The 45077-nt window shown below is 72.8% G+C and carries 37 protein-coding genes; 26 read left to right on the top strand and 11 right to left on the bottom strand.

Features of this window, described 5'->3' with window-relative positions; translation table 11 throughout:
- The first annotated feature begins 87 nt into the window (after positions 1–87).
- The 4 genes from AB0G63_RS32795 (at position 88) to AB0G63_RS32780 (ending at position 3884) form a co-directional block, all read left to right on the top strand.
- Positions 88–705: an RNA polymerase sigma factor gene (locus AB0G63_RS32795; protein WP_360757825.1), complete on the top strand. Its 618-nt coding sequence runs from the start codon at positions 88–90 to the stop codon at positions 703–705.
- A 246-nt stretch (positions 706–951) separates the two neighbouring features.
- On the top strand, positions 952–1746 hold the full coding sequence (locus AB0G63_RS32790) for a hypothetical protein (RefSeq protein ID WP_360757823.1): 795 nt from the start codon (positions 952–954) through the stop codon (positions 1744–1746).
- Positions 1747–2139: 393 nt separating this feature from the next.
- The gene (locus AB0G63_RS32785) at positions 2140–2802 is read left to right on the top strand and encodes an RNA polymerase sigma factor (protein ID WP_360757821.1); all 663 of its coding nucleotides are present in this window, start codon (positions 2140–2142) and stop codon (positions 2800–2802) included.
- Entirely contained in the window at positions 2802–3884 is a 1083-nt protein-coding gene (locus AB0G63_RS32780) for a hypothetical protein (RefSeq protein WP_360757819.1), read from the top strand. Before AB0G63_RS32785 ends, AB0G63_RS32780 begins: the two co-directional genes overlap by 1 nt.
- 225 nt (positions 3885–4109) lie before the next feature.
- Here AB0G63_RS32780 and AB0G63_RS32775 read toward each other — a convergent pair whose 3' ends face one another.
- Complete coding sequence (locus tag AB0G63_RS32775; RefSeq protein WP_360757816.1) at positions 4110–4922, bottom strand: L,D-transpeptidase family protein; 813 nt, start codon at positions 4920–4922, stop codon at positions 4110–4112.
- A 247-nt stretch (positions 4923–5169) separates the two neighbouring features.
- Between AB0G63_RS32775 and AB0G63_RS32770 the strand changes: the two genes are divergently transcribed.
- From AB0G63_RS32770 to AB0G63_RS32745, 6 genes are all read left to right on the top strand, one after another.
- Complete coding sequence (locus AB0G63_RS32770) at positions 5170–6750, top strand: methylmalonyl-CoA mutase family protein (RefSeq protein ID WP_360757814.1); 1581 nt, start codon at positions 5170–5172, stop codon at positions 6748–6750.
- 92 nt (positions 6751–6842) lie between these two features.
- Positions 6843–7418 (top strand): Uma2 family endonuclease, encoded by a 576-nt coding sequence (locus AB0G63_RS32765; RefSeq protein ID WP_360757811.1) that lies wholly within the window; start codon positions 6843–6845, stop codon positions 7416–7418.
- A gap of 43 nt (positions 7419–7461) precedes the next feature.
- Positions 7462–8112: a leucine efflux protein LeuE gene (gene leuE, locus AB0G63_RS32760; RefSeq protein WP_360757809.1), complete on the top strand. Its 651-nt coding sequence runs from the start codon at positions 7462–7464 to the stop codon at positions 8110–8112.
- Positions 8113–8394: 282 nt separating this feature from the next.
- Positions 8395–9864 (top strand): glycosyltransferase family 29 protein, encoded by a 1470-nt coding sequence (locus AB0G63_RS32755; RefSeq protein ID WP_360757807.1) that lies wholly within the window; start codon positions 8395–8397, stop codon positions 9862–9864.
- A complete protein-coding gene (locus AB0G63_RS32750) occupies positions 9861–12194 on the top strand; it encodes a glycosyltransferase (protein ID WP_360757805.1) in 2334 nt (777 codons plus the stop codon). The genes AB0G63_RS32755 and AB0G63_RS32750 overlap by 4 nt, the downstream gene beginning before the upstream one ends.
- A gap of 2 nt (positions 12195–12196) precedes the next feature.
- Entirely contained in the window at positions 12197–13924 is a 1728-nt protein-coding gene (locus AB0G63_RS32745; RefSeq protein WP_360757803.1) for a hypothetical protein, read from the top strand.
- Between the two features lie 323 nt (positions 13925–14247).
- Here AB0G63_RS32745 and AB0G63_RS32740 read toward each other — a convergent pair whose 3' ends face one another.
- From AB0G63_RS32740 to AB0G63_RS32720, 5 genes are all read right to left on the bottom strand, one after another.
- The gene (locus tag AB0G63_RS32740; protein ID WP_360757801.1) at positions 14248–15510 is read right to left on the bottom strand and encodes an NAD(P)/FAD-dependent oxidoreductase; all 1263 of its coding nucleotides are present in this window, start codon (positions 15508–15510) and stop codon (positions 14248–14250) included.
- Complete coding sequence (locus AB0G63_RS32735) at positions 15507–15905, bottom strand: GtrA family protein (protein WP_360757799.1); 399 nt, start codon at positions 15903–15905, stop codon at positions 15507–15509. Before AB0G63_RS32735 ends, AB0G63_RS32740 begins: the two co-directional genes overlap by 4 nt.
- On the bottom strand, positions 15892–16926 hold the full coding sequence (locus tag AB0G63_RS32730) for a glycosyltransferase family 2 protein (protein WP_360757796.1): 1035 nt from the start codon (positions 16924–16926) through the stop codon (positions 15892–15894). The genes AB0G63_RS32735 and AB0G63_RS32730 overlap by 14 nt, the downstream gene beginning before the upstream one ends.
- A 528-nt stretch (positions 16927–17454) precedes the next feature.
- Positions 17455–18786, bottom strand: a complete 1332-nt coding sequence (locus tag AB0G63_RS32725) for an alpha-2,8-polysialyltransferase family protein (protein WP_360757793.1) — start codon at positions 18784–18786, stop codon at positions 17455–17457.
- Positions 18786–19772, bottom strand: coding sequence for a glycosyltransferase family 2 protein (locus tag AB0G63_RS32720; protein ID WP_360757791.1), 987 nt, complete (start codon positions 19770–19772; stop codon positions 18786–18788). Before AB0G63_RS32720 ends, AB0G63_RS32725 begins: the two co-directional genes overlap by 1 nt.
- Before the next feature lie 198 nt (positions 19773–19970).
- On the opposite strand from AB0G63_RS32720, the gene AB0G63_RS32715 reads away from it, so the two are divergent.
- The 4 genes from AB0G63_RS32715 (at position 19971) to AB0G63_RS32700 (ending at position 24754) form a co-directional block, all read left to right on the top strand.
- On the top strand, positions 19971–21344 hold the full coding sequence (locus AB0G63_RS32715) for a DUF6716 putative glycosyltransferase (RefSeq protein WP_360757788.1): 1374 nt from the start codon (positions 19971–19973) through the stop codon (positions 21342–21344).
- 80 nt (positions 21345–21424) lie between these two features.
- Entirely contained in the window at positions 21425–22696 is a 1272-nt protein-coding gene (locus tag AB0G63_RS32710; protein WP_360757785.1) for an N-acylneuraminate cytidylyltransferase, read from the top strand.
- 14 nt (positions 22697–22710) lie between these two features.
- Entirely contained in the window at positions 22711–23649 is a 939-nt protein-coding gene (locus tag AB0G63_RS32705; RefSeq protein WP_360757783.1) for an N-acetylneuraminate synthase family protein, read from the top strand.
- Positions 23650–23689: 40 nt separating this feature from the next.
- Positions 23690–24754: a hypothetical protein gene (locus tag AB0G63_RS32700; RefSeq protein ID WP_360757781.1), complete on the top strand. Its 1065-nt coding sequence runs from the start codon at positions 23690–23692 to the stop codon at positions 24752–24754.
- 58 nt (positions 24755–24812) lie between these two features.
- Here AB0G63_RS32700 and AB0G63_RS32695 read toward each other — a convergent pair whose 3' ends face one another.
- The gene (locus AB0G63_RS32695) at positions 24813–25487 is read right to left on the bottom strand and encodes a class I SAM-dependent methyltransferase (protein ID WP_360757778.1); all 675 of its coding nucleotides are present in this window, start codon (positions 25485–25487) and stop codon (positions 24813–24815) included.
- 381 nt (positions 25488–25868) lie between these two features.
- Here AB0G63_RS32695 and AB0G63_RS32690 point away from each other — a divergent pair, with 381 nt between their 5' ends.
- The 9 genes from AB0G63_RS32690 to AB0G63_RS32650 all read left to right on the top strand — a co-directional run bounded on the left by AB0G63_RS32690 (position 25869) and on the right by AB0G63_RS32650 (position 36168).
- Positions 25869–27095 carry an amidohydrolase gene (locus AB0G63_RS32690; protein WP_360757829.1) on the top strand — a complete coding sequence of 409 codons (1227 nt, stop codon included), beginning with the start codon at positions 25869–25871 and terminating at the stop codon, positions 27093–27095.
- A gap of 1008 nt (positions 27096–28103) precedes the next feature.
- Positions 28104–29171: a BMP family ABC transporter substrate-binding protein gene (locus AB0G63_RS32685; RefSeq protein ID WP_360757776.1), complete on the top strand. Its 1068-nt coding sequence runs from the start codon at positions 28104–28106 to the stop codon at positions 29169–29171.
- A 196-nt stretch (positions 29172–29367) separates the two neighbouring features.
- Complete coding sequence (locus tag AB0G63_RS32680; RefSeq protein ID WP_360757827.1) at positions 29368–30894, top strand: ABC transporter ATP-binding protein; 1527 nt, start codon at positions 29368–29370, stop codon at positions 30892–30894.
- Positions 30891–32021, top strand: a complete 1131-nt coding sequence (locus AB0G63_RS32675) for an ABC transporter permease (RefSeq protein WP_360757774.1) — start codon at positions 30891–30893, stop codon at positions 32019–32021. The genes AB0G63_RS32680 and AB0G63_RS32675 overlap by 4 nt, the downstream gene beginning before the upstream one ends.
- Positions 32021–33307 (top strand): ABC transporter permease, encoded by a 1287-nt coding sequence (locus AB0G63_RS32670; protein WP_360757771.1) that lies wholly within the window; start codon positions 32021–32023, stop codon positions 33305–33307. The genes AB0G63_RS32675 and AB0G63_RS32670 overlap by 1 nt, the downstream gene beginning before the upstream one ends.
- Positions 33304–33705: a cytidine deaminase gene (locus tag AB0G63_RS32665; RefSeq protein WP_360757768.1), complete on the top strand. Its 402-nt coding sequence runs from the start codon at positions 33304–33306 to the stop codon at positions 33703–33705. Before AB0G63_RS32670 ends, AB0G63_RS32665 begins: the two co-directional genes overlap by 4 nt.
- A gap of 66 nt (positions 33706–33771) precedes the next feature.
- Positions 33772–35055 (top strand): thymidine phosphorylase, encoded by a 1284-nt coding sequence (locus tag AB0G63_RS32660; protein ID WP_360757765.1) that lies wholly within the window; start codon positions 33772–33774, stop codon positions 35053–35055.
- A 95-nt stretch (positions 35056–35150) separates the two neighbouring features.
- A complete protein-coding gene (locus AB0G63_RS32655) occupies positions 35151–35735 on the top strand; it encodes a Uma2 family endonuclease (protein WP_360757762.1) in 585 nt (194 codons plus the stop codon).
- Positions 35736–35814: 79 nt separating this feature from the next.
- A complete protein-coding gene (locus AB0G63_RS32650) occupies positions 35815–36168 on the top strand; it encodes an STAS domain-containing protein (RefSeq protein WP_360757759.1) in 354 nt (117 codons plus the stop codon).
- Here AB0G63_RS32650 and AB0G63_RS32645 read toward each other — a convergent pair.
- Complete coding sequence (locus tag AB0G63_RS32645; protein ID WP_360757757.1) at positions 36052–37068, bottom strand: sigma-70 family RNA polymerase sigma factor; 1017 nt, start codon at positions 37066–37068, stop codon at positions 36052–36054. The genes AB0G63_RS32650 and AB0G63_RS32645 overlap by 117 nt on opposite strands.
- Before the next feature lie 537 nt (positions 37069–37605).
- Positions 37606–38886 carry an MFS transporter gene (locus AB0G63_RS32640; protein ID WP_360757754.1) on the bottom strand — a complete coding sequence of 427 codons (1281 nt, stop codon included), beginning with the start codon at positions 38884–38886 and terminating at the stop codon, positions 37606–37608.
- 63 nt (positions 38887–38949) lie between these two features.
- Here AB0G63_RS32640 and AB0G63_RS32635 point away from each other — a divergent pair, with 63 nt between their 5' ends.
- The 3 genes from AB0G63_RS32635 (at position 38950) to AB0G63_RS32625 (ending at position 42834) form a co-directional block, all read left to right on the top strand.
- Positions 38950–39903, top strand: coding sequence for a LysR substrate-binding domain-containing protein (locus tag AB0G63_RS32635; RefSeq protein ID WP_360757751.1), 954 nt, complete (start codon positions 38950–38952; stop codon positions 39901–39903).
- A gap of 227 nt (positions 39904–40130) precedes the next feature.
- Positions 40131–41378 carry an MFS transporter gene (locus tag AB0G63_RS32630; RefSeq protein WP_360757748.1) on the top strand — a complete coding sequence of 416 codons (1248 nt, stop codon included), beginning with the start codon at positions 40131–40133 and terminating at the stop codon, positions 41376–41378.
- Between the two features lie 382 nt (positions 41379–41760).
- A complete protein-coding gene (locus AB0G63_RS32625) occupies positions 41761–42834 on the top strand; it encodes a TauD/TfdA family dioxygenase (RefSeq protein WP_360757746.1) in 1074 nt (357 codons plus the stop codon).
- Between the two features lie 77 nt (positions 42835–42911).
- On the opposite strand, the gene rbsK is transcribed toward AB0G63_RS32625, so the two are convergent.
- Both rbsK and AB0G63_RS32615 read right to left on the bottom strand, forming a co-directional pair.
- The gene (gene rbsK / locus AB0G63_RS32620) at positions 42912–43829 is read right to left on the bottom strand and encodes a ribokinase (protein ID WP_360757744.1); all 918 of its coding nucleotides are present in this window, start codon (positions 43827–43829) and stop codon (positions 42912–42914) included.
- A gap of 216 nt (positions 43830–44045) precedes the next feature.
- Positions 44046–45077 (bottom strand): hypothetical protein (locus AB0G63_RS32615; RefSeq protein WP_360757742.1); only part of this gene is annotated, 1032 nt, incomplete at its 5' end.

Below are 45077 nucleotides of genomic sequence, written 5' to 3'. Positions count from 1 at the left end.
CGCCGGGGGCGGCGCCCCCCCCGCCCCCCCCCCCCACGACGCGGGTTCCGACGGGCCCGTTTCGCACCCGTACGAACGAGGACAGTGTTGGGCCAGGGAGGGGAACCCCGCCGCGCGCAGGCGTACGACGGGGAGCTGGGCGAGGCCGTGGCGCGGGCCAAGGAGGGCGACGAAGCCGCCTTCGCCGTCGCGTACCGACTCGTCCAGCCGGGACTGCTCGGCTATCTCCGGGGGATCGTCGGCGACGACGCCGAGGACGTGGCCTCCGACGCCTGGCTGGAGATAGCCCGCGACCTCGGGCGGTTCAAGGGCGACGGCGCGGGCTTCCGCGGCTGGACGGCGACCATAGCCCGGCACCGGGCGCTGGACCATCTGCGCCGGCAGAAGGTACGTCCCCGGTCCTCGGCGCTCGAACAGGACGTGCTGGAGCTGCCCGGCCGGCAGAACACCCACGAGCAGGCCCTGGAGGCGCTTTCCACCGAGCGCGCCCTGGAACTGGTCCGCAGCCTGCCCCGCGACCAGGCCGAGGCCGTGCTGCTGAGGGTCGTCGTCGGCCTGGACGGCCCCGCCGCGGCCCGCGTCCTCGGCAAGCGCCCCGGCGCCGTGCGCACCGCCGCGCACCGGGGGCTGAAGGGTCTCGCCCGCCGGCTCGGCGTCCCGGGTGTGACACATGGGGACCCCCGGACGCTGGGGGAGTCGAAATGAACGGCAGCGGCGGCACGGACGCCGCGGGCGGTGCGGGCGGCGGCGAGCGCCGGACCCGCGACGGGTCTGACAGGGATGGATACGGACATGGGTGAACGGCAGGGCGACGGCAGTACCTCCGGCCGTCGGCGTGTGCGCCCCGGCGGTCCCGTGTCCGGCCCCGTGTCCGGCCCCCTGTCCGGTCCCGTATCCGGTCCCGTATCCGGTCCTGTGTCCGGTCCCGTGTCCGGCCCCCTGCCCGGTCCCGTGTCCGGCTCCGAGGGCGCGGCGGAGAGCGCGGCGCTGGAGCTGCTGCTCGCCGCGGCGATACGCCCGGACTCCGTCGACGCCGAGGCCGAGCAACGGGCGGTGGCCGCCTTCCGGGCCGCCCGGGAGGCCGGGGCGCACCGGACGCGGACCAGGCGCCGGGACGACTGGCGCCCGCGCGAGCACGGGCGGGCGCGCCGCTCGCTGAAGGCCACCCTGGCGCTGTTCCTGGCCGGGCTGACGGTCAGCGGCGTCGCCGTCGCGGCCATCGGCACCGCCGGGTCGTCGGACGACGACCGCGGCACCGGGCGGCCGCGTCCGTCGGCCGGCGCCCCGACGGCGTCGGCCGGCCCCTCGTCCGCGGCCGGCTCCCGCACGCCGGGCGCCTCCGCCGCCGCGGACCGCCCGGGGACCGCGCAGGACACCGAGGCCCACTGCCGGGCGTACGAGTCGGTCGCCGGCCGGGGCAGGGCACTGGAGGCGACGGCCTGGCAGCGGCTGATCGAGGCCGCGGGCGGCGAGGAGAAGGTCGCCGGGTACTGCACCCGGCAGCTGGCGGGAAGCACGCCGACGGGGGCCGCGGGCAATCCGGGCAGGGCCGGCGGCACCGGCAGGCCGAGCACACCGGGTGCCGCCACCACTCCCGCCGCCGCCGCGACCCGGGGCGCCCCCGCGAGCCCGGGTTCCGCCGCCACCGCGGGGGCACCGACGGGCGCGGGCAACAGCAACAGCAACGGCAACGGCAACGGCAACGGCAACGGCAAGTCGGGCGAGGGCAACGGCAACAGCGGCTGAGGGCAACGGCGACTGCGGCTGAGGACGTCGCCGTGCAGCGGCGAGGCTCCGAGTGAGCGAGGGTCCGAAGAGTCCCGAACGGCTCGGCGGCCGGGGGTCGAGGGGCTCGGGCCGACCGCCCGGGTGCCCGGGCGGGAGCGCCGCACGACAACGGCCGGGGCCGCCACCCCCCACAGGAGAGGCCCCGGCCGTCGCGCGGTACGGGCCGCGCGGCGGCCCGCACTCCCTACAGCGCCCCGGGTGCGTTTTCTGTCACACCCCGTGGCGTCACAAGACCGTTGCAGCTCGTCCGGACATGGACGAGGAGCGGTTTCAGGTCGTAACGTGCCCTTCGCGCCGGGCGCGGAGGGGGATCGCCGCCATCATCGGCCGACCATCGACTGAGGAACACGGGTGCTGGGGGACGACGCGGAGCTGACCGCCGCGGTGCTTGCGGCACAGGACGGGAACGAGACCGCGTTCCGGACTGTGTACCGGGCAGTGCACCCACGGCTGCTCGGATACGTACGGACACTGGTCGGCGATCCGGACGCCGAGGACGTCGCCTCCGAGGCGTGGCTGCAGATCGCCCGCGACCTGGGACGCTTCGAGGGGGACGCGGACCGCTTCCGCGGCTGGGCCGCCCGCATCGCGCGCAACCGCGCGCTGGACCACATCCGCATGCGCGGCCGCCGTCCCGTCATCGGCGGCGACGAGACGGAGCTGACGGGCCGGGCCGCCGAGTCCGACACCGCGGGCGAGGCCATCGAGGCGCTGGCCACCGACCGCACCCTCTCCCTCATCGCCCGGCTGCCGCAGGATCAGGCCGAGGCCGTCGTGCTGCGCGTGGTCGTGGGTCTCGACGCGAAGACCGCCGCAGAGACGCTGGGCAAGCGTCCGGGCGCGGTGCGCACCGCGGCGCACCGCGGTCTCAAGCGCCTCGCCGAACTCATCGGCGCCGATCCGGAATCGGCGGGCGCGCTCGACGCGCTGCCCGCCCAGCGAGAACCGAGCGGCCGCGCGGTGACGTCCGCGACTGTGACGCAGATGCGCGCGCGGACGCAGAAGGACATGTGATGGCCGACGAGCAGTACAGGTGGCTGGACCGCGAGACAGCGGAGCTCCTGCTGACCGGGCAATCCCTCGAATCTGTCGACGCCACCGCCCGTGACCAGGCAGAACGACTCGCCAAGGCGCTCGGGTCACTGAGCGCGGAACCCGTCGCCGAAGGTGCCGGACTCCCGGGCGAGAGCGCGGCGCTGGCCGCCTTCCGCGCGGCGCGGGCCGACGCCTCGGCCGGGAGTTCCGCCGTCGGCGACGACGCCGACGCCTCGTCCTCGGACGCCGGCCTGGTCCGTATCGGCCGCCCGAGCGGAATCGGCAGGCGCCGCCGCTGGAACCGCCCGGTCCGCCTCGGGCTGTCCGCCGCGCTGATCGCCGTCGTGGTCGGCGGAGTCGCGGTGGCGGCCACGAGCGGCGTCCTGCCCAGGCCCTTCGGCGGTGCCGAACCCCGTCCGGGCGCCTCGGTCTCGGTCGCCGGGTCGCCGGACGGCCCGTCCGGGTCGCCGTCGTCCACCGGCTTAGCGCACGGCGAGCCCACGCCCGGCGGCTCCTCCGTCGGCGCCACGGGACCGGCGGACCCGCACGGCACCCCGGGCGCCGGGGCCTCGGAAGAGGCCGGTTCCGGCGGGGGCGGCTGGTGGGGCGGCGCCCTGTCGGCCTGCCGTGCCGTGCGCGACGGCAGGGAACTGGGCCCCGGCCGCAGACGGGCCCTGGAGCAGGCGGCGGGCGGCTCCGGCACGGCCCGCGTGTGGAAGTACTGCCAGCGCATCCTCTCCGGAACCGGAACCGGAACCGGCACCGGGACGGGCACCGCGGAAGACAACCGCGACGCCGACGGCACGGAGAAGGGCACGGGCAACGGCAATGGCAACGGCAACGGCAACAACGGGAAGAGCAACGGCAACGGCAAGGGGAACGGCAAGGGGAACGGGAACGGCAACGGCAAGGGGAACGGGAACGGCAAGGGCGGCCAGGACGACGACGAGGGCGACGACGACCAGGGCGACGGCGCCCCCCGTATGGCCCCCGGCGGGAAGGGCACCCCGGCGTCCACATCGCCCGCACCGTCGCCGAGCCCCACGTACAGCGCCCTCTGACCTTCACCCGTCCGGGCGAACTGGCCTTTCGCGGGGCCGGGAAAAGTTCCTCGCGCGGGGTGTGACGTTTTCGGCCGCGCCGGCGCAGTAAGGAGTGAGCCGACTGGTCATCGGCTTTCTGCACAGAGCCGGGGTTCCCCCCGTACCCACGGCTTGTGCGCATCGGCGCGGGCGGGACACGTTCCCCCGGTCCCGTCCGCGCCCCGAACTTCCCCTCCCGGGGCGTCACCGGAACACGACGACCTTGTCGCCGTACCGCACCTGCGCGTACAGGCCGGCGATCGCCGCCTCGTCCCGGACGTTGACGCAGCCGTGCGAGGCGCCGGCGTAGCCGTGGGCCGCGAAGTCGTACGAGAAGTGCACGGCCTGCCCGCCGCTGAAGAACATCGCGTACGGCATGGACGAGTCGTAGAGCGTCGACCAGTGGTGGCGCGACTTCCAGTACACGTGGAACACGCCCTCCCGGGTGGGTGTGCCGCGCGAGCCGAAGCGGACCGGCATCGTCGAGACGGTGCGCCCGTCGATCATCCAGCGCAGGGTGCGGGTCGTCTTGTCGATGCACAGGACCCGCCCGGTCAGGCAGCGCGGATCGGGCGCGCCGGCGGGCTGGCCGCCCATCAGGTACAGCTCCCACTTCCCCGGCTCGTGCGTCATGCGCAGCAGCCGCTGCCAGGTGACGGCGTCCGTCCGTCCCGTCCGCGGCAGCCCGCGTTTGCCCTGGAAGCCCCGGACCGCCCGCTCCGTCAGGTCGTCGTACGTTCCCGTGGGGCCGTCGAACAGCCAGTCCACCTGGCGCAGCCGGGCCTGGAGTTCGCGTACGCCGGGGCCGGTGTCGCCGCGCGACCACAGGACGGCTCCGCCGCCTGCGGGGGAGGAGTCCTGCGTGCCGCCGGACGAGGTGGCGGGGGGAGCGCTGCCCGGCAGTCGGATGCGCACCGGTGAGCGGCCCGTGCCGTCCGCGCCCTGCACGGTGCAGCCGGACACCCCGGCCAGGGCGGCCAGAGCGGCCAGGGCCGCCGTCGTGGCGATCGCTCTCACCGTGCCCGCAGTACGCACCACGCCCCCAGCCGTCTCACCGATGTGCTCGCGTGCCCCTTTCATGCTGCCCGCAGGTGACGGGCCGCGAACGGCGGGGCATTGTTGTGACCGGGACCGCATACACCCTGTGAGGAAGGTCCCAGGGTGCGCCCCTGCACCCGGTGCACGGCCGACGCTACAGTCCGTCGGAGGGTCGGTCCGAACTGGCGTAACTGGCGAGTAACTGCTGAGCGGGAGGCAACACACCATGGCGCGCGAGTCGGAGTCCGGACTGCCCATCGAGCCGGTGTACGGGCCGGAGGCCCTGGCGGGCTGGGACCCGGAGCAGAAGCTGGGCGAGCCGGGGAAGTACCCGTTCACCCGTGGCGTGTACCCGTCGATGTACACCGGCCGTCCGTGGACGATGCGCCAGTACGCCGGTTTCGGCACGGCGACGGAGTCGAACGCGCGTTACAAGCAGCTGATCGCCAACGGCACGATGGGTCTCTCGGTCGCCTTCGACCTGCCCACGCAGATGGGCCACGACTCCGACGCGCCGATCGCGCACGGCGAGGTCGGCAAGGTCGGCGTGGCCATCGACTCGATCGACGACATGCGGGTGCTGTTCGGCGGGATCCCGCTGGACAAGGTCTCGACGTCGATGACGATCAACGCGCCCGCCGCGCTGCTGCTCCTGCTGTACCAACTGGTCGCCGAGGAGCAGGGCGTCGCCGCCGACCAGCTCACCGGCACGATCCAGAACGACGTGCTGAAGGAGTACATCGCGCGGGGCACGTACATCTTCCCGCCCAAGCCGTCGCTGCGTCTGATCGCCGACATCTTCAAGTACTGCAAGGCCGAGATCCCGAAGTGGAACACGATCTCGATCTCGGGCTACCACATGGCGGAGGCGGGCGCTTCCCCGGCGCAGGAGATCGCGTTCACCCTCGCAGACGGCATCGAGTACGTCCGTACGGCGGTCGCGGCCGGCATGGACGTCGACGACTTCGCGCCCCGCCTGTCGTTCTTCTTCGTGGCCCGGACGACGATCCTGGAAGAGGTCGCGAAGTTCCGCGCCGCGCGCCGGATCTGGGCGCGGGTGATGCGGGACGAGTTCGGCGCGAAGAACCCCAAGTCGCTGATGCTGCGGTTCCACACGCAGACGGCCGGGGTGCAGCTGACGGCGCAGCAGCCGGAGGTGAACCTGGTCCGCGTGGCGGTGCAGGGTCTGGCGGCGGTGCTGGGCGGCACGCAGTCGCTGCACACCAACTCCTTCGACGAGGCGATCGCGCTGCCGACGGACAAGTCCGCCCGCCTCGCCCTGCGCACGCAGCAGGTCCTCGCCTACGAGACGGACGTGACGGCGACCGTCGACCCCTTCGCCGGGTCCTACGTCATCGAGAAGATGACCGACGACGTCGAGGCGGCGGCGCTGGAGCTGATGAAGAAGGTCGAGGACCTCGGCGGCGCGGTGACGGCCATCGAGCACGGCTTCCAGAAGAACGAGATCGAGCGCAGCGCCTACCGCATCGCCCAGGAGACCGACTCCGGCGAGCGGGTCGTGGTCGGCGTCAACCGCTTCCAGCTCGACGAGGAGGAGCCGTACGAGCCGCTGCGCGTCGACCCCGCCATCGAGGCCCAGCAGGCCGAACGCCTCGCCAGGCTGCGCGCCGAACGCGACCAGGCCGCGGTGGACTCGGCGCTGGCGGCCCTGAAGAAGGCCGCCGAGGGCGAGGACAACGTCCTGTACCCGATGAAGGACGCCCTGCGCGCCCGCGCCACGGTCGGCGAGGTCTGCAACGCCCTGCGCGACATCTGGGGCACGTACGTCCCGTCGGACGCGTTCTGACCTGCGCGGTTCCTCCGTATGAGTGAACGGGGGCGGGAACGCCGCGCCCCCGGATACTCTCGTGGAGAGTGGGCCCCGAAAAGGAGGACGCCATGGCCGTACTGCAGCAGGAGCTGACCCTGGGCGAGGCTGCCGACCAGCTCGCCCGTGCACTGCCTGGCCACCGCGTGGAGATTCTCCAGGGGAGGCTCACTGTGACACCGCCGCCGGATGGCTCGCACGGGTTGTCGTTGACGAAGTTGTGCAGGGCGATCGAGCGCGCAGGCATCGAAGGAAGCGGGGCTGAGTGGATCCAGGGCGTGGGCCTGTGGCTGCCCACCCTGCCTTCGGACTTCGCGATCCCCGACCTCTCCATCGTCGACGAAGACTTCCGCGACGCCCACGTCACCAAGAACCACTACGCCCCGCACGTCTTCCGCCTGGTCGTCGAGATCACGTCGTCGAACTGGTCCGACGACCTCGGCCCGAAGGTCGAGTGCTATGCCCAGGCGGGCATCCCGGCCTACCTCGTCGCCGACCGCAAGCACGGTGAGGTGCTGCTGTACACGGACCCGGCCGACGGCGTATATCCCGGCCCCCAGCGGTTCAAGCGCGGGCAGGACCTGGTTCTGCCGGAGTCGGTCGGGGTACGGGTCGAGCTCTCCGTGGACACCCTGCTCGACGGCTGAAACACCCGAGCCGAGTGTCGTACCCGTGTGCGACACTCCGGACATGTTCGGCGTCATCGATCTGCCCACCTACCTGGCCGGCCTCGTGCTCATCGTGCTGCTGCCCGGGCCCAACTCGCTGTACGTGCTGTCCGTGGCCGCCCGGCGTGGGGTGCGGGCCGGGTACGGGGCGGCGGCCGGGGTGTGGTGCGGGGACGCCGTGCTGATGACGCTGTCCGCCGCCGGCGTCGCCTCGCTGCTACAGGCGAACGCCCTGCTGTTCGGCATCGTGAAGTACGCCGGCGCCGGATACCTGACCTGGCTCGCGGCCGGCCTGATGCGGGCCGCCTGGGGGATGTGGCGCACGCGGCGGGAGAAGGCCGTGCCCGAGGACGCCGGCGCGACGGCCACCGACGAGCGGCCCTACCGCCGGGCCCTCGTCATCAGCCTCTTCAACCCCAAGGCGATCCTGTTCTTCGTCGCCTTCTTCGTCCAGTTCGTCGACCCGGGCTACGCCTACCCCGCCCTGTCCTTCGTCGTCCTCGGCGTCTTCGCGCAGCTCGCGAGCGTGCTCTACCTCAGCGCGCTGATATTCGGCGGCACCCGGCTGGCCGCCGCCTTCCGCCGCCGCAAGCGGCTCGCGGCGACGGCGACCTCGGCGGCCGGGGCGCTGTTCCTGGGCTTCGCGGTGAAGCTGTCGCTGGCGAGCGTGTGATCACCGGCGTGTGATCACCGGCGTGTGATCACTGGCGGGTGATCACCGGCGGGTGATCACGAGCGTGCCGAAGCGCGCCGAGCGCCCGCGCGCTGACGGGTTTTCGGGCTCGTGCCGCAGGCGGACCGGGGTGACCGAGCAACGATTCTCCCCCCGGCCCCGGCGGGTTCACCTCAACGTCGTTTTCGCTTCCTAATTTGACCCGGCATCCCCCCGCGCCGCGGTGAACCCCGGCGGGTGAGGCACGTTCACAGCTTGGTTCGGCACATACCCAGGAGCGCCATGACGAGGGTCCACAACAGACGGGCACGCGCACGCGGAGGGGAGCTGGACGACTGCCTGCGCGCCTGCGCCGTGCACAGCGGCAAACTCGTCGGCAGCATCGACCGCCGCCGCGTCGAACTCGCCGAACAACTGCGCAAGCTGCTCGTCGTGTGGGGCACCACCGCCACCACGGCCGCCGCGCCCGCCCCGGCCGGCGGCGCCACCGCGCTGCTCAAGCGTGCCGTCAAGGGAGCCGCGGCCCCCGCCTCCGCCGGCATCGGCAACGAACTGCTCGACGCCCTGCTCGCCGTGGCCAACAAGGCGCTGGAGTGCGGCTACGACGACGAGCTGAACCTCGCCCTGGTCATCAGCGACACCGTGCTCGCCCAGCGCAAGAACTCCCGCGCCGGCTGGCGGTTGCGCGCCCGCCTCCTGGAGGCCCTCGGCGACGAGACGGAGGCGCTGGAGGCGTACGAGAAGTACCTCTCCCTCACCGACGACGACGGCTTCGGCGTCCGCAACCGCATCGCCGGCCTGCGCCTGGCCGGCGAGAAGGAGCGCGAACTGTTCGCGCTGCTCGGCCGTCAGGTCCCGCGCGCCGCGGAGTTCACCCGCCGCCCCGCCACCGAGGTGTGGGCCGAGGGCCTGGCCGCGCACGCCGTCGGCGACTGGGCCGAGGCCGAGCCCCGGCTGGTGGGAGCGCTCCTCACGCTGGCCGCCGAGGAGGCCCCGGTCACCGACCGGCAGGACCTGCTCAGCCAGTACCTCGACCTGCGCACCGCGGTCCCCGGCGTCGACCTGCCCGCGCTCACCGACGCCCTCGCCCTCTACGCCGAGCAGCGCCGCAGCCGCATGCGCGGCCCGGTCGCCGACCCGACCGTCGGCGGCGTGCAGTGGATCAGCCTCGGCGAGTTCCGCAACCTGATCACCGGCAAGTCCATCTGCCTGATCGCCAACTCCGGCCGGGTCGGCACCAGTTCGATGGGCGCCGAGATCGACTCCTACGACCTCGTGGTGCGCTTCAACTCCTACAAGATCGACCCGAAGCACACCGGCAGCCGCACCGACATCCACGCCACCATCCACAAGCACGGCTTCAACTGGGACCAGCAGGTCACCACCCGCCTGGTCTTCGGCGGCATCTCCGGCGACTGGAAGCACTCGCTGCGCAACCGCCTGGTGCCCGGCGCCCAGACCTACCTCGGCGACGAGTCGCTGCGCTGGCCCCTGCGCAACATCGGCAAGCTCGGCGCCGACGCCTGGTCGGGCATCCCGACCACCGGCTTCAACATGCTGTGGCTGCTGGACTTCCTGGACGTCAGCCCCCGGCTCGACCTGATCGGCTTCGACTTCTACGAGAGCGGCGCCTACCGCGTGCCGGAGGCGATGAAGCTGGCCATCACGTCCGTGCACGAATACACCAGCGAGAAGGAATGGGTCATGCAGCGGGCCCAGAGCGTGACCGACATGAGGATATCCCTGCGATGACCACGACCTCCCTGACCGCGCCCGCCGCCGGCCCGGCCCCCGCGACCGACGCCTCCGCGCTCACCGGCAAGCGCCGCATCGCCTTCGCCTCCTACGTCGACGAGAACTACCTGCCCGGCTTCCTCGTCCTGCTGCGCAGCCTCGCCCTGTCCAACCCGGGCGTCTGCGAGGACTTCGTCGTCCTCTACGACGACCTGCGCCCCGGCTCCGTCGCCAAGATCCGCGACCTGCACCCGCGCATCGTCCTGAAGCGCGTCGACGCCGACCACTACGACTCGTACAAGAAGGGCGACCAGGACAACTACCTGGTCCGCAAGGCGTACTTCATCCTCGACGTCTTCCGGCTGCGCGAGTACGACACCGTCATCACCCTCGACACCGACATGGTCGTCCTCGGCGACCTGAGCGAACTGCTCAGGCTGCGCGAGGGACTCGCGGCCGTGCCGCAGTTCTTCTACGGACAGCACAAGCTCAACTCCGGCCTGCTGGTCATCCAGCGCGAGTACCTCAGCGACGAGTTCTGCGCGAAGCTCGACCGGTGCGGGCGCAGCGGCGACTACGAGCTCGACAAGCACGACCAGGGCATCCTCAACGCCGTCCTGGACGGCGACTTCGTCCGCCTCGACCCCCGCTACAACTTCGTCAAGCGGCGGCTGTCCGGCGATCTGCCGGTCCCCGAGGACACCGCGATCCTGCACTTCACCGGCCGCCACAAGCCGTGGCAGGGCGGCGAGGCCGGCTACAGCCAGGCCGAGGACCGCTGGCGCGAGTTCGACCTGTCCGACGCCGACTTCCACGCCGCCTACCTGGCCTCCTCCGGCGGCCTCCACCACGACCTGCTCGTCCACTACGGCACCCCGCACGTCGCCCGCACCGGCGACGCCGAGGTCGCCCGCAAGGTCGCCGCCGCGCACATCGCCTCCGGCGACTACCAGGACGCCGTCGACATCCTCAGCAGCGTCCGCGTCCCGCTCGACGAGGCGTGGCCGCACGAGGTGCTGGGCCACGCCCTGATGAGCGTCTCGCGCTACGCGGAGGCCAAGGCGCAGCTGCTGCTGGCCACCGCCGCCCCCAACCGGGCCGCGACCGCCTACGCCCGCCTCGCGCAGATGGCGTGGGTGCACGGCGACAACGCCCAGGCGCTGAAGCACGCCACGGCCGGCCTGTCCGTCGACCCCACCCACCGCTCCAGCCGTCTGTGGGCGCAGCGCGCGTCCTCCGTACCGGCCCAGGAACTCGGCGCCCCCGAGGACCAGTTGGCGCACGTCGCGTTCTACATGGACCGGCAGGGCAACGCGGGCGACAAGCTGCTCCCGGAGAGCGTCCGCCTCGCCTTCGGGCCGGACACCAGCTCCCGCCGCTGGCACTCCGTCCACGCCCACCGCCTGTTCGACGAGGCGGCCCTGGAACGCGTCAACGCCCGCCGCGGCCTGGTCATCGGCGGCGGCGGTCTGTTCATCCCGGACACCATGCCCAACGGCAACAGCGCCTGGCAGTGGAACGTCCCGGACGAGCTGCTGGACCGCATCGACGTGCCGATCTCGGTGTTCGCGGTGGGCTTCAACGCCTTCGACGGCCAGTCCTACCGGGCCGGCCGGTTCCGGCAGTCGCTGCGGCTGCTCGTCGAGCGGTCCTCCTTCTTCGGGCTGCGCAACCACGGCTCGATCGAGAAGGTCCGGGCCATGCTCCCGGCCCGCCTCCAGGACAAGGTGCGCTTCCAGCCCTGCCCGACGACGGTCACCCGGCAGCTCGTGCCGGGCTGGCAGGACCCCGCGCACCGCGACGACACCATCCTGATCAACGCCGCCTACGACCGCGCCGGCCTGCGCTTCGGCCACGACTACGGCTACTTCCTGGCCCAGATGGCGCAGGCCGTCCGGGACCTGGGCGAACTCGCCGAGGTGCGGTGCGTGGCGCACTCGCTCGACGACGAGAAGATCGCCTTCGACCTGCGCCGCGAGCACGGCATCTCGCTGCCGGTCATCCCGATGTACGACTTCGAGAACAAGGAGATCCTCGACCTCTACGCCCGCACCAAGCTGGTCATCGGCATGCGCGGGCACGCCGGAATGATCCCGTTCGGCTGCGGCACGCCCATCATCAGCCTGATCTCGCACCCGAAGATGGCGTACTTCCTCAACGACATCGAGCGGCCCGAGTGGGGCGTCTCCGTGCACGACCGCCACCTCGCCGCCCGCCTGGTGGAGCGTTCCCGGGAGCTGCTCGCCGACCACGCGAAGACGGTGGCCGACGTGCACGGCCGCCAGCAGGAGCTGTGGAAGGTCACCGAGGCGAACGCCGCCGACCTGCGGGTCATTCTGGGCGGCTGACCGTGGCGACGGTCCTCGCCGACGACATGGCCGTACGGACCGGGAAGGCCGGCCGCCGCGCACCCCTGTGGTGGGCGGCGGTCGCCCTGCCGTCCGCGGCGGCCGTGGTGTACACCGTGGTCACCCGGCGCCTGACCGGCGACCTGCACTACGTCCTCGCCGCCCTGCGCACCGGCCGCGCGGCCGGCTACTCGCCGTCCGAGGTCTTCACCCACCGGCCGTTCTTCTACCGCTGGTTCATCGCGATCCTCGACCGGCTGACCTCCTTCGGCGGTTCGACGCCGGTCCGCGAGGCCCTGATGGGCGCGGCCGGCGTCCTGCTTGCCGGGGCTGCCGGGTACGCCCTGCACACCGCCCTGCTGCGGTGGGTCACCCGGCGCGAGGCCGCCCTCACGGCCGGCGCCACCGGCCTCGCCCTGGCCCTCGCCCCCCGCAACGACTTCCTCCAGCCGGAGTGGGCGGCCGTCGTGCTGACGGTGTTCGCGGTGGCCGCGGCGCTCGGCCCGGCGCGCCCGTGGCGGGGCGTCCTGCTGGCCGCGCCGCCGCTCGGGCTCGCGGTGATGATGAAGTACTCCACCGCCGCGACGGCCGCGATCGGCGTGCTGCTCGTGTACGCCGCCGACCGGGGCCGCGCCGTGCGGCTGGCCCTGGCCGGGGCGGGCGCGGCGGCGGCCCTGTTCGGGCTGAGCGTCCTCGCCGGATCGCACGAGCGGCAGTGGACCGCGGACATGCCGCGGATCAACCAGTCGGCCCTGAGCAGGACCGGGCTCCACCCCGGCCCGGTTTTCGACCAGTGCGTCGACTTCCTCGCCGACCGGGCGGTGGCCACGCCGGTGCTGCTGCTCCTGCCGGGCGCGCTGCTCCTCGTACTGGCCCGGGTGCGCCGGCGCCGGCGGCGGGCCGAGGTGCTGCTGGTCGCGGTCACCGCCGCGGTCGCCGCGCAGGCGGTCGTGGTCGTGCAGGGCAACTGGTTCCTCTACCACGCGGCCCAGCTGCCGGTGCTGGCCGCCGCCGTCTGGGGCCTCGCGGTGGGCGGCGCGCGCCGTTCGCCGCCGTGGTGCTTCGGGGCCGTGTCCCTGGTGTACGGCGTGCTGCCGGTGCTGTACGCCGAGCTGCCCAAGGGTCTGCAACGGCCGTGGGAGGTGTGGGCGGCGGGCCTGCTCGCCCTGGCCGCGGCCGCCGTGGACGCCCGGGCCGCGGGGCGTGACCCCGCCCCCGCGACCGCGGGACGGGGCGCAGCCCGGTCCGCCGTCCCGGTCGCCCTCTTCGGGGTGGTGTGCCTGGCCGCGGCCGTCTGGCCCGGCTCCCCGCACCTGGTCGCGCGCGGCAAGGTCACCGAGACCAGCGCCCAGTACCTGGAGGAGCTGCGCAGCACCGAGCGGGAGGCCGACCGGATCCGCGCCGAGCTGCCCGCCGACGCCCCGGTGCTCTACCTCGCGTTCGGCGACACCACGTACTACGTCGGCCACCCCGCCCGGTGCCGGTACCCGATCGCCACGTTCCTGCAGCGCACCCGCTTCCTCCCGGACGTCACGCGGCTGCCGTCGTACCGGGAGAACGCCGACTGCGTCGACCACGACCCCGCGCCCTACGCGGTGCTGGAACGCCCCTGGTTCCGCCCCGGCAAGGTCGACCCGGCCCTCTGGCACCGCATCGAGGCGGTGTACGACTGCCCGCCCGGCGGCCCGGAGGAACGGGTGGTGCTGTGCACCCGCAGGCACCCCGCCTGAACCGGCGGGAGGCCGAGGGCGCATCCCGGCGGCCCGCCGAACGGGGGGAGCGGTTCCCCCGAAGAGGTGGGCCGCCGTGCGAGCGCAGGCCGAGTCGGCCGAAACAAGCAACACTAACGGTGTGCGAGCGGCTAGTCACGCAACGTGGCGTGCGTGTCGCGACGCGCTTCCCCCACAGTGAAAGGAGCAGCACATGATCACCGACCTTCTCGCCGGCATCGTGGAATTCCTCGGGGTGCTGCTGTAACAGCGGCACCCGCCGACGCGGTGCCGTCCTTCCCCGCGGGAGGGACGGCACCGCCTCGTGCGCGAACGGACCGGGGTCAGGTCAGACCCAGCGACGCGGTCACCTTCCGGGCCAGCGCCACCGAGTAGCTCTGGCCCCGGTCCTGGGGGAAGATCTGCGCCATCGTCGCCAGCGTGACCCGGCTCATCGGCGTCTCGTGGGCCGGGATCAGCGCCCGGTACCCGGGCGTCACCACGGGCTGCGCGAACCCGGCCTTCGAGAAGTGCCAGTCCTTGATCCAGGAGGCGTCGAACTGCGGGTTGATCCGGCGCAGATACGGCAGGTACGCGGTCAGCAGTTCGCCCGGCTCGGTGGTGAACCGCCAGTCGTCGCGCGCCACGTAGTTGCCGACGTAGAGGACGTGCCGGCCGCCGTAGACCGACGGGTCGATCATCCGGGTGTGCTCGACCACCGCGAGGAAGGGAAAGTCCGGCTCGTTGACGTTGAGCCAGTAGTACGGGATCACGCTGCGGTCCAGCTCCAGCACGAAGCAGGTCGCGGCCAGGTACTGGTTCTTCCACAGGCGGTCGTCGGCGGGCAGTCCGGCCGCCTTCGCGAAGGCGGGCTGCGGGACGGTGACGATCAGCCGGTCGAAGTCGTAGCGCGAGCCGTCCGCGCACCGGACGACGGCGGTGTCGCCGTCCTGCCGTATCGCCTCGACGGTCTTGCCGAACTCCACCTTTCCGCCGCGCTCCTCGACCCCGTCCCGCAGCGCCGCGTACACCCGCTCGAACCCGCCGTCCACGTAGCCGAGTTCGAAGGTCCGGCAGTGGATGCGGGCCCACAGCCAGGCCATCGACACCTGCTCGGCCCGATCGCCGAACTTGCCGCGCAGCAGCGGCTCCCAGATCGCCGCGGTCGCCTTCCGGCCGGCCCACCTGCGCAACCAGGCCAGCGCCGTCAGGTCGTTGAACCGTTCACCGTCGCGGACCGCCTTCAGCACGGCCGACGAGCCGGCGAAGCGCACCGCGTCCAGCGGGCCGAACTCCGGGAAGCGCAGCATGTCCAGCGGCGTGGTGAAGTCGACGAGGCGGCCGCCCCGGTAGATGCCGGTGGCCGGCTTGTGGAAGCGCAGCGCGTCGCCGAGCCCCAGCTCCCCGATGAGGGCGATCATGTCCCGGTCGCTGCGGAAGATGTGGTGGTAGAACCGCTCCAGCGCAGCGCCGCCCACCTCCAGCGAGGCCGCGAGGCCGCCGAGTTCGTCCGCCGCCTCCAGCACCGTGACCCGGTGCCCGGCGCGCACCGCGTCCCAGGCGGCGGTCAGGCCGGTGGCACCCGCGCCGATGATGCCGAGATTCATGCGAAGCTCCACTTTCTGTTGAGCACGAACTGCAGCGCCAGGACCGGCAGCAGCGAACCCGCCTTGACCAGGTCGGCGTCGACGCCCAGCGCGTCGGTGAACACGAGGAAGAGCAGGTTCGTCAGGACGATCCCGGTCAGTCCCACGGCGTAGAAGCGCAGGAAGCGGACGACGATCCGGTCCCGGCGCTCGAAGGTGAACAGGGCGTTCAGCACGAAGTTGTTGGCGATGCCGAGCGTGGTGGAGAGCGCGTTGGCGACCTGTTCGTCCAGCCCGGCGAGGTTGTGCAGCAGCAGGAAGACCCCGAGGTCGAGCGCGACGCCGCTGCCGCCGATCAGGGTGTAGCGCAGCAGCTGGCGCAGGGTCTGCGGCGGCGCGGCCTCAGCGGTGGTCATCGTCGCCGCCGATCACCTCGCGCACCAGGTACAGCGGCCGCCGCTGCGCCTCGCTGTAGATGCGTCCCACGTACGCGCCGATGATCCCGAGCGACAGCATCTGCGTGCCGCCGAGGAACAGCACGACGCACATCAGCATCGTCCAGCCGGAGACGGTGATCTCGGGCCGGAAGAACTTCATCGCCAGCGCGTAGAGGATGCCGGCCAGCGACAGCGCCAGCACGGCGAAACCGAGCCGGGTGATCATCTTCAGGGGGGCGGTGGAGAAGCTGGTGACGCCGTCCACGGCGAGGCGGGTCATCTTGCGCAGCGGGTACTTCGTCTCGCCCGCGAACCGCTCGTCGCGGTCGAAGGCCACCTCGGCCTGCCGGAAGCCCATCGAGGCGACGATGCCGCGCACGAACCGGCTGCGCTCGCGGTACCTGCGCAGCTCGTCGGCGACCCGCCGGTCCAGCAGGCGGAAGTCCCCGGTGTCCAGCGGGATGTCGACCTCGGTGGAGGCGCGCAGGACGCGGTAGTACAGGTGCGCGGTGGCCCGCTTGAACGCGGTGTCCCGCCGGGTGCGCCGGCGCGCGTGCACGATCTCGGCGCCGGCCCGCCAGGCGTCGACCAGTTCGAGGCTGACCCGCGGCGGGTCCTGCAGATCGGTGTCCATCACGATCACCGCGTCACCGCGGGCGACGTCGAGGCCGGCGGTGATGGCGATCTGGTGGCCGAAGTTGCGGGCGAGGTCGACCACCCGCACCCGGCGGTCCTCGTCCGCCAGGTCTCTCAGCAGGGCGAGCGAGCCGTCGGTGGAGCCGTCGTTGACGTACACCAGCTCGGCGTCGAGGTCCGGGCGGGCCGTGAGCGCGGCGGTCAGCTCGGCGTGGAAGGCGGCGACGCCGTCCTGCTCGTTGAAGACGGGCAGGACGTAGGAGATCAGCGGCCGCCGGACTGGCCCCGGCCCGGCCGGCGCGGGCGGCGCGGGCGCGACGCGAGCCGGGGCGTGGACGGGCGGGCGTATGTCCTGCTGGGTCATCGCGGACCGCCCGCCGGGCCGCACGGTACGGAGGAGACTGCTGTTTGCGCCATTGGGGGAAGCTATGGAGCCTTCGTTAACCGCGCCCCAACGTCCCGCGTCGGAACGCGGTCTTCCCCGTTGCGCTTCGCCCGCCGTCCGCCTCGCGCCGGTCTGCCGTCCGCCTTGGGCCGGTCTGCTGTCCGCCTTGGGCCGGTCTGCTGTCCGCCTCGGTCGCGCGCCTGCCGACCGGTCGCGCGGATCGTGCGCCCGTCGGCCGCCTCCGGTGCGCGTGGTCGCCTGGGTCGCGCGCCTGGGGCGTGCGCCCGTCGGCCGTCTCCGGGCCGCCGGGCGGTCGCCTGGGTGGACCGCCTTGCGCCTGGCGCCTGCCGTGCGTCTGCCGGTCGGTCGCCTGGGGGCGCCCGCCCGTGCCTCGGCCGTGCGTCTGCCGGCCGGTCGCCGGCCGCCCATCTCCGGCGGGCGGCCGGCCGCCTGGGGCTTGTGCCCGTCGGCCGGTCGGCTCGGTCGTGTCGTCGGGCCGGGGGCCGCTCAGCGCCGTACGGCCTTCCGCAGTGCCCGGGCCCGGCGGACCACCCGGCGTGCGGTGGCGTTGCGGGGCAGGAAGGCGAGCCGCTCCGGGATGCCGCCCGGCAGCCCCAGCGAGGTGAGCCGCTTCTTCTTGAAGTAGCGCAGCGTGCGCGGGCCGAGGTGCCGCGAGAGATAGCGCTCCGCCTCCGCGCGCCGGTCCGGGTGCAGCTGCGGCTGCATGGTGAAGCCGACCGCGGTGACCAGGTCGTTCAGCGTGTCGGCGGGGACCGGGTCCTCGCCCTTCCGGCCCTGGAGGTCCGGCACCAGCGCGTCGGCGAGCACGGCCGGCACCCGGTTGCTGTTCTGGTACGGCGTCAGGCGTTCCAGCAGCGGCTCGGTGCCGACGCGGGCCACCGGCAGGCCGTAGAACGCCGACGCGGTGAACAACGCGGTGGAGAAGCAGCCGACGACCAGGCCGGGCGGCGACTGCGCGAACAGCACCTCGGCGAGGACGGGCACGTCCAGCACGGTGAGGTCCACGCCCAGCTTCCCGGCCTCGGCCTCCAGGGCGCGGCTGTAGCGGGCGGGTGCGCTGGGATGCGGTTTGAAGACGATCGAGCGGTGGCCCCGCTCGGCCGCTCCCCGCGCCATCCGCACGTGCAGGTCCTCCTCCTCCTGCGGGGTGAGGATGTTCAGCGCGGACAGGTACTGGCCGAGCAGCAGCGCCGAGCCGTCCGGCAGCACCGGCAGGTCCGTGACGGCCGCGCTCAGTTCGGTCATCGTCTTCAGGAACGCGGCCGTCGGCACCACCTGCGCCTGAACGCCGAACTCGGTCAGCAGCATCGGCGTCAGGCCGGGCACCAGGTCCAGGTGCAGCAGCCGGCGCACCCGCGTGCCGATCAGCGGGTCGAGCTTGTTGCGGGTGGGGCCGTAGCTCATCAGGCCGTCGGCGTAGACGTCGATCGGGGCGTCGGTGAACAGCTGGGCCACCGTCTGCGCCGGGGCGACCTGGAGGGACTCCACCACCAGCTCCACCCGGTCCTCGCCCAGGCCCCACAGCAGCCGCAGGTAGCGCTCGAAGAGCGGGACGTCGTCCGGACGGGGGACCCAGGCGCCCGGGTGGAACGGGTGGATGGCCTCGTTCCAGGACAGCACGGCGTCGAAGTGGCCGCGCAGCGGTTCAAAGCCCGGCATCTCGTCGAGCGCCGGGGTGGTCTCCGGGATCGCCGAGGTGTTGAACACCAGCAGCACTTCGCGGTCCGCCTCGGGGAAGCAGTCGGAATCCAGCGCGGCGGCCAGGGTGGCGGCGCCGTAGAGCGTGGAGGCGCAGTAGATCCGGGTGGTACGGGACATCAGGCAGCCGCCTTCGCTGTGGTGATCCGCCGCCGCAGCCGCCGCAGCCTGGCGGAACGGCGCAGGTCCATGGTGTCGAGCACGTCGCCGAGGGCGTCCTGCGGCATGCGCTGCATCGCGGCCGCGGCCAGGGACCGCAGCTGCCTGGCGACGGCCGGCTCCCACTTGGCCTCGTCGGAGAGGTGGTGGTCGATGATCGCGCAGTAGGTCCGCACCGCCTTCGGCAGCAGCCGGGCGGCGTCCGGGTCCGCCGCGGTCTCCTCGATCACCTGGTCGAAGGCGCGGATGAAGTCGAGCTGCCGGGCGTCGCCGATCTGGGTCAGCGAGGAGGCCACCCCGCGCCGGTAGAACACGCCGAGCAGGCTCACCACGGCGAACGAATCCGCCTCACGGTGCAGTTTCCAGATCCACGGCCGGTCCTCGGCCGTGCGCAGCCCGTCCGTGAAGTGCAGCAGGCCCCGCTCCAGCAGCCGCCGGTGGTAGGCGCCGGCCCACGCGTAGGCGTAGTCCACGGAGGTGGTGCGGTTGGCCGGCAGGATCGCCTCGCGCGGATCGAGCACCTCCCAGCGGCGCCCGTGCGGGACCCGGTGCACCGTCCGGGCGCGGGCGGTGGTCTGCACATGGTCGGTCCGAATGAAGTCGCAGCCCAGCTCCTCGATCGCACTGACCAGTTGCGTCAGGTAACCGGGGGCCAGCCAGTCGTCGCCGTCCAGGAACGTCAGGTACTCGCCGCTCGCCGCGTCCAGACCGGTGTTGCGCGCGGTGGCGAGTCCTCCGTTCCTGTCGTGACGGACGAGGCGCACCTGGGCGACCCCGGACAGTTCCTCGGCCGCACGCTCCAGAATCGCCGGAGTTTCGTCCGTCGAATGGTCGTCGACCAGGATGAACTCGAAATCCGGGCGGGCGTTCAGGCGAAGACTTCTGAGGGTGTCCGGCGCATATTGCTGGACGTTGAAGAACGGCACGATCACGGAAAGCTTTGGCACCCGAGAAACCCTAGGAGGGCGCCCGGCTGCGGAACTTTCCGGTGGGCGTACAGGGGATGAACTCGATGTGTCGGAACGGTGCATCCCTTGTGCCTGACGGCGTTTGACGAGCCAGTTCGGTTCCAGGCGGGCTGTTGTTAACTCTTTGTTGAGATGTGGTTGGGCCATTCCTGGGAATTGCTTCCTAGCGTCTTCGTCGTGCCACCAAGTACACCGAAGCCCACGCGAATCGCCGTGCTCGCGGACTCCGACACCCGCTGGAAATGGGGTGCCCTGACCGCGGCGCGGATCGCCCCGGGCCCGACCATGGGAACCGCCTCGGCGGAGGGCGGGCAAGCCGGCCCCGGGCTGGACGGATTCCTGCTGCGCGGCCGGTCCACGCCCACCGCGCGCCAGCTCGCCGAGGTCGGCGTGCGCGCCGACTCGCTGCGGGAGGTCACGGCCGTCGAGTTCCTGCGCGTCATGGCCGAAGGGGAGTACGACGTCGTCGTGCTCGCCCTCGTCGGCGGCGGCGTGCAGGCGGTGCTGCACGGTCTGAAGCGGGTCTGGGAGGGCCGTGCCAGGCGTCCCGTCGTCGTCACCGGCTACGTCGGCGTCGTCTACGAGAAGCTCGCCGACGGTCTGCTGCTGCGGCACGGCGCGGACCTGGTGCTCGCCAACTCCCGCCAGGACGCGGAGCGTTTCCGCGCGGTCTACGAGGGAGTGGGCGCCGACGCCTCGTCGGTGACGGAGGTGGCGCTGCCGTTCCTCGGCGGAGCCGCCTACGACGGCGGCCGCGACTCGGCCGCGGAGCCGGAACGCAGGCCGCACACCGTGGTGTTCGCCGCCCAGCCGTCCGTGCCGGACAACCGGCGGGACCGTACCTACCTGCTGGAGCGGCTGGTCCGGCACGCGCGCCTGCACCCCGAACGCGAGGTGCTGCTCAAGCTGCGCTCCAAGCCGGGCGAACACACCACCCACATCGAGGAACTGCCCTACCAGAAGCTGGCGCAGCGGTTCGAGCTGCCCGCCAACTTCCGCCTGGTGTACGGCAACATGGGCGAGGTCCTGGACCGCACCGACCTGCTGGTCACGGTCAGTTCGACGGCCGCGCTGGAGTCGCTGCACCGCCGCATCCCGACCGTGGTCCTCACCGACCTGGGCGTGCGCGAGGTGCTCGGCAACCACCACTTCGTCGGATCCGGCTGCCTCGCCTCCTGGGACCAGCTCGACGCCGGGCACCGGCCCGAGGCCGACCAGGAGTGGGTGGCCCGGCAGGGCGTCGCCTCCGGCGGAGGGGCGTACGCCACCGCCTTCGACGCGGCCCGCGAGCGCGTCGCCAAGCTGCTCGCCCAGCCCGCCGGGCTGCCCCCGCTGACCCCGTACTACACCCCCGCGACGGCGCCCGGCTACCTGCCCGGCATCCTCGCCCGCCACCACCTCGGCCCGGACGGCAGCCCGCTGCCCGGCGCGCCCGCCGCCGACCGCGAGCCGGGCCCGGTCCGGCAGATCGTGCGCCGCGCGGCGCGCGGCGCCTACCGGCACGGGGTGCAGCGCGTGGCGCCCGTCATCCGGCGGATGGGCGAGCTGTGAGCCGCCCCACCGGGCGGGCTGTGAGCCGTCCCACCGGGCGAGCCGTGAGCCGCCCCACCCCACCCCGAGGAGCAGAACCCATGTCCAGTCCGCAAGCGGGACACGGCGCGACGGTGCGCCGGGTGCTCGCGGTGATCCCCGCGCGGGGCGGCTCCAAGGGCGTGCCCGCGAAGAACCTCGCCCCCGTCGGGGGCGTGCCGCTGGTGGCGCGGGCGGTGCGCGAGTGCCGGGCCGCCCGTCTGGTGACGGACGTCGTGGTCTCCACGGACGACCAGGCGATCGCCGCCGCCGCCCGCGAGGCCGGCGCCGAGGTCGTGCTGCGGCCCGCCGCCATCGCCGGCGACACGGCGACCTCCGAGGCGGCCGTGCTGCACGCCATGGACGCCCACGAGGCCCTGCACGGGGCCCGCGTGGACGCGGTCCTGCTGGTGCAGTGCACCAGCCCCTTCCTGGTCCGCGAGGACATCGACGGGGTGGCCGGCGCGGTCGTCGAGGGCGGCGCCGACACGGCGGTGACCGTGGCGCCGTTCCACGGATTCGTCTGGCGCGACGCCGACGACGCCGTCGACCCCGTCGAGGCTCCCGACGCGGCCGGTCCGTCCGGCGCACGCGGCGGCTACGGCGTCAACCACGACAAGTCCTTCCGCCCGCGCCGCCAGGACCGCCCCCAGGACCTGCTGGAGACCGGCGCCGCCTACGCGATGGACGCCGTCGGCTTCCGCGAGCACCGGCACCGCTTCTTCGGCCGCACGGAACTGGTGCGGACCGACCCCGCCCGGGTGCTGGAGATCGACGACCCGCACGACCTCGCCCGCGCCCGCGCCCTCGCGCCCCTCTTCGACGCGGGGCGGCCCGGCGCGCTGCCGGCCGCCGACGACGTCGACGCGGTCGTCCTGGACTTCGACGGCACCCAGACCGACGACCGGGTGCTGATCGACGCCGACGGAAAGGAGTTCGTCTCCGTGCACCGCGGGGACGGCCTCGGCATCGCCGCCCTGCGCAGGAGCGGGCTGAAGATGCTGATCCTCTCCACGGAACAGAACCCGGTCGTCGCCGCCCGGGCCCGGAAGCTGAAGATCCCGGTCCTGCACGGCATCGACCGCAAGGACCTCGCCCTGAAGCAGTGGTGCGAGGAGCAGGGCATCGCGCCCGAGCGCGTGCTCTATGCCGGAAACGACGTCAACGACCTCCCGTGCTTCGCCCTCGTCGGCTGGCCCGTGGCGGTCGCGAACGCCCACGACGTCGTGCGCGGCGCCGCACGCGCGGTCACCACCGTCCCCGGCGGTGACGGCGCGATCCGGGAGATCGCCAGCTGGATCCTCGGCCCCTCTCTCGATTCCCTCGACAAGTAAGGAAAGTCCCCGCCATGAGCACCCACTCCCGTCTGCGCACCTTCGGCTCGCGTGAGGTCGGCCCGGGCCGCCCCGTCTACATCTGCGGCGAGATCGGCATCAACCACAACGGCGACCTGGACAACGCCTTCAAGCTGATCGACGTGGCCGCCGAGGCCGGCTGCGACGCCGTGAAGTTCCAGAAGCGCACCCCCGAGATCTGCACCCCGCGCGACCAGTGGGACATCGAGCGCGACACCCCCTGGGGCCGGATGACGTACATCGACTACCGCCACCGGGTCGAGTTCGGCGAGGACGAGTACCGGCAGATCGACGAGTACTGCAAGGAGAAGGGCATCGACTGGTTCGCGTCCCCGTGGGACACCGAGGCGGTCGCCTTCCTGGAGAAGTTCGACCTGCCGGCCCACAAGGTCGCCTCCGCCTCCCTCACCGACGACGAGCTGCTGCGCGCCCTGCGCGCCACCGGCCGCACGGTCATCCTGTCCACCGGCATGTCGACGCCGCGGCAGATCCGCCACGCGGTGGAGGTGCTCGGCAGCGACAACATCCTCATGTGCCACGCCACCTCGACCTACCCGGCGAAGGCCGACGAGCTGAACCTCCGCGTGATCAACACGCTGGAGAAGGAGTACCCGAACGTCCCGATCGGCTACTCCGGTCACGAGACGGGCCTGCAGACCACGCTGGCCGCCGTCGCCCTCGGCGCCACGTTCGTCGAGCGCCACATCACCCTCGACCGCGCCATGTGGGGCTCCGACCAGGCCGCCTCCGTCGAGCCGCAGGGCCTCACCCGCCTGGTGCGCGACATCCGCACCATCGAGGCGTCCCTCGGCGACGGCGTCAAGAAGGTCTACGACTCCGAGCTGGGCCCGATGAAGAAGCTGCGCCGCGTCTCCGGCGTGGTCGCCGAGGCGGAGATCGCCGCCGCCGCGGGCGAGCCGGTCACGGTCTGACGGTCCGGGCGACACCAACCAGGGGAACGGTCATACGCCGATGAGCCGCCGCGCCGGATCCGCCGGCCACTCCACTCTCGCGTTCGTCGAGAGCCCGGTACAGCTGCTGAACGTGCTGGAGTGGGCGCACGCCCATGCGCCCGGCGCGGGGCTCACCCTCGTCGTGCTGTCCCCGACCGACCCGATGACCCGCGGCCAGTTGCGCCGGATGGCCGAACTCGCCCGCGAGGAGGGCCACGAGGTCCGCTGGGAGGAGGCCAGGGGCGGCCCGGCGGCGCCGTTCCAGACGATCGGCGGCCTGGCCGGCATGCTCCGCCGCGCCGACCGCGTCGTACTGGGCGACCCCTTCTCCCGCTACGTGCAGCTGCTGCTGACGATCACCAGGGCCTCCGCCCTCGTCGTGGTGGACGACGGCACGGCCACCATGGAGTTCGTCGCCCAGCTCGCCCGCGGCGAGCGCCTGGTGCGCTGGCACCGCAAGGGCGGCCGCCCCGGCCCGCGGGACCTGCTCTTCGCCCCGGTCTCCTCCTCGGCCCGCCGGCGCCTGACGCCGGGCGGGAAGCGGCAGGTGGAGATCTTCTCCGCCATGCCGGTGGACGAGCGGCCGGACGGGGTGACGGTGACGGTGAACGCCTTCGCCTGGACCCGCGCCCGCTTCGGCCCGCCCCGCATCACCAAGGGCGCCGACATGGTGGGCACCTCCCTGGTGGAGACCGGCGTGGTGGACGCCGAGCGCTACCTGGAGGCGGTGCGCACCCTGGCCAAGGCGCACGGCGCCACCCGCTACTTCGCGCACCGGCGCGAGAGCACCGAGAAACTGCACCGGCTGGTGCTGGAGACCGGCCTGGAGGTGGTCCGCCCGGACCTCCCGCTGGAGCTGATCGCCCGCCGCGGTCCGGTCGGCGGCACGATCCTCAGCTTCCCGTCCACGGTCGTCCACACCCTGCCCCTCGCCCTGGCCGGCACCCCGGTCCGGGTCGCCGTCTGCGACATAGACCCGGCCTGGCTCACCGACCGAGCCTCACCCCGTGCCCAGGGCTTCCTGTCGGGCGTGACGGACACCGCCCGCGACGTCCACCGCCTGTCGGCGGTCAGCGTGGTGTGACCGGGCCTGCGGCTGACGGCGGTCAGCGCGGTGTGACCGCGTCTGCGGCTGCCTTCGGTCAGCGCGGTGTGACCGCGGGCGGCTTGCGCGCCAGCACGAACGCGCGGGGCCGGGTCTCCTCCCCGTCCGGCTCGCGCAGCACGCGGGTCGTCGGCCGCAGTCCCGCCGAGGCCAGGTGCCGGGCCACCGTCCCGGGCGTGCGCCAGTAGTAGTCCAGACCGATCTCCCGGCCGAAGCGCTCGGTCAGGCGCATCCGGCCCTCCTCGTCGCCGGACTGGAAGCCGAGCAGAACGTGCCCGCCGGGCACCAGCACGCGGTGGAACTCGGCGAACGCCCTGGGCAGATGCCCGTCCGGCACGTGGATGACCGAGTACAGGGCGAGGACCCCGCCCAGCGTCCCGTCCGGCAGGTCCAGGCGCAGCATCGAACCCACGTGGAAGCGCAGCTCCGGATGCGCCTGGCGGGCCAGCGCCACCATGCGCGGGGAGACGTCGACCCCGAAGACCGGCACGCCGAGCGCGTGCAGCCGCGCGGTGACGTGACCGGGGCCGCTGCCGACGTCGGCGACGGGAGCCGGGCCGGCCGTCCGGACCAGCTCGGCGAAGCCGGTGAGCAGCGCCAGGTCCAGGGGGTGGTGGGCCAGGCTGTCCGGGTGCCGCTCGGCGTACGGATCGGCGATCTCGTCGTAGGAGGCCCGGGTGGCGCGGATGAAGTCGGGGGTGTCGTCGCTCACGTGGCCGGACCCTAGCCCCGGCGCCCGGCGCGTGTCCGGCGGTTCACCGGCCCGGCACCGGCTGTTCGCGGGGACCGCCGCCCTCCTGGGACACGCGTCGCGGAGGTATGCGGGGGTATGCGGCTCGTGTGCGCCGAGTGGCCGTACGCCGCGTCCGTCGTGTGGCCGGGCCGTCGGGCGGGGGTGACGATTCCGACAGGTGAACAAACCCGCCGTACGGGAGCGCAGCGTGGTATGCGTAGAGAAAGGAGTGGTTTACCCACCTCAACCGAATCCCATGCGCCGAGGGGCGAGTTTTTCTTCGTCTGACGGGCTGAAGTTTGTTGATCCAGGCTCGGTCGGCCGTCCCGGCGTCCTACCCTTCAGAGGGTGAAGCAACTGATGTCACTGGAGTCCGAAGTCGATCTGCCGGCCGCGGAAGCGCTGCTGCCCGGCACGCTGCCCGAGGCACTGCGTGCCGAACTCATCGCGTTCCGGCGCGACTTGCACATGCACCCGGAGCTCGGCAACCAGGAGTTCCGCACGACCGCCGCGATCAAGGCACGGCTGGAGAAGGCCGGGCTGCAGCCGCGTGTGCTCGCCGCCGGGACCGGACTCGTCTGTGACATCGGCCACTGGGGCGGCGACCGCCCCGCGCTCGCGCTGCGGGCCGACATCGACGCCCTGCCCATCCCCGACATGAAGACCGAGTGCGCCTACCGCTCCACCGTGCCCGACCGGGCGCACGCCTGCGGGCACGACGTGCACACCACCGTGGTGCTCGGCGCCGGCCTCGTGCTGGCCGACCTGCACCGGCAGGGCAGGCTGCCGCAGCCGGTCCGGCTGATCTTCCAGCCCGCCGAGGAGGTGCTGCCGGGCGGCGCCGCCGACGCCGTCGAGTGGGGGGCGCTGGAGGGCGTGGGCCGGATCGTCGCCGTGCACTGCGACCCCCGGGTGGACGCCGGCCGGATCGGGCTGCGCACCGGCCCCATCACCTCCGCCTGCGACCGGCTCGAGGTCTCCCTCGACGGCCCCGGCGGCCACACCGCCCGGCCGCACCTGACCACCGACCTGGTCACCGCCGCCGCCCGGGTCGCCACCGACGTGCCCGCGCTGGTCGGCCGCCGCGTCGACAGCCGCAGCGGCCTCGCCGTGACCTGGGGCCGTATCGAGTCCGGCCACGCCCCGAACGTCATCCCGCAGCACGCGGAGCTCTCCGGGACGGTGCGCTGCCTCGACCTCGCCACCTGGCGGCAGGTGCCGGACGTCGTCGTCGCCGCCATCGACGAGGTCGCCAACCTGCACGGCGCCAAGTCGGAGATCAACTACGTGCGCGGTGTCCCGCCGGTGGTCAACGACCAGGCCGTCACCGATCTGCTGCGGCACGCCATGGCCGCCCGGCGCGGCCCGGACGCCATCGAGGGCACCGAACAGAGCCTGGGCGGCGAGGACTTCTCCTGGTACCTGGAGCACGTGCCCGGCGCGATGGCCCGCCTCGGCGTGCGTCCCCCGGGCGAGCGGACCGTGCGCGACCTGCACCAGGGCGACTTCGACGTCGACGAGTCGGCGATCACGGTGGGCGTGGAACTGTTCACGGCAGCCGCCCTCCTGGACGCGGCGGAACGCTAGCGCGGGCCCCGCCCCGCCGACGGCCTCCGCCGAGGCCCGCGAACCGCGAACCGCCAGTCCGACGGCCTCCGCCGAGGCCCGCGAACCGCGAGTCCGACGGCCTCCGGCCAGGTCCGCCGGACCGTGAGGCGGGCGAACTCCGGCGCGGTCCGCCGGCGGCCTCGGCGCGGGGGCCTGGGCGTTCCCGTTTCAGGGCTGCCCGCTCACCCGTCCGCCCCGGCCCGCCCCTGCCCGCCCCGGTGGGCGTCCCCGGGCGAGCGCACCGCGCGCGTCCTGGGCCAGGGCGACTTCGACGCGGACGAGCCGGCGACCGCGGGGGGCGTGGCTGACCCCGCACCGCCGGTGTGGTCCGCCGAACCGGCGCGGCGGGGTCCGCGACAGGCCGGGAGCGATCCCGTCGGCCGGTCTCCGGCGTGCGGCGCCTACGAGCCTGACTTGGTCCGCCGGCCGGTCCGGGGTGGGGCGTTGGTGGGTCCGGTGGGGTCCGTCGGCCGGTCCGGGGTGGGGCGTCGGTGGGTCCGGTGGGGTCCGTCGGCCGGTCCGGGGTGGGGCGTTGGTGGGTCCGGTGGGGTCCGTCGGCCGGCCCGGGGTGGGGCGTCGGTGAGTCCGGCGGCCGGTCCGGCGTGGGGCGTCGGCTGGTCCGCCGGGCGGTCCGGTGCGGGGCCCCGGGCAGGGACGACACGAGGCCTCGGCGGGAACGGCGTGAGCTGCCGACCGGCCGCCGCAAGAGCCGGACGTCCCTGGTCCAGGGACGTCCGGACCCCCGGCGCAACATGTCCGTAAGCCATTCGTGAACAGACCGCAACGGTCGCCGCGGCAGCCGCAGACCCTCAGTTCAGACGCTGTTTGCCTCGAATCGATAACGGCTTCCGGAGAGGTCTCTTTCCGACATCTACGCGCGTTACGATGCCGCGAAGCCGACGCCGCCGGGGCGTCTCGGCTCGGGCACTGGCATGGTGCTCACAACAAGCGCCGACATGGCGCTCAGGTCAGGTGAAGGAGCCTCCCGTGCGCCGGGTAGCCAAGCTTTCCGCTGCGTGCATCGCCACCGCAGCCCTCGCACTGTCCGCCACTGCCTGTGGCAGCACCTCCTCCGAAAACGGCAGCGACAAGTCGTCCTCCTCGTCCTCCGACGGCGGCAAGGGCGGCGTCAAGATCGGCCTCGCCTTCGACGTCGGCGGCCGCGGTGACCGTTCCTTCAACGACTCCGCCGCGCGCGGCGCCGACAAGGCCAAGGCGGAGTTCAAGGGCTCGATCAAGGAGCTGACCGCCAAGACCTCCGACACCGAGGCCGACCGTGAGCAGCGCCTGACCGACCTGGCCGACGCCGGATACAACCCGATCATCGGTGTCGGCTACGCCTACGCCACCTCGATGACCAAGGTCGCCGCGAAGTACCCGAAGGTCAGCTTCGGCATCGTCGACTCGGTCGTGGACGCCAAGAACGTCGACAGCATCACCTTCACCGAGGAGCAGGGTTCCTACCTGGCCGGTGTCGCCGCGGCGCTCAAGAGCAAGAAGAACCACGTCGGCTTCATCGGCGGCGTCGACAACCCGCTGATCAAGAAGTTCGAGGCGGGCTTCGTCCAGGGCGTCAAGGACACCAAGCCCAAGGTCAAGGTCGACACCCAGTACCTGAGCCACGGCTCGGACACCTCCGGCTTCGCCAGCCCCGACAAGGGCAAGGAGGCCGCGTCCGGCATGCTGGACAACGGCGCCGACGTGATCTACTCGGCGGCCGGCTCCTCCGGCAACGGCGCGATCGAGGCCGTCAGCGGCGTCAAGGGCGCCTGGGCCATCGGCGTGGACTCCGACCAGTACAACATCCCGGGCCTGGCGAAGTACAAGAACTCGATCCTGACCTCGATGGTCAAGAACGTCGACGTCGGTGTCTACGACTTCATCAAGTCCGTCCACAGCGGCAAGCCGCTGACCGGCGTCAACAACTACTCGCTCGCCAAGGGCGGTGTCTCGCTGGCCACCAGCGGCGGCTTCATCGACGACATAAAGACCCAGCTGGACGCGGCCCAGAAGAAGATCGTCGACGGCGACATCAAGGTCAAGACCACCCCGTGACCTGACGGTTCCCGCCGGACCTCGGCTCGGCGAGGGGCGTACGACCAGCCCCCGCCGAGCCATAACAATGTGTCAACTCTACGCGTGTAGCACGGAGTTGCCGCGCTAGCGTCGCCGACGCCTGCCTCCCCTACGCAGCCCCTTTCCCCGAGGAGAGTGCGCCATCAACGCGTCCAGCCCTCCCGCTGCCGTCGAACTGCGCGGCATCACCAAGCGTTTCCCCGGCGTCGTCGCCAACCGCGACATCGACATCACCGTCCGCACGGGCACGGTCCACGCCCTGTGCGGTGAGAACGGCGCCGGCAAGTCCACCCTGATGAAGATCCTCTACGGCATGCAGCAGCCGGACGAGGGCACCATCACGGTGAACGGCGAGCCCGTCACCTTCCACAACCCCGCCGACGCCATCGCCCGCGGCATCGGCATGGTGCACCAGCACTTCATGCTCGCCGACAACCTCACCGTCCTGGAGAACGTCGTCCTCGGCGCGGAGAAGCTGTACGGGATCGGCGCGAAGGCCCGCGCGAAGATCCAGGAGATCTCGGGCGCCTACGGGCTGAACATACGGCCCGACGTGCTCATGGAGGAACTCGGCGTCGCCGACCGCCAGCGCGTGGAGATCCTCAAGGTCCTCTACCGCGGCGCCAGGATCCTCATCCTCGACGAGCCCACCGCCGTTCTCGTGCCGCAGGAGGTCGAGGCCCTCTTCGACAACCTCCGCGACCTCAAGGCGGAGGGGCTCACCGTCATCTTCATCTCCCACAAACTGGGGGAGGTGCTGTCCGTGGCCGACGAGATCACCGTCATCCGGCGCGGCACCACCGTAGGCACGGTCGAGCCGCACGGCACCACCACCAAGCAGCTCGCCGAGCTGATGGTCGGCAGCGAGCTGCCCACCCCGGCGACCGAGGAGTCCACCGTCACCGACGTCCCCGTGCTGAAGGTGGACGGGCTCAGGCTGACGCAGACCGACCTCGACGGCGTCGAGCGCGTCATCCTCGACCAGATCTCCCTCACCATCCACAAGGGCGAGGTGCTCGGCATCGCCGGTGTGGAGGGCAACGGCCAGTCCGAACTGGTCGAGGCGATCATGGGTATCCGCACCCCGGACACCGGCACGATCACCCTCGACGACGCCGACATCTCCCACCTCCCCACCCGCAAGCGCCGCGAGGCCGGCGTCGGCTACATCCCCGAGGACCGCCAGCGCCACGGCCTGCTGCTGGAGGCGACGCTGTGGGAGAACCGCATCCTCGGCCACGTCACCGAGGAGCCCAACTCCCGCGGCGGACTGCTCGACCTCAAGGCCGCCCGCGCCGACACCGAGCGCATCATCGAGTCCTACGACGTCCGCACCCCCGGCATCGAGGTGACCGCGGGCTCGCTGTCCGGCGGCAACCAGCAGAAGCTGATCGTCGGCCGGGAGATGAGCCACACGCCGAAGCTCCTCATCGCCGCCCACCCCACCCGCGGCGTGGACGTCGGCGCGCAGGCCGCGATCTGGGACCACATCCGCGACGCCCGCCGCAACGGCCTGGCCGTGCTGCTGATCTCCGCGGACCTGGACGAGCTCATCGGGCTCTCCGACACCCTGCGGGTGATGTACCGCGGCCGTCTGGTCGCCGACGCCGACCCCGCCACGATCACCCCCGAGGCGCTGGGCTCCGCCATGACGGGTGCGGCCACCGGCCACCTGGAGCACACGGAGGACGACGTCCGATGAAGAAGCTGATCTCACGGATCGACAGGGAGCGGCTGCTCCTCGGCGTCGCGGCGCCGCTGCTGGCGATCGTCGCCGCGCTCGTCGTCACCACCCTGGTGATCCTCGCCACCGGGAAGAACCCGGGCGACGCCTTCAGCGACATGCTGACCTACGGCACCGCCAGCGACAGCCAGGTCTACATCCTCAACAAGGCGACGACGTACTACCTCGCGGGCGTCGCGGTGGCCATCGGCTTCCGCATGAACCTGTTCAACATCGGCGTCGACGGCCAGTACCGGATCGCCGCCTTCATCGCCGCCGTCCTCGGCGGCGCGCTCACCGCTCCCGGCTGGATCGCCATCCCGCTGATCATCCTGTGCGCCATGGCGAGCGGTGCGCTGTGGGCGGCCATCGCGGGCGTGCTGAAGGTGACCCGGGGCGTCAGCGAGGTCATCTCGACCATCATGCTGAACTCGATCGCCACCGCGATCATCGGCTACCTGTTGCAGCCCGAGCAGCTCGGCCAGCTGGACAAGGCGGGCACCCTGGTGTCCACCAAGCCGCTGCCGGAGTCGTCGTACTTCTTCAGCTTCGACACCGGCCCGGCCGGCGAGCTGTGGGGCTTCATCGTCATCGCCGTGCTCGTCGGCGTCGCCTTCTGGTTCGTGCTCGGCCGTACCCGGTTCGGCTTCGACCTGCGCACCGTCGGACTGTCCGAGACCGCCGCCGCGGCCAGCGGCGTCAGCGTGAAGAAGATGGTCGCCACCAGCATGGTCATCTCGGGTGCGGTGGCCGGCCTGATCGGCATGCCGACCCTGCTCAACGACAGCCACCAGTTCAGCAACGACTTCCCGGCGGGCATCGGCTTCACCGGCATCGCCATCGCGCTGCTGGGCCGCAACCACCCGATCGGCATCGCGCTCGGCGCCCTGCTCTGGGGCTTCCTGGAGCGCACCACCAACCACCTGGAGTTCCAGGGCTACGACAAGGAGATCCTCGGCGTCATCCAGGGCGTCATCGTCCTGTGCGTCGTCATCGCCTACGAAGTCGTACGCCGTTACGGCCTGCGGCACCAGCAGCAGCGCGTGGGCGCCGAACTCGCCGCCCAGGCCGCCGCCGCCCCGACCCAGAAGCAGGAGGTGGCGTGATGACTGCCACGATGACCGACACGCCGCCGCCCGCGGCGCCCAAGACCGACACCGCGCCCAGCGGCTCCGGCCGGACCCTCGGCCGGGTCCTCCTGATCGCCGCGGGCGCGCTGATCCTGGTGGCCGCGGTCCGCGTGCTGACCGGCGCCAACCAGCTCACCTCCGCGGGACAGGTCAGCGCCGCGCTGGGGCTGGCCGTGCCGATCGGCCTCGCCGGTCTCGCCGGCCTGTGGTCCGAGCGCTCCGGCGTGGTCAACATCGGCCTCGAGGGCATGATGATCCTCGGCACCTTCGGTGCGGGCTGGATCGGCTGGCAGCACAGCCCCTGGCTCGGCCTGCTGTGCGGGATCTGCTTCGGCGTCCTCGGCGGCCTGGTGCACGCCGTCGCGACCGTCACCTTCGGCGTCGACCACATCGTCTCCGGTGTCGCGATCAACCTGCTCGCGCTCGGCGCCACCCAGTACCTCGCCAAGCTGTTCTTCGCCGAGGGCAAGGCGGCGGAGGCGGGCGGCAACCCCAAGCAGTCCCCGCCCGCGGAGTCGCTGCCCAACGTGGACGTGCCGGGCCTCTCGGACGCCCTGCACTCCGTCGAGCAGCACCACTGGTTCCTGGTCTCCGACCTCGCCGGCATCCTCGGCGGCCTGGTCACCGACCTGTCCGTGGTGACGCTCATCGCCGTCCTGCTGTTCGTCGGCAGCTGGTGGGTGCTGTGGCGCACGGCGTTCGGCCTGCGGCTGCGCTCCTGCGGCGAGAACCCGGTCGCCGCGGAGTCCCTCGGCGTCAACGTCTACAAGTACAAGTACGCGGCCGTCGCCGTCTCCGGCGGTCTGGCGGGCCTCGGCGGCGCGTTCCTCGCGCTGGTCACCTCGCACATCTACCTGGAGGGCCAGACCGGCGGCCGCGGCTACATCGGCCTCGCGGCGATGATCTTCGGCAACTGGCGGCCCGGCGGGCTGGCGATGGGCGCGGGCCTGTTCGGCTACTCGGACGCGCTCCAGCTGCGCAACGGCGGCGAGACCGTGCACGCGCTGCTGCTCCTGCTGGTCGTCCTGCTCGCCGTCCTGGCCGGCTGGAAGCTGTACCGCAAGGCGCTGTGGCAGGGCGTGGCGAGCGCCGTCACGGCGGTGCTCGTGCTGGTCTGGTACCTGTTCACCGACGAGGTCCCGAGCGACTTCGTGGGCGCCACCCCGTACGTCGTCACCCTGCTGGTGCTGTCGCTGTCCGCGCAGCGGCTGCGGATGCCCAAGGCGGACGGCATGCGCTACCGGAAGGGCCAGGGCAAGTGACCGCGTCCGCCGACGTCGACTGGGAGCGGCTGCGGACGCTGGCCCGGGAGGCCATGGCCCGCGCCTACGCCCCCTACTCGGGCTACCCGGTCGGCGTCGCGGCCCTGGTCGACGACGGCCGGACGGTCACCGGCTGCAACGTCGAGAACGCCTCGTACGGGCTCGGACTGTGCGCCGAGTGCGGACTGATCTCGCAGCTGCAGAACACCGGCGGCGGCCGCCTGACGCACTTCACCTGCGTCGACGGCCACGGCGAGATCCTCGTACCGTGCGGCCGCTGCCGGCAGCTGCTGTACGAGTTCGGCGGCCCGGGACTGCTGCTGGAGACACCCCGGGGCATCCTGCCGCTGTCGGAGATGCTGCCCCAGGCCTTCGGCCCGGACCATCTCACCCAGTAACTCCCGTGCGGCCCCTCCGACAGGTACGGAGGGGCCGCTCACTTCCTGAACGTCGGAAGGAACACCATGGCCATGGACGCCATCTCCGTCATCCGCACCAAGCGGGACCGCGGCGAACTCAGCGACGAGCAGATCGACTGGGTCATCGACGCGTACACCCGCGGCGAGGTCGCCGACGAGCAGATGTCCGCGCTCGCCATGGCGATCCTGCTCAACGGCATGAACCGCCGGGAGATCGCCCGCTGGACGGCCGCGATGATCGCCTCCGGCGAGCGCATGGACTTCTCCGCGCTGTCCCGCCCGACGGCCGACAAGCACTCCACGGGCGGGGTGGGCGACAAGATCACTCTCCCGCTGGCGCCCCTGGTCGCGGCCTGCGGAGCCGCCGTGCCCCAGCTGTCGGGCCGCGGCCTCGGCCACACCGGCGGCACCCTCGACAAGCTGGAGTCGATCCCCGGCTGGCGCGCCCTGCTCTCCAACGAGGAGATGCTGCACGTCCTGGACACCACGGGCGCGGTGATCTGCGCGGCGGGCGACGGCCTGGCCCCGGCGGACAAGAAGCTGTACGCGCTGCGGGACGTCACCGGCACGGTCGAGGCGATCCCGCTGATCGCCTCCTCGATCATGTCCAAGAAGATCGCGGAGGGCACCGGCTCGCTGGTCCTGGACGTGAAGGTCGGCACCGGCGCCTTTATGAAGACCATCGAGGACGCCCGCGAACTGGCCTCGACGATGGTCGGCCTGGGCACCGACCACGGTGTGAGGACGGTCGCGCTGCTCACCGACATGTCCACCCCGCTCGGCCGCACGGCGGGCAACGCCCTCGAGGTCCGCGAGTCGCTGGAGGTCCTCGCGGGCGGCGGCCCGGCCGACGTCGTGGAACTGACGCTCGCCCTGGCGCGCGAGATGCTCCAGGCCGCCGGGGTGACGGACGCGGACCCGGCGAAGGCCCTGGCCGACGGCTCGGCGATGGACGTCTGGCGCCGCATGATCAGCGCCCAGGGCGGCGACCCGGACGCCCCGCTGCCCACCTCCCGCGAGCAGCACGTGATCACGGCCCCGTCCTCCGGCGTGCTGACCCGCCTCGACGCCTACGACATCGGCGTCGCCGCCTGGCGCCTGGGCGCGGGGCGCGCCCGCAAGGAGGACCCGGTGCAGGCGGCGGCGGGCGTGGAGCTGCACGCCAAGCCGGGCGACACGGTGACCGCGGGCCAGCCCCTGCTGACCCTGCACACGGACACCCCCGAGCGCTTCGAGTATGCGCTCCAGGCGGTGGAGGGGTCGTACGACATCGCGGCGCCGGGTACGGCGTTCACGGCGTCGCCCGTCGTGCTGGAACGTATCGCCTGACCAGGGGATTGCTCGATCGGGTGAACGGGACCGGTGGACCTGCGCCGGTCCCGTTCGGCATGCTGGGATCGGTGACGCACCGATAGGAGACCGCCATGAGCGCACTCACCGTGGGCCAGGACCCCGACCAGAACTGGGACGACCTCGTCCGGTTCTGGGAGGAGATGGAATGGCCTGAGGGCAGCAAGGTGGAGATCATTGAGGGGATCATCACCGTGTCACCTGCTCCCGCCTCCCGCCACAACGTGATCGCGGAACGCGTCCAGCGCCGCCTCTACAGCGTGATCCCCGACGACTTGGGGATTTTCCAGACACTGGCCATCGCTGTGCCGTCGCGCCTGGGCATGCTCATCCCCGACCTGGTGGTGGCACCTGTACAGGATTGTGTGGAGGCGGACTCCCACATCCCCGCCGCCCTCGCCGAACTCGTCGTCGAGGTCACCTCCAAGTCCAACGCCCGGCAGGACCGCGTCAGCAAGCCCGCTGCTTACGCCACCGCCGGCATCCCGCTCTACCTCCTCGTCGACCGTTGGGCTCCAGGAGGCCCCACTACGACGCTCTACGGGGAGCCCAAGGGCGACGTCTACCGTGTCCTGGGAGCAGTGAAGTTCGGCGACCCCATCCGGCTGCCGAAGCCGTTCGACGTGACGATCGACACGGGCGAGTTCCCGACCGACTGACCGTCATCCCAGCAGCGCCGCCACCCCCGCCGGCACCGCGCCGCGATGAGTTCCGTGCGGGCGGCCGGTCTACCGGTGTGTGGACGCCAAGAGATCCGCCGTACTCGTGCTGCCCGGCCCGCTGACCCGGGACGAGGTGACAGGGCTGTGCGAGCGCGTGCGGGCGCGGCTGACCGCCGGCGGCGACCGGGCCGTCGTGGTCGACGTCGCCGGGATCGGGCCGCCGGGCCTCGCCGCAGTGGACCTGCTGGCGCGGCTCCAGCTCGCCGCCCGGCGGGCCGGCGGCGGGATCCGGCTGCGGGACCCCGCCCCCGCCTTACAGGCCCTCCTCGACCTGGTCGGGCTCCGCTTCGAGGTGGAGGGGCAGGCCGAACAGCGGGAACCACCGCTGGGTGTCGAGGAAGCAGTGGAACCCGGTGATCCGGCCCTCTGACGTCTCCAGCGCCTGCACGGCCCACGCGGTGAAGCCGCCCTCCTCCGGGTCCGGCTTGTACTGCGCGAACCCGGGCAGCCCGTTGACCTGCACCGGCAGCAGGCGCGAGCCCGCGCAGGCGGAGCCCAGCGTCGTCATGAAGCCGGTGATGTCCTCGTGGCCCCGCAGCCACAGGTCGAACGGCGGCATCGTCATGACGGCGTCCTCGTGCAGCAGTGCCGTCAGCGCCGCCATGTCGTACCCCTCGAAGGCCGCGACGTAGCGCTCCAGGAGCTTCTGCTGCTCCTCGTCCAGCGGGTCGGAGACCGCCGCGCGGGCGCCGTCGTCGTCCCGTTCGGCGAGTGTCGCCCTGGCGCGCTGGAGCGCGCTGTTGACCGACGCGACCGACGTGCCCAGCAGCTCGGCGACCTCGCTCGCCCGCCAGGCCAGCACCTCGCGCAGGATCAGCACCGCGCGCTGCTTGGGCGGCAGCTGCTGCAGCGCCGCCATGAAGGCCAGCCGCACGGACTCCTTGGCGACCGCCGCCTCCGCCGGGTCGTCGGTCGTGGGCAGCACGCGCGCGTCCGGCACGGGTTCGAGCCAGGTGTTGTCCGGGCGCGGGGCGAGGGCCGCCCGGGCCAGGGGCGTCGACTCGGTCAGATCCATGGGTCTGGCGCGCTTGTTGCCGGCCGTCAGCATGTCCAGGCAGACGTTGGTCGCGATGCGGTAGAGCCAGGAGCGGAGGCTGGAGCGGCCCTCGAACTTGTCGTAGCTGCGCCAGGCGCGGATCATCGTGTCCTGCACCGCGTCCTCGGCCTCGAAGGAGGAACCGAGCATGCGGTAGCAGTAGCCGGTCAGCTCGACCCGGTGCTTCTCCAGCGTGACGTCGAGGTCCGCTGTCGTCGCCGTGCCCTGGCCCATGGTCCACCCACCCCTGTGCGGCATTCCCGTCACGCGCTCACGCGCCCACTCCTTCGGAAGCTACCCCAGGCCACTGACAACGGCCCCCGGAGCGAAGAGCCCCCCAGCTCAGAGCGCCAACGCCCTGAAGGGGCGCGGGGAACTGCGCGCTCAGCCACGGCGGTGCGGCGGACGGCCGATGGCCCGGGGCGGGCCCGGCACTACAGCGCGGGGTGCGGCAGCGCCCTGAAGGGGCGCGGGGAACTGCGCGCTCAGCCACGGCGGTGCGGCGGACGGCCGATGGCCCTGGGCGGGGCGGGCCCGGCACTACAGCGCGGGGTGCGGCAGCGCCCTGAAGGGGTGCGGGGAACTGCGCGCTCAGCCACGGCGGTGCGGGGGACGGCCGATGGCCCGGGGCGGGGCCCGGCACTACAGCGCGGGGTGCGGCAGCGCCCTGAAGGGGCGCGGGGAACTGCGCGCCCAGCCACGACGGTGCCGCGGACGGCGGACGGCACCGCGCGGCGGCCGGACGGCCAAGCGCGGCGCTCAGCCGAACGCTCAGGCGTGTGCCGGCTGCGCGGCCAGCCGGGCCGCCCGCGTGCCGAGCAGCGTGATCGCCGCGACGCCCGCCACCGCCAGCAGCCCGACCCCGACGGTCCCGGCCCAGCCCGCCGCGTGGAAGGCGACCGCGCCGACCGTGCTGCCGGCGCTGGAGCCGACGTAGTAAGCGGACTGGTACAGGGCCGACGCCTGGGCGCGCCCGGTCGTGGCCGTCCTGCTGACCGCCGAGGAGGCGACCGCGTGGCCCGCGAAGAAGCCGGCGGTGATCAGCACCAGCCCCAGCAGCACCAGCGGAACCGACTGCGCCAGGGACAGCACCAGGCCCGTCGCCGTCGTGCCGCCCGCCAGGTACAGGGCGCCGCGGCGGCCCAGGCGGCCCACCAGCCGGCCGGCCGTGGACGCGGACACCGTGCCGACCAGGTACACCAGGAAGATCGAGCCGATGATGCCCTGCGGCAGCCCGAACGGCTCCGCTGTCAGGCGGTAGCCGATCACCGTGTACACGCCGCCGAACACCGTCATGAACAGGGCGCCGATGGCGTACAGCCGGCGCAGCAGCGGGTTCGACAGGTGGTCGCGGACCGTGCCGGCCAGCACCCGCGGCCGCAGCGAGCCCGCCGTGAAGTGCCGGGGCGCCGGCAGCAGCAGCCGGAAGGCCACCGCGCAGCCGACCGCGATCACGCCGATCACGCCCACCGCGACCCGCCAGCCCCACACCTGCGCGACCCAGCCGGTGATGACCCGGCCGCTCATCCCGCCGATGCTGTTGCCCGCCACGAACAGGCCGATCGCCGTCACCAGGGCCCGCGGGCGGACCTCCTCCGCGAGGTACGCGGTCGCGGAGGCCGGCAGACCCGCCAGCGCCGCGCCCTGCAGCGCCCGCAGCGCGACCAGGGCCGGCAACGAAGGCGCGAAGGGGACCAGCAGTCCGACGGTCACCGCCACGGCCAGCGAGCCCGTCATGACCGTACGGCGTCCGAACCGCTCCGACAGGGCGCTCATCGGCAGCACGAACAGCGCGAGGCCGCCGGTCGCCGCCGCCACCGTCCAGCTCGCCTCGCTCGCCGCCACCCCGAGGTCGTCGGAGATCAGCGGCAGCAGGGCCTGCGTGGAGTACAGCAGCGCGAAGGTCGCCACGCCGGCGAGGAACAGCGCGAGGCTCATCCGGCGGTAGCCGGGCGCGCCCGGGGTCAGACGGGAGTCGGAAGCGGCGGCGGACGGGACGGCGGACGGGACGGCGCCCACGGTGGTGGACGCCCCGGTACTGGCGGGAGACATGCCTCGAACGTACGGAGACCTCCGCTCATCCGTCCAATGCATGGAATCGGCATAATCGTTCCCATGCCGCATCAGCACAGCTCATCGAGGCGCCTGTCACCGTCCGGTGACACAGAAGACATCGTCGCGCTGCTCGCCCCGCGCCTCGTCCACTTCGCCGGCGTGGCCCGCACCGAGCACGTCACGCGCGCCGCCCAGGAGATGCAGGTCCCCCAGTCCACCCTGTCGCGGGCGATGGTCCGCCTCGAACAGGACCTGGGCGTCGAGCTGTTCGCCCGCCGCGGCCGCACCGTCGCGCTGACCCCGGCCGGCCGCACCTTCCTCGGCTCCGTCGAACGCGCCCTCGCCGAGATCGAGCGCGCCGCCGAGGAGGTCCGCGCCGACGCCGACCCCGCCACCGGCAAGGTCGCCTTCGGGTTCCTGCACACGATGGGCGCGGAGACGGTCCCGGGACTGATCCAGGCGTTCCGCGCCGACCATCCCCGCGTCCGCTTCAGCCTGGTCCAGAACTACGGCGAGGCGATGCTGGAGAAGCTGCGCGCCGGCGAACTCGACCTGTGCCTCACCTCCCCGGTGCCGGACGCCCCCGATCTGGTCGGCCGGCGCCTGGACGAGCAGAAGCTGCGCCTGGTCGTGCCCGCCGACCACCGCCTGGCCGCCCGCCGGCGCGTCCGCCTCGCCGAGGCGTCCGAGGAGGCCTTCGTCACCCTGGAGACCGGCTACGGCCTGCGCCGCATCACCGACGACCTCTGCCAGGAGGCGGGCTTCAAGCCCCGTATCGCCTTCGAGGGGGAGGAGGCGGAGACCCTGCGCGGGCTGGTGGCGGCGGGACTGGGCGTCGCCCTGCTGCCCCCGCCCGCCGTCGCCCGTCCGGGAGTCGTCGAGCTGACGGTGACCGCGCCGAGAGCGGCGCGGGAGATCGGGGTGGCCTGGCTGGACGGCCACCCCGACACACCACCCGTGGCGGCCTTCAAGAAGTTCCTGCTGTCGAGGAGGGGAAACCTGCTGCCGGCCTGAGCCGCCGTCGCACGCGCGGTGACCACCATCCACGGGCTGGATACCCGTGATCAGTGAGTTCAATGGTGCAAGGGGTAGGCACCGGGACCGATCTGACCCAGAGTGTGCACGTCCTGACGCCCCACTTTCTTCCGGGCGTTCCCCTAGGTGCACCGGTACTCCGCGATATGGCACGGCCACGGCGGCAGCCCGCCGTGCACCCCGTTCCGCCCGCGTGGAGGCCTCACGTGCCCGGATTCGCCCACCCACCCGCACCCGCCGGCGATTTCGCCGTCCGGGGCGCCGAGCCCGTTCCCGAGACCAGGGGCGGCCTGCGTGTGGCGCTGCTGATGGCCGGCAGCTGTCTGCCGGTCCTCGCCGCGGTGCTGCTCGCCCCGGGACTGCCGGACCTCCAGGACAGGTTCGGCACGGTGCCCGGCGCGGGCACGCTGGTCCCGCTGATCCTGACGGTCCCCGCGCTCGCGGTCGCCCTGCTGGCCCCCCTCGCGGGCGTGGTGATCGACCGGCTGGGCCGCAAACCGCTGCTGGTCGTCGCGACCCTCCTGTACGCGGTGTCCGGCACCGCGCCGCTGTGGCTGGACTCGCTGCGCGCCATCGTGATCAGCCGTGCCCTCCTCGGCGTCGCCGAGGCCGTCGTCATCACCTGCTGCACCACACTGATCGGCGACTACTGGACGGGCCGGGTCCGCGACCGGTACCTGGCCCTGCAGGCGGTGTGCGCCACCGTCTCCGCCACCGCCTTCTTCATCCTCGGCGGCGTGATGGGCGCCTCGGGCTGGCGTTCCCCGTTCCAGCTCTACGCGGTCGGGCTGCTCCTGGCCCCCGCGATGGCCGTGTTCCTGCCCGCGCGCAGACCGGGCACAGCGGCGGACGAGGAGCCCGCCACCGGGCGGCGGCCGTCCTCGGCGGGCCGGCTGCTGGGCATCTGCGTGCTGTCGGTGTTCGGCGGCCTCGTCTTCTACACCGTCCCCGCGGAGACGGCGTACCTGATGAACGGCCTCGGCGTGCAGTCCAGCGGCCTCATCGGCCTCGTCACCGCGATCGCCAGCGCCGCCTCCGTCACCGGAAGCGTCATCTTCGCCTCGATGGTCGGCCTGCCGCAGCGCAGGCTGCCCGTCATCTTCCTGCTGTGCGGGGCCGGGTTCGTCGCCATCGGGCTGGCCCACAGCTTCGCGGTCCTGATCCTCGGCACCTTCCTCAACTGCCTGGGCACCGGTCTGCTGCTGCCCTCGCTGCTGACCTGGGCGATGTCCGGGCTGGAGTACCGCAACCGGGGCCGCGGCACCGGCCTGTGGACCGCGTCGTTCTTCCTCGGGCAGTTCCTCGGCCCGCTCGTCCTCACCTTCCTGGAGTCCAGGACCGGAGGTCTCCCCGCCGCCGTCGGCAGCCTCGGCCTCGCCTCGGCGGCGGTGGCGGTCATGCTGCTGCCCCTCCTCCGCCGGCCGGCGCCCGCCCGGCAGACCGGGCGTCCCTGACCCGGCCCCGGCGCCGCGCCCGCGGTGGTGCGTACTGCATTCCAAGATGTCATCTCGTCTATTGACTCGCGTGTGGGCCACTCCTAGGGTGAAGGCACTTCTTGAAAGGACGGGACCGCATGAGGCCAGTCGCCCTGATCGGCGCCTTGCTCGTGTCGTGTGCCGGCCGCCGGACCTACGACGAACCGCTCAGGTACTCCCCGCCCAGGGAAGGACTGCGCCCCGGCACGGCTGTCGGCGTACCTCAGACCCCGTTCTGAGGGCCCGCGTCGCAGCGCGACGCACCGCTGCCGCGCCGACGTCTTCGGCGTCCGCGTGTTCATGGCCGACACGGACAGGGCCATTCCAGCCTTGCCATCACCTTCGCGAGGAGTGCATCACCGTGACCACCACCGCCCCCGTCGAGCAGATCCCCGGGCCTTCCGCCTGGCGTGGCGACGAGCTGTCGAAGTCCACCGAGTGGATCTACGTCCTCAGTGACGCCGAGCGCACCGAACTGGAGGAACTGGGACGGCGTTTCGTCGCCGACGACCCCGACCTGCGCACCGTCACCGCCGCCGACTACCCCTTCGACGCCTGCCGCGCCCTCAACGACGACTGCGCCCGCCAGATGGACGCCGGCCGGGGCTTCATCCTGGTGCGCGGTCTGCGCACCGAGGAGTACGGCGACACCATGGCCGGGGCCATCTTCTTCGTCATGAGCCTCCACCTCGGCCAGCCGATCGGGCAGAACCAGCGCGGCGACCTGCTCGACCACGTGATCGCCACGTCGAACAAGACGCTGGACGACGAGGGCGCGCTGCCCTCCCGGGTACGGGACCGGCTCCCGTTCCACTCCGACAGCTCCGACGTGGTCGCCCTCATGTGCCTGCAGGGCGCCAAGGAGGGCGGGGCGTCCAGCCTGGTCAGCGGGACGACCATCTACAACGAGATGCTGCGCCGCCGGCCGGACCTCGCGCCGCGGCTCTTCGACACCTACCACTGGGACTGGCGGCGCCAGGACCCCGACTCCCCGGAGCTGACCTACACCTCGCCGATCGTCAGCTACGTCGACGGCGTCTTCAGCACCTACGCCGGCAGCACGATGATCTTCAGCGCCCAGGGGTATCCGGGGGTCCCGCAGCTGACGCCCGACCAGGTCGAGGCGATCAACATGTTCGACGAGATCTCGCAGGAACCCGGTCTGCCCATCGACATGGACTTCCAGCCGGGGGACGTGCAGTGGCTGCTCAACTACGCCGCCCTGCACTCGCGCACCAGCTACATCGACCACCCGGAGCCGGAGCGCCGCCGGCACCTGCTGCGGATGTGGCTCAAGCGCGACGTCGGCCGCCCGCTGGCCCCCAAGTTCGGCAAGCACGTCGTCGTCCTCGGTGAGACCACCAAGCCGCTGCTGCCCGGCGGCCGGTTCCGCATCCACGAGGCCGTCACCGTCAACGACGACTGGGGGGCGTGACCCGGCGGCACCGCGACGGACGACCGCCGCAGCCTGCTTCCGCGGGCTGCGGCGGTCGTCCGTCGCATGGAGGACCTTCAGGAAGCGGAAGCCAGACCGTCGATCTCCGCCCGGTACGGCATGGCGGTCGACGCCCCGGACCGCTGGACGGATAGCGCCGCCGCGCACGACGCCCAGGCCAGCGCCTCGGGCATCGGTCTGCCCTCTCCCAGCGCCACGGACAGGGCGCCCACGAACGTGTCACCCGCCCCGGTCGAGTCCACGGCCGTCACGCGCAGCGCGGGGACCGTGAACCGCCCGGCGGTCCGGGAGGCGTAGAGACTGCCCGCCGATCCCAGCGTGATCACCACTTCCGGGACCTGCTCCAGCAGGGCGTCGGCCGCGTCGTACGGGTCCGTCCTGCCGGTGAGTGCGGCGGCCTCGTGCTCGTTGGGGACGAGGAGGTCGGTCGCGGCGAGCAGTCCGGCGGGCAGCGGCCGGGCGGGCGCGGGGGTCAGGACGGTGCGTACGCCGTGCCCGCGGGCGGTCTCGGCGGCGGCCAGGACGCCCTCCAGCGGAGTCTCCAGCTGGAGCAGCAGCAGGTCGGCACCCGCGATGACGGCCTCGTCGCGCGGGGTGAGGGCGGTGACGGCGGCGTTGGCGCCGGGGACGACGACGATCGCGTTGCCGCCCTCGTCGTCGACCACGATGTGCGCCGTACCGGACGGGCCGTCGACCGTGCGCAGCGGTCCCGTGTCCACGCCCGACTCCTCCAGCGCGGCCCGCAGGCGGTCGCCGAAGGCGTCGGCGCCCACCGCGCCGATCATCGACACCGAGCCGCCGGCGCGGGCCGCCGCCACCGCCTGGTTGGCGCCCTTGCCGCCGGGCACCGTGCGGAACTCCCGTCCGGCCACCGTCTCCCCGCGCGCCGGGGCCTTCGCGACGTACGCGACCAGGTCCATGTTCGTGCTGCCGAGCACGGCGATGGTGGAGCCGTCGGTCAGGATTCCGTCCATCCGTCCGCCCACTTCCTTCAAGACGCCTCGCGAGGGCACGCGCGGCGCCCTTCACGAGATCGATTCACTGAGATCGTCCGATGGTGAACTCGTCGGGCACCGACCAGCCGACGCCCGGCGTTCGACGCCCGGCGCCCGATGCCCGACGCCCGGCGTTCGGCGCCCGGCACCCGATGCCCGGCGCCCGGTGCCCGGCGCCCGGCGCCCGATGCCCGGCTAAGCCGGCAGCTCGCCGAGCAGCCGCCGGTAGACACGCGCGTACGCCTCCAGCTGGGCCAGCGACAGCGCGTCGCGGCGCGGATCACCGTCGGCCGGCCGTGCCTGCGGACCGAGGCGTACGGTGTCGACGCCACGGGCGCGCAGTTCGACGCCGTCGGTGGACCCGGTCCAGCCGCTGATCGGCGGCGGCGGTGCGCCGAACTCCTCGTGCCAGGCGGCCCGCGCCGCGGTCACCGCCGGCGCGTCGGCCGGGGTGGCCGCGGCTGCCGCGACCGGCTCGGCCTCGACGTCGACCGCGCAGTCCCGCAGCGCCGACCGCGCGCACCGCGCCCGCAGCCGGCCGGCCAGCTCGGCGGCCAGCGCGACCGGTTCCACCGGGTCACCGGCGACGACGTACAGGTCGATCCGCAGCTCGGCGGGCAGCAGGTCCGGTTTCTCCTGCCACCCCCCGCCGATCGCGCCGATGCCGCACGCCCGGCCGGTCTGCCCCTGCCTCGGGTCGGCGGCCAGGTAGGCCTCGCGCCAGCGGGCCAGTTCGTCCAGGACGATTCCGGCCTGTGCGACGACTCCGCCGGCCGGTGTGGCGGACTCCGCCAGCATCGCCGCCCCGGAGCGGCCGGTCACCCGGACCGTCAGGTAGCAGGCGCCCGGCTCGTGCCACAGCAGCGTCGGCGGGCCGCATTTCGCCACGACCGCCGAGCCCGGCAGCGGGTGGGCGTCGGCGTAGGCCTCCAGGCCGGTGATCCCGCCGCCGCGGCGGTGCGTGCCGGAGCCGGCGAGCAGCAGCCGTCCCCGCTCCGCCCCGGCGAAGGCGGCCAGCGCGGCGGCGGCCGGTCCGCGGGCGACCCCGAGACCGAAGCCGGTCGCGGTGTCGCCGTCCACGGCGAGCGGTCCGACCGGCGCGGCACTGCCGGTGACGAGCCGGTTGACGCCGGTGGCGCCGTCGTCCAGCGAGGTGTCGAGGTGGGAGTAGAGCAGGGGCCCGGCCCCGGGGGCGGCGGCCACGCTGGCGCCCCCCGGGCCGGGCGC

It is taken from the genome of Streptomyces sp. NPDC020996 (assembly GCF_040641355.1).
Classification (GTDB): Bacteria; Actinomycetota; Actinomycetes; order Streptomycetales; family Streptomycetaceae; genus Streptomyces.
Note: the sequence above shows the minus strand (reverse complement) of the source record. Positions and strands in the feature narration are given on the sequence as shown.

Bases quoted from the DNA above. Each gene is read 5' to 3' on its own strand.
- AB0G63_RS32780 (WP_360757819.1), top strand. From the start codon at position 2,802: ATGGCCGACGAGCAGTACAGGTGGCTGGACCGCGAGACAGCGGAGCTC.
- AB0G63_RS32770 (WP_360757814.1), top strand. From the start codon at position 5,170: ATGGCGCGCGAGTCGGAGTCCGGACTGCCCATCGAGCCGGTGTACGGG.
- AB0G63_RS32765 (WP_360757811.1), top strand. From the start codon at position 6,843: ATGGCCGTACTGCAGCAGGAGCTGACCCTGGGCGAGGCTGCCGACCAG.
- leuE (WP_360757809.1), top strand. From the start codon at position 7,462: ATGTTCGGCGTCATCGATCTGCCCACCTACCTGGCCGGCCTCGTGCTC.
- AB0G63_RS32755 (WP_360757807.1), top strand. From the start codon at position 8,395: ATGACGAGGGTCCACAACAGACGGGCACGCGCACGCGGAGGGGAGCTG.
- AB0G63_RS32750 (WP_360757805.1), top strand. From the start codon at position 9,861: ATGACCACGACCTCCCTGACCGCGCCCGCCGCCGGCCCGGCCCCCGCG.
- AB0G63_RS32740 (WP_360757801.1), bottom strand. From the start codon at position 15,510: ATGAATCTCGGCATCATCGGCGCGGGTGCCACCGGCCTGACCGCCGCC.
- AB0G63_RS32735 (WP_360757799.1), bottom strand. From the start codon at position 15,905: ATGACCACCGCTGAGGCCGCGCCGCCGCAGACCCTGCGCCAGCTGCTG.
- AB0G63_RS32730 (WP_360757796.1), bottom strand. From the start codon at position 16,926: ATGACCCAGCAGGACATACGCCCGCCCGTCCACGCCCCGGCTCGCGTC.
- AB0G63_RS32725 (WP_360757793.1), bottom strand. From the start codon at position 18,786: ATGTCCCGTACCACCCGGATCTACTGCGCCTCCACGCTCTACGGCGCC.
- AB0G63_RS32710 (WP_360757785.1), top strand. From the start codon at position 21,425: ATGTCCAGTCCGCAAGCGGGACACGGCGCGACGGTGCGCCGGGTGCTC.
- AB0G63_RS32705 (WP_360757783.1), top strand. From the start codon at position 22,711: ATGAGCACCCACTCCCGTCTGCGCACCTTCGGCTCGCGTGAGGTCGGC.
- AB0G63_RS32700 (WP_360757781.1), top strand. From the start codon at position 23,690: ATGAGCCGCCGCGCCGGATCCGCCGGCCACTCCACTCTCGCGTTCGTC.
- AB0G63_RS32690 (WP_360757829.1), top strand. From the start codon at position 25,869: ATGTCACTGGAGTCCGAAGTCGATCTGCCGGCCGCGGAAGCGCTGCTG.
- AB0G63_RS32675 (WP_360757774.1), top strand. From the start codon at position 30,891: ATGAAGAAGCTGATCTCACGGATCGACAGGGAGCGGCTGCTCCTCGGC.
- AB0G63_RS32670 (WP_360757771.1), top strand. From the start codon at position 32,021: ATGACTGCCACGATGACCGACACGCCGCCGCCCGCGGCGCCCAAGACC.
- AB0G63_RS32660 (WP_360757765.1), top strand. From the start codon at position 33,772: ATGGCCATGGACGCCATCTCCGTCATCCGCACCAAGCGGGACCGCGGC.
- AB0G63_RS32655 (WP_360757762.1), top strand. From the start codon at position 35,151: ATGAGCGCACTCACCGTGGGCCAGGACCCCGACCAGAACTGGGACGAC.
- AB0G63_RS32645 (WP_360757757.1), bottom strand. From the start codon at position 37,068: ATGGGCCAGGGCACGGCGACGACAGCGGACCTCGACGTCACGCTGGAG.
- AB0G63_RS32640 (WP_360757754.1), bottom strand. From the start codon at position 38,886: ATGTCTCCCGCCAGTACCGGGGCGTCCACCACCGTGGGCGCCGTCCCG.
- AB0G63_RS32635 (WP_360757751.1), top strand. From the start codon at position 38,950: ATGCCGCATCAGCACAGCTCATCGAGGCGCCTGTCACCGTCCGGTGAC.
- rbsK (WP_360757744.1), bottom strand. From the start codon at position 43,829: ATGGACGGAATCCTGACCGACGGCTCCACCATCGCCGTGCTCGGCAGC.